We start from the raw sequence: 56,728 nt of genomic DNA on the forward strand, positions 1-56,728 counted from the left end.
CCAGAGCAGCCGCACTGCCCAGGACCGGAAGAGCCAAACTACCGAACGGAAGCGCAAGGCTACCCAGCGCCAACTCACCGAGACTGCCCAGATCCAGATCGGCACCGCTACCGGAATCAGCGCTACCAGAATCGGCACTACCGGCTCCGAGGTCGGCCAAGCTGCCGAGATTCAGGTCAGCGCTGCCACTGTCCGCGCTGCCACTGTCGCTGCCCGAACCGAGACTGCCGAGCGCAAGCTCGGCGAGACTACCCAGATCGAGATCACCACTGCCCGAGCTACCGGCAGCACTACCCGAATCGGCACTGCCCAAATCAGACCCGGTATCGGCGCTACCCGAATCGCTGCCCGCGTCGAGATCGGCCAAGCTACCCAGATCAAGTCCCGCGCCACCCTCGCTGCCCGAGGCCAGGCTCCCCAGCGGGGCCGCCAGGCTGCCGAGTGGGAGAGCCAGGCTACCGAGCGCCAACTCACCAAGGCTGCCCAGATCCAGGTCCGCACCGCTGCCGGAATCAGCACTTCCGAAATCGGTGCTGCCGGCGCCCAGGCCGGCCAGGCTGCCGGGCGTCAACTCACCCAGGCTGCCGAGGTCGGGACCGGAAGCACTTCCGGACTCTGCACTACCGGTGTCGATTCCTCCCGTGCTGCCGGCGTCGCCGGTGCTCCCCAGAGCCGCGGCACTGCCCATGGCCGGAAGAGCCAGACTGCCGAGCGGGAGAGCCAGGCTACCCAGCGCCAACTCACCCAGGCTGCCCAGATCGACATCGCCGGCACTACCCGAATCCGCAGATCCCGCAACCAGGTCGGTCAGACTACCGAGATTCAGGTCGGCGCTACCGCTGCCCTCGCTACCCGAACCGAGACTCCCGAGAGCAAGCTCGGCGAGGCTTCCCAGATCCACCTCGCCACTACCCGAACTTCCTGAATCAACGCTTCCCGCGTCGGACCCGGAATCCAGGCTGCCGAAATCGCTGCCCGTACCGAGGTCCGCCAGGCTGCCCAGGTCCAGCCCGGCGCCACCCTCACTGCCCGACGCCAAGCTTCCGAACGGAAGCGCCAGGCTACCGAGCGCCAGCTCACCCAAGCTGCCCACATCCAGACCGCCACCGGCGTCACTGCCCGCCCCGAGGCTGCCCAGCAGGAGCTCCGCCAGACTGCCGAGATCCACATCGCCACTGCCCGCGCTACCAGCTTCGGCGCTGCCCGCATCGGAACCCGAAGCGCTACCGGTCCCGAGATCCGCCAGGCTGCCCAGGTCCAGCCCCGCGCCACCCTCACTGCCCGACGGGAGCTCGAGGCTGCCGAGTGCCTGCTCACTCAGGCTGCCCAGATCGAGGCCTGCACCGCTACCGGCGCCGAGATCGGCCAAGCTACCCAGGTTCAAGTCCGTGCTACCACTGTCCGCGCTGCCTGCACCCAGGTCGGCCGAGCTGCCCGGATTCAGTTCCGCACTGCCGGTGTCGCCCGCGCTGCCGGCGCCTACGTTGCCGAGGCTGCCCGCCGCGAGTCCGGCCACGAGCTGCACAGCTTCTTCGAGGCTGCCGACACCCAGGTCACCGCCCGCGGCGCTGCCGGCGCCGACGTTGCCGAGGCTCCCCAGCACCAGCTGGGTGAGGCCGTTGAGATCGAGATTGCCCGCACTGCCGGCATTCACCCCGCCGTTCGCACCACCCGGCCCCGCGTTGCTCCCGAGGCCGGCCTCGCCGTTTCCGCCGGCACTGCTGCCGAGGCCGGCCAGTCCTCCGTTCGCGCCACCGTTGGCACTGCTTCCGATGCCGTTGCCGGGCGCCGGCTCTGCATGACCGACGGCGGGTGTGGCGATCGTCAGGGCACCGACCGCCGTTGCGGCGACCATGATGCGGCTCTTCATTTTCAGCGTGCGGATGTTCCGGCCCCTGTGGGTAGACATCGTTTTACGACCTCCTGATCGGCATGCACAGCAATGCAAAGACAGTCAGCCCAACCGCATGACGACAGAAATGACGAACGACGCCCCCCAAGAATCCGTCAATCCCCCGATTGAACGGATAGCAACTTTCCCCCGGCCACATGCATATAGGCACAACGACGATAACATCTCGAACAGGTATCGATTACGAAATCTGCACCGCACCTTGTCATTCGTCCAGTTGCAGCGACGCCCGACGCGGCGCAATCCACCCACCGATCTGGCATTTTCGCTCCGGAGACCGGGGTGTGCGGGGTGGTGAATTCACCCCGCAACTCACCTTCGGAACGAGAGTGTCACCTCACCGCAGCGGCAAAGTTGCTGTGCCACGGAATCGCTCAGATCCTGTGATCGGGTTCCGCGGCATCGGCGTACGCCTTCGCCCACCGATAGTCGGGTTTTCCACTCGGTGTGCGCTCGACTCGGTCGGCGACCCAGATCGAGCGCGGAATCTTGTAGCCGGCCAGCCGGTCGCGCGTGTGCCGTTCCACGTCACCGAAATCGATGTTCCCACCGTCCCGGGCCTGCACCACCGCGGCCACCCGGTGGCCCCACCGTTCGTCGGGCACCCCGATCACGATCGCGTCGTAGACGTCGGGATGGGCCTTGACGACGCTCTCGACCTCCTCCGCGAAGACCTTCTCGCCGCCGGTGTTGATGACCATGTTCCCCCTGCCCAGCAGGGTTATCGACCCGTCGACCTCGACCCTGGCGCGATCATCTGTAACGACCACTCGCTCGCCGTCGATGACACGGAAGATCTCGGCGCTCTTCTCCGGGTCCTTGTAGTAGCCGACAGGTACATGGCCGCCCTTGGCCAGCCACCCGTGGGCCGCGGACCCGGGTGCGACGCGGTCACCGTTGTCGTCGACCACGAAGGAGGCCCGACCAGGCTGCACCCGAGGACCACCGCTGTCGGGACCGTCCTTCGACGCGAATCCGATACCGCCGAAACCTGTTTCGGATGATCCGACGGAGTCGGATACCAAGAGGTTGGGGAAAGTGTCGAGGAATGCCGCCTTGATGGTCGGCGAGAAGAGTGCGGCGCCCGACGCCATCACCGCGAGGCTGGAGACGTCGGCCGTCGATTCGGCGAACGCCTCGATCAGCGGACGCCCCATGGCGTCTCCGGTGATGATGAGAACCTGAACGTTCCTCTGTTCCACGATCTTCCACGTCCGGTGGGCGTCGAACTTGGGATCGAGGACCACCGTGTTGCCGGTGAACATCGCAGTGAACGTGGGCATCATCGCAGCGGCGTGGATCAACGGTGGCAGCGCGAACCAGCGCATCGGCTCGCCGGCCGTTCCGATCCGGGACTGCTGGTGTTCGTCGGCGACCGGTTCGCCGCTGTAGAAGTCGATGCCGCCACCGAGCACCCGCCAGATGTCCTGCTGGTGCCACACGACGCCCTTCGGACGACCTGTGGTGCCGCCGGTGTACATCAGGAACAGGTCGTCGCTGCGCCGCTCGTCGAAGTCGCGGACCGAGGAGCGTCCGTCGAGCGCACGCTCGTACTGCACACCGCGACAGGGCAACCCGAGACCACCCTGATCGTCCTCGACGACGATGGTGTGTCGAATCCCCGGCAGCGCCGGCAGAACCTCCTCGATCCGTGGCCCGTACACGCGGTGGTGGATCACCGCCTCCAGATCGGCGTTGTCGTACACGTACGCCAGCTCGTCCCGGGTGTACCGGTAGTTGATGTTCACCGGCACGGCGCGAATCTTGAACACCGCGATCAGCGACTCCATCGTCTCCAACGAGTTGTGGAGGTGGATGCCGATGTGGGAGCCGGCGCCGAACCCCTCGGCCAGCAGATGATGCGCCAGCCGGTTGGCCCGTTCGTCCAGTTCGCGGTAGGTGAGCTCACGATCGCCGCTGATGAGGGCAGTCCGGTTCGGCATCGCATCGACGGCGTGCTCGAACAGGTCGGCAAGGTTGAGGGCCATGCGTGACGTCCTTCCGATGGAGTCCGCTCACACGACGGTGAGCGGCAGTGGGATACCTCGGTCCGCGAACGCGAAGTTCGCTCCGGTGCTGAAACGGGTGATGGCTACCTCGTCGCATTCCTTCGCCGGGACATCCTCGGTACGGACGTCGACGACCAGCGCATCGACGTCCTCTGACACGACGTGCACGGTGAAGCGCGCGTTGACGCCTCGGACCAGGGCCTGCAGCGGCTCGAGGTGGTCGCCGTCGATCAGCGTCGGCCAGGCCCGGTCGGCATCGGCACGGCCACGCCGTCCGAGCGTGATGCGCAGGTGTCCGCCGTCGAACGCGATCCGGCCGTCGACGTACTGTTTCGGCGCGAACAGCGGGTGCACCGACAGCACCGCGGCGAGCCCCTCCAGGTCGTCGGGCAGTCCCAGCGCATCCCGGATTCGTTCGGCTGCCAGACCGGCGATGCCGGTGAGCTGTTTGCGAGTGATGATTCGCGCGGCCTCCTCGTCGGTGCGCTTGCGAACCCCGAGGAGGAAGCCGAGCGCCAGCAGGTGGTGCTGCAGGGACACCTCCTCGGCGATCCGCACCAGCGCCGACCGGGAGAAGTCGGCGAACCGCACGTCCGACAGCAGCGGGCCCGCGTAGTCGGCCCGGCCGTCGTCGCCCGGGTCGATGGGCGTCAGCTCCGTCGCGACGGCTGCCGTCCGTCCGATGGCCTCGGTGTGCGGCTGCACGACCGGCGGCACGTGCGACGGGTCGATCGTGACGGTCCACGCGCAGTGCGGATGCCGGTCGGCGGGCACGCGCGGCGGACGGTGGATGGGCCGGACCTGTGCGTGGGCGTTCGTCGCGAGGGCGGTCGCGTCGAACGTCGGGTCCTCGATGTCGTGACACATCGAGGTGACGAACGCGTCACCCATCGGTTCGACGTCCATGAGCGCGCCGCAGTGGTCGAGCCAGAACTCGCCGTGATCGTGGTCGTCGACGCGGAATCGGAAGTCCATGAACTGCGGCGGCGCCCCGATGTCGAGCTGCAGTCCCTTGAAGATGGTCTCGACGCTGTCGCCCTCGTAGTTCAGGGCCCGCTGCATGCGCTGCGTGTACCAGGGGCTCGACGCCTGCCACTCCTCGATGGCGACCTCGGTCATCCCCTCCCGCCCGAACGCGACGATCAGATGGGCCATCCCGGAGCGGTCGATCAACTGCCCGCACAGCAGCAGCTCCGGGACGAGCACCGCGAGGTCCGCGCGGGACAGCGCCTCGAACGACGATCGCGCGCGGCTCTCGGTCACCACAGTTCCACCGGGGACTTGCCGGCCGGGAACCAGCCGGGCAGCCTCTCCCCCGAGACCGACCGCTGGATGCGCGCGGACATGCCGTCGGACAGCGCGTTGTTCGTGATCATCTCGACGAACAGCGCCGACACGTTGCCGAAGTCGAAGAAGTCGCGCTGCCACTCCCACTGGAAGTTGCCGCCGTAGCGGAACCAGCTGCCGCCGATGCCGTGGACCTGGTAGTGGCTGCCGTCGTCACGCGTGCGGTCGGCGACCTGCTTCCACAGTCCGATGACGTCACCGGTGCGGTCGTCGATCACGAACTGCTGGTACGGGTACTGCCAGCCCTCGAGACCGAGCATCTCCTGTCCCAGCGCCAGGTCGCGGATCTCGTCGCGGCCGACGGCCATGAAGTCCTGCTGCGGGCCGTAGTTCCAGCCGTAGGTGGCGTCCTCGGTGTACATCTGCGCCAACGGTTTCCAGTCACCGTTGGCCTCGCAGCGCTTGTTCTCCTCGATCCATCGCTGGACCATCTCGTCGAGTTCGGCGCGATCGAACTGGGTCATCTCTCAATCACCTTCCGTGGTGTGGGCACTGGGTTCGTTCACGAGCCGGAGCGCGGCAGTCGGGCAGTACTGCACTGCCCGTTCGACGTCCGCGCGCATGCCGTCGGGGATCTCGCCGACGGCGATCTCGACCTGGCCGCGCTTGGGCACGCTGAAGATGTCGGGGGCCTCGAGCTCGCACATCGCATGCCCCTGGCACAGGTCCAGGTCCACTTCGACCCTCATCACCCCTCGCTTCCCCGCGTCCGCCTGCGATAGCGCACACGGCACGGCTGCTCGAGCTGGACGACCATCTTGCTGTGGTCGTTGCGGTAGCTGTCGGCCGGTTGAGCCATCTCGAACTCGAAGTCCTGCAACAGGATCGAGAAGATCGCCTTCAGCTGCATCAGCGCGAAGGCGGCGCCGACGCAGCGATGGCGGCCGGCCCCGAACGGGATCCAGGTCCACCGATTGACGATGTCCTCCTGGTTGGGGTCGATGTAGCGTCCGGGATCGAAGGTGTCGGGGTTCGGGAAGTCCTCCGGGATCCTGTTCGAGATCGCCGGCGTCGCCGCGACCAGATCGCCCTCGGCGATGCGGTGCCCCGCCACCTCGAAGTCGCCGCGTGCCACCCGCAGCAGCAGGATCAGCGGCGGATGAAGCCGCAGGGTCTCCTTGAGTACCGATTCGAGGATCGGGATCTGCCGCAGCCCGGCGAACGTGATGTCGGAGCCGTCGCCGTACAGGCCGTCCAGCTCGGCCGTGACCTTCTGCATGAAGTCCGGATGGCGGAGCAGTTCGATCAGCGTCCACGCCGCAGTCCCGGACGTCGTGTGATGGCCGGCGAACATCATCGAGATGAAGATGCCGGTGATCTCGTCGGCGCCGAAGCGCTCCTTGCCGTTCTCGTCCTTGATCGAGACGAGCACGTCGAGCATGTCCCGATCCTCCTTGCCGCGTGGAGGATTCGCGATCCGGTCCGCCATGATCTCCTGCACGAGCGCCACCAGGGCGAGCCGCGCCTCGTCGCGTCGACGGAAGCTGTCGATGGGCGCGTACGGATCGACGAACGCGATCGCATCGGTGCCCTGCTCGAGCTCGTGGTAGAGCTGCGCGAACCGTTCGTCGAGCTGGTCGCGGAACTTCTTGCCGATCAGGCACGCCGAGGACGTGTAGATGGTCAGCTCCGCGAAGAACTCGAGCAGGTCGATCTCGCCCTCGTCGTCCCATGCTTCGACCATCCGCGCGACCTCGTGCGAGATCGTCGCGGCGTGCCCCTTCATCTGCTCGCCGCGCAGCGCCGAATTGTGCAGCATCTCCTTCCGCCGCTCGGGGCTGGCGTCGAACACCACACCCTCACCGAAGATCGGCTTCATGAACGGGTACGCGGCCTGCTGGTCCAGTTCCTCGTCCGAGGAGCGGAAGAAGAACTCGTTGGCCTCCGCGCCCGACAGCAGCACGACGTTGCGGTCGGCGAGACGGAACGACCCGACGTCCCCGCATTCCTCGCGTACCCGCCGCATCAGCGCGATCGGGTCGGTGCGCAGTTCCTCGAGGTGGCCGTGTTCGTGTTCGCCCCCGGACACGCGCCGGGGTTCGACGATGGTGGTCATTCGTCGTCCTTCCGCAGGGGTGCCTCGGGCTGGACCTCGACGAGCACCATGTGGGCGCCACGCGGGGTCGACACGACCGCGACGACGGCCGCCGCGATGTCGGAGGCCCGCAGGAAGTAGGGATGCCGGGCGAAGCCCCAGGCGGACCAGGCCTCGAGCATCGGACCGACGACCTCGGGCGTGGAGTCCATCCCCATCCCGGTCAGTGTCGGGCCGGGGCGCACGATCGACGCGCGAACCCCGGTGCCCTCGAGCTCCATTCGCATCTGTCGCCCCATCGCCTCGAGGCCCGTCTTGGCGGCGTTGTAGGCGCCCATCCACGGCCGCGGCATGTCGGCGCAGTCGGAGCCGATCAGGACGAAGTCGCCGCGACGACGCGCGATCATCCCGGGTAGCACCCGGTTCACCAGCCGCTGGGCACCGACGAGGTGGACGTTCACCTGCGCGAGAAAGCTGTCCGGGTCCATCTCGTGGGCCTCCGAGAACACCAGATCGCCGGCGCCGGACAGCACGATCTCGGCGGGTCCCAGTCGCTCCTCTGCGCCGGTGACGAATCGGTCCACCGACGCGGTGTCGGTGACGTCGAGATGCAGCGCGACGGCCTCCCCGCCGTTGCTGCGGATCTTGTCGGCGATCTCCTCGCACTGTTCGGTGCGGCGAGCACCGAGCGCCACCGGATGGCCGAGTTCGGCGAGGGCGTAGGCGGTTGCGGTCCCGATGCCCGACGACGCGCCCGCGATGAGCGCCGGCCGCCGGTCCGGATGGGGTTCGAATCTAGGCACTGCGCACCTTCACTTTCATGGGAAGAGAAGCGAAACCTCGAACGTTGGTGGAATGAACTCGGACCGAGCGGGACTCGTCGACCTCGAACTCCTCGACGCGGTCGGCGAACTCGGCCAGCGCGATGTTGGCCTCGAGCCGCGCAAGATGCGCACCCAGGCAGAAATGGGTGCCGCTGCCGAAGCTGGCGAGCTTGTTGCTGCTGTCCCGGGAGATGCGGAACTCGTCGGCGTCCTCGAATGCCCGGGAATCCCGGTTGGCGGATCCGACGAGCAGCAGGACGCGGTCACCCGCCGGGATGGTCTGCCCGTGGTATTCGAGGTCGACGGCCGCGGTGCGGGCGAGGATCTGACTGGAGGTGTCGTAGCGCAGCGTCTCCTCGACCCACTGCGGGGCGAGGGTCCGATCGCGTAACACCGCCCCCGCCTGGTCCGCGTGACGCGCCCCCCAGTACAGCGCGTTGCCGAGGAGCTTGGTAGTGGTCTCGTTGCCGGCGACCACCATCAGGAACATGAACCCGATGATCTCCTCGTCGGTGAGCTTGTCGCCGTCGATCTCCGCGTCGATGAGCGCCGACGTGAGGTCCTCGGTCCGGTTCCGGCGCCGCTGCGCGAGCATCTCGACGTAGTAGGTGATCAGTGTGATCGACGACTCGATGGCGGCGGGCGGAATGTCGAGGACACCGTCCTCACGATGGACCACCAGGTCGGCGAGCCGTCGTAGTTCGGCGCGGTCCGCGTCCGGCACGCCCATCAGCTCCGAGATCACGTCCATCGGCAGCTTGCCGGCGAACTCGGAGATCCAGTCGAACTCGCCGGCGTCGAGCGCGGGCTCGAGGTACTGCCGCGTGAGTTCTGTTATCCGGCCCTCGAGTTCGGCAACGCGCCGCGGCGTGAACCCCCGCGAGACGAGCTGCCGCATCCGCATGTGCCGCGGATCGTCCATGGCGAGGAACGACATCGTCCGGTGCGCGTGCGGGCCGTATGCGGCCGGATCCAGCGAGACACCGTTCGCGCTCGAAAGACGTTTGCTGTCACGGAAACCAGCCATCACATCGGCGTGTCGCGACAGCGCCCAGAAGGACATGTCGGCGTTGCGGTACAGCGGGTGCTCGTCCCGCAGTCGGGTGTAGACCGGATACGGGTCGTCGTGGAAGTCGTAGTCGTACGGGTTGAACGTCACCGGGTCGAGCGACGTTCCGGACGGGGGCGCTGAGGTCATCGGGTCACTCCAGAATCAGCTTGACGGAAGTTTCGAGTCGATCGGCAAGTCGTTGGTAGGAGCCGTATCCCATGCCGGCGTGCACGAGTGCGCCGGAGTAGAGCATTTCGAGCGTCTCCACCACATTCGGATCGGAGTCCGGTCCCAGCGCCCCTGCGAGACGCCGCCTGATCTCGACGCCGATCCGGGTCCGCAGGTGCTCGACGTCGGGGTCGCGCCCGAGCAGCGCACTGGTGACGGCGCCGGCGAGCGCGGGTTCGTCGACCATGAGCAGCGCGATGTCGCGCAACACGGCGGCCACCCGGTCGGCGCGGCCGCCCACCACCGGATCCGGCTCGGGGGCTGCCGCCAGCCGTCGCCAGAACACCTCCGCCACAAGGTGTTCCTTCGACGAGAAGTAGGTGTAGGCCGTGGCCGGTGCCACCCCTGCCTTCGACGCCACCGCGCGGACGGTCAGCCCCGCGAATCCCTCGTCGTGCAGCACCGCGACCGCCGATGTGGTGAGGCGGTCGACAGTATCGGCCTGCCGTTCGCTGAGGCGACGGCGTGTCGATTCGAAGTGCACTTCACTGGACACGTGTCTGGACATTACTACGCTTGCGGACTACGGTCCAGACACATGTCCAGTCGGATTCCGAACAGACTTGGAGAGGCCACGAGATGACGCTTCGCCCGACCGACAGTTCAGCTCTTCTGATCGACGGCAAACTCGTCCCCGGCTCGGGCGGCGTGTTCGAGGTGATCGATCCCGCGACCGAAGAGGTCGTGGGACACGCAGCCGAGGGCACCGCCGCCGACATGGACGCGGCCGTCGCCGCGGCACGACGCGCGTTCGACGACACCACGTGGTCCCGGGACCACGCCTTCCGCGCCCGCTGCCTGCGGCAGCTGCGCGACGCCCTGCAGTCGCACATCGAGGAACTGCGCGAGATCACGATCGCCGAGGTCGGCGCGCCCGCGATGCTCACCACCGGACCGCAGCTCGAGGGCCCGATCGCCGACCTGGAGTACTTCGCCGACCTGGCCGAGTCGTATGCGTGGGAGACCGATCTCGGCGTGGCGTCCCCCATGGGCATCCGCACCCACCGCCGCGTCCTCAGGGAGGCGGTCGGCGTCGTCGGCGCGATCACTCCGTGGAACTTCCCGCACCAGATCAACTTCGCGAAGATCGGTCCGGCGCTGGCCGCGGGCAACACCGTGGTTCTCAAGCCCGCGCCCGACACCCCGTGGTGTGCGGCGTTGATCGGCAAGGTCATCGCAGAGGAGACCGACATCCCCGCGGGCGTGGTCAACGTCGTCACGTCCACCGACCACCAGCTCGGCGCCCAGCTCTCCCGCGACCCACGCGTCGACCTGATCTCGTTCACCGGATCCACGGCCACCGGCAAGGCGGTCATGGCCGCGGCGTCGGAGACCCTCAAGAAGGTGTTCCTCGAACTGGGCGGCAAGTCGGCGTTCATCGTCCTCGACGACGCCGACCTCGCCACCGCCTGTGCGATCGCCGCGTTCACCGTCTGCACCCACGCGGGACAGGGCTGTGCGATCACCACGCGCCTGCTGGTGCCGCGGGAGAGCTACGACGACGCCGTCGCCGCCACCGCCCGCACCATGTCGGGGATCCGTCCCGGCGACCCGAACGAGCGCGGAACCGTCTGCGGACCACTGATCTCCGCGCGCCAGCGCGCCCGTGTGGAGAGCTACCTGAAGCTCGCCGTCGAGGAGGGCGGGACGATCGTCGTCGGCGGCGGCCGGCCCACCGAGCACGAGCGCGGATTCTTCGTCGAGCCCACCCTGATCTCCGGTCTGGACAACAGTTCCCGGGTGGCGCAGGAGGAGATCTTCGGGCCGGTCCTGGTGATCCTCCCCCACGACGGCGACGACGACGCGATCCGCATCGCGAACGATTCCCCGTACGGGCTGTCCGGGTCCGTATGGGGCAGCGACCCGGACCGCGTCCGCCACGTGGTCGCGGGCGTGCGGACCGGCACCCTCGCCGTCAACGGCGGCGTCTGGTACGCGGCCGACGCTCCGTTCGGCGGCTACAAGCAGTCCGGCATCGGACGCGAGATGGGCGTCGCCGGGTTCGAGGAGTACCTCGAGACCAAGCTCGTCGCGGAACCCGCCACCACCTAGCCGAATTCGACGACAGGAGACAAGCACATGGGACGCTTCGACGGACGCACCGTCATCGTCACCGGCGCCGCGCAGGGCATCGGCGAGAGCTACGCCCGCGCGCTCGCAGCCGAGGGCGCCGACGTGGTCGTCGCCGACCTCAACCTCGAGCTCGGCGAGACCGTCGCCAAACAGATCACCTCGGACGGCGGATCGGCCGTCTTCAAGGAAGTCGATGTGGCCGAGCCGGATTCGGCTCTCGAGCTGGCGTCGTTCACGATCGGGAAGTTCGGCCGGATCGACCACCTGGTCAACAACGCCGCGATCTACGGCGGCATGAAGCTCGACTCGCTGCTGACGGTGCCGTGGGACTACTACAAGAAGTTCATGAGCGTGAACATGGACGGCGCACTCAACGTGTGCCGCGCGGTGGTACCGCACATGCGGGCGAGCGGCGGCTCCATCGTCAACCAGTCGTCCACCGCCGCCTGGGTGTACTCCAACTTCTACGGGCTGGCGAAGGTCGGCATCAACGGTCTCACGCAGCAGTTGGCATTCGAGGTGGGCTGGTCGAACATCCGGATCAACGCGATCGCGCCGGGGCCGATCGACACCGAGGCCACCCGCACCGTGACCCCCGGCAACATCGTCGCGGACATGGTCAAGCGGATTCCGCTGCAGCGCATGGGCACCCCCGACGACCTCGTCGGCATGTGCCTGTTCCTGCTCTCCGACGAGGCGGGATGGATCACCGGCCAGATCTTCAACGTGGACGGCGGGCAGGTGATCCGGTCGTGAGCGAACCAATCCGCGCGGTCGGCTACATCGGTCTGGGGAACATGGGCGCCCCGATGGCCACCAGGCTGCTCGAGCGGCCGGGCACGCTGGTCGTGTGCGACGCGCGTCCCGAGGCCGTCGAGCCGTTCACGAAGGCGGGGGCGACGTCGGTGTCGACACCGGCCGAGGTCGCGGACCGCACGTCGGTGATCTCGGTGACCGTGCTCGACGACGCCCAGGTCCGCGACGTCGTGGCCGGGTCGGACGGCATCCTGTCCACGGCGCGGCCCGGCACGGTGATCGCGGTGCACTCGACGATCAGCGACGCGACGGCGACCGAGCTGGCCGCGACCTGCCGGGCCAAGGGGGTCGACCTGATCGACGCGCCCGTCAGCGGCGGGGCGCCCGGCGCGCAGCAGGGGCGGCTGGCCGTGATGGTCGGTGGCAGCGACGAGGCCTTCGAGGCCGTGCGAGAGCCGTTCGGGTACTTCGCCGAGCTGGTGATCCACGCGGGGCCGGTCGGTGCGGGAACCCGGATGAAGCTGGCGCGCAATCTGCTTCACTTCGTCTCGTTCACCGCGGCCTGCGAGGCCCAGCGGCTCGCCGAGGCCGCCGGCATCGACATCCGCAAACTGGGCAAGGTCGTCCGGCACACCGACGCGATCACCGGCGGTGCGGGGGCGATCATGCTGCGCGATACGACCGCGTCGGTCGCGGACGACGATCCGTGGTTCTCGATCCTGTCCCACGTCCGCAATCTCGGGGAGAAGGACCTCGCGCTGGCCCTCGATCTTGGCGACCGGTTCGACGTCGATCTCCCCCTCGCCACCCGGGCCCTCACCGAGCTCGGCACCGGGCTGGGCGTCGGTACCGGACCCGTCGCCGATCAGTCGGCCCACCGGAAGGAAAACGTATGACACACGAGAACGGCGATGCCGCCACGTCCGAACGACGGGCGCGTGGCGTCGCGATGATGAACCAGGTGTACGGGTGGGAGATGCCCGCGGACGTGCCCGGCGACTTCTTCGCCGTCACCGCGGACCACCTGTTCGCCGACATCTGGACCCGCCCCGGGCTGAGCGTGCGCGACCGGCGCCTGCTGCTGCTCGGTGCGATCGCTGCGCAGGGCCAGACCGATGTCGCGAAGATCCAGATCAACGCCGCGCTGGGCAACGAGGAGCTGACCGAGCACCAGGTCGAGGAGGCCGCGATCTTCCTCTGCCACTACGTGGGCTGGCCCCTCGGCACCGGGCTGAACAACGCGTTGATCTCGGTCAAGGCCGATCGGAGGAAGGCAGCGGGCGCGGCGGAGAAGCAGCGGGACGGATAGTCCGGCGATTCGGGCACGTCGACCGTCCGAGGCGCGGATACTGATTTATAGAACACGTTCTACCCCGTTGCGCGTCGAAAGGATCTACCCCAATGTCCGAGGCAACCCCCGTTCGTCCCCTGTCCGCCGAAAGCATCGAGACCTGGGACTACGAGGCCGACGTCGTGATCGCCGGTTACGGCATCGCGGGCGTCAGCGCCGCCGTCGAAGCCGCCCGTGCCGGTGCGGATGTCCTGGTCCTGGAACGGGCCGGCGGCTGGGGCGGCGCGGCGTCCCTGGCGGGCGGATTCATCTACATGGGTGGCGGCACCCCGCTGCAGAAGGCACTCGGATTCGACGACACCCCCCAGAACATGAAGACCTTCATGATGGCCGCGCTCGGGCCCGGTGCCGACGAAGCGAAGATCACCGAGTACTGCGAGGGCAGCGTCGACCACTACAACTGGCTGGTCGAGTGCGGCGTGCCGTTCAAGGAGAGCTTCTACGGCCAGCCCGGCTGGGAAACCCCCTTCGACGACGGCCTCATGTACTCCGGCGGCGAGAACGCGGCGCCGTTCAACGCGATCGCCACCCCGGCCCCGCGCGGCCACATCCCGCAGATGGCCGACAAGAAGGTCGGCGAGAAGGGCGGGGGCTACATGCTGATGAAGCCGCTCGTGGACACAGCAACGGCGCTCGGCGTCCAGGCCCAGTACGACATGCGGGTACAGACGCTGATCACCGATGCCACCGGCCGGGTCGTCGGCGTCCAGGCCAAGCAGTACGGCAAGGACGTCGTCGTCCACGCGCGCAAGGGCGTCGTCCTCGCGACCGGCAGCTTCGCCTACAACAAGGACATGGTCGAGGCGTTCGCACCGCGGCTGATCGGACGTCCGGGTGCCGCGATCGAGGAGCACGACGGCCGGTCGATCCGGATGGCGCAGGCCCTCGGCGCCGATCTCGCCCACATGGACGCCACCGAGGTCGCGTTCTTCGGCGATCCGCAGATGATGGTCCGCGGCATCCTCGTCAACGGGCGCGGTCAGCGCTACGTCAACGAGGACACCTATCCGGGCCGGATCGGTCAGCTCACGTTGCTGCAGAACGACAATCAGGCGTACCTGATCATCGACGAGGACGCATACGAGGAGGCGAAGACGACGCCGAGTTCGACGCCGTTCTTCCGGTTCCAGCCCAAGTGGGTCGCCGAGACGGTCGAGGAACTCGAGTCCGAGATGGGCCTGCCGGAGGGAACCCTGCAGTCGACGGTCGAGGTCTACAACAAGCACGCCGCGAACGGCCAGGACCCGGTCCTCGGGAAGAAGCCCGAGTGGGTCAAGCCGATCGGTTCGCCGATCGCGGCCCTTGATCTGCGCAACTACACGGCGGGCTTCACGCTCGGTGGGCTGCGCACCAATACGGCCTCGGAGGTGCTGCACGTCTCGGGCGATCCGATTCCCGGGCTGTTCGCCGCCGGCCGCTGCACCGCGGGTGTCTGCGCGTGGGGCTACGCGTCCGGCACGTCACTCGGCGACGGCAGCTTCTTCGGTCGTCGTGCCGGGATCAGCGCAGCGAGGGGCTGACCGCGAGCTGACACTGCGGACATGCCGGATCAATCGGTCCGGCATGTCCGCACCTGCTGACCTCGGCCGCTCGAAGGTGGATACTCGGAGGAGACCGTCGCCCCGCACGGGGCGGAGTCCAGCCGTCCGGGGATGCGCACATGACCGACGTCGAGACTGCCGACGGGAACGATCTCGTCGTCGACGCGCTCGAAATCAACGGGGTCACAACGATCTACGGAGTCGTCGGCATCCCGGTCACCGATCTCGCCCGGACCGCGCAGGCCCGCGGCATCCGCTACCTCGGCTTCCGCAACGAGCAGGCCGCCGGGCACGCCGCCGCGGCCGCGGGCTTCCTCACCAGCCGACCCGGTGTCTGTCTCACGGTGTCGGCGCCGGGCTTCCTCAACGGACTGGTGGCGCTCGCGAACGCCACCACCGACTGCTTCCCGATGATCCAGATCAGCGGGTCCAGCGACCGATCGATCGTCGACCTCCAGCGGGGCGACTACGAGGAACTCGACCAGCTCGCGGCCGCCCGCCCGTTCGCGAAGGCCGCCTACCGGATCGACTCCCCTACCCTGATCGGCCTCGGCGTCGGACGCGCCGTCCGGGCAGCCGTCTCGGGCCGCCCCGGCGGCGTGTACCTGGACCTGCCGGCGAACGTCCTGGCCGCTTCCGCCCCGCGCACGCCGTGCCCGCCGATCGTCGACCCGGCACCGCGCCAGCTTCCCGCACCCGACGCCGTCGAACGGGCCGCCGCCCTGCTCGAACGGGCGCAGCGCCCGCTGATCATCCTGGGCAAGGGCGCGGCGTACGCCCGCGCCGACACCGACATCCGCGCTTTCGTCGAGGCCACCGGTGCGCCCTTCCTGCCGATGTCGATGGCGAAGGGACTGCTCCCCGACGACCACCCCCAGTCCGCGGCGGCGGCCCGTTCGCTGGTGCTCGGCAGCGCCGACGTGGTCGTCCTCGTCGGGGCGCGGCTCAACTGGCTGCTCGAGCACGGCGACCCGCCCACGTGGTCCCCCGATACCCGGTTCGTGCAGCTCGACATCTGCCCGACCGAGTTCGACAGCAACCGCCCGGTCACGGCACCGGTCGCAGGAGACATCGCGTCGTCGACGGCGGCACTGCTGGCAGCGATACGGCCCGGCGTGATCGCACCGGCAGCCGAATGGCTGCAGGAGATCGAGGCGAAGAAGCGGTCGAACGCCACGAAGATGGAAGCACGGCTGCGCGCCGACGTGCATCCGATGAACTTCGCGGTCGCGCTCGGTGCCGTGCGGGACGTCCTCACCGCGCATCCCGGCGTGATCGTCGTCAGCGAGGGCGCGAACACCCTCGACAACGCGCGCAACATCATTCCGATTCACCGGCCACGGCACCGGCTCGACACCGGAACGTGGGGCGTGATGGGTGTCGGACTCGGCTACGCGATCGCGGCGGCCGTCGAGACCGGATCTCCGGTGGTCGCGATCGAGGGTGACAGCGCATTCGGGTTCAGTGGCATGGAGGTCGAGACGATCTGCCGGTACCGATTGCCGGTCGCCGTAATGGTCTTCAACAACGGCGGCGTCTACCGCGGCGACGAGGTCGACTCGCAGTCGGCTGATCCGGCTCCGACGGTGCTGCTGCACTCGAGTCGGTACGACACCGTCATCGAGGCATTCGGTGGCGTCGGCTATCACGCGGAGACGCCCGGCGAGGTGGCCGCGGCCCTGCGGTCGGCCCTGGCATCGGGTGAGCCCGCGCTGATCGACTGCGTCATCGATCCCGCGGTGGGAACCGAGAGTGGGCACCTGCAGAAGCTCAACCGTCCGGTGCACGAGGAGGAGACATGACCGAGCACGATCCCGGCGGGCACCTCGACCCCACCAAACCGCAAGCCCTCGAGGGCATCACGGTGGTCGACTTCACGCACGTGCTGGCCGGACCCACGTGCACGCGGATGCTCGCCGACGCCGGCGCGCGGGTGATCAAGATCGAGCGTCCCGGCATCGGTGACGACACCCGGCAGATGGGCCCGTTCGCCGATGACGGCAGTTCCGAGTACTACCGCCTCGCGAACGTCGGGAAGGAGAGCATCGCGCTGAACCTGAAGGAGCCCGACGACATGGCGCTGGTGCGGAGGATGATCGCGCACGCCGATGTGGTGGTCGAGAACTTCCGACCTGGCGTGATGGCGGGTCTCGGTCTGGCCCCCGACGATCTCGTCGCAGAGCATCCACGGCTGGTCGTCTGTTCGGTGTCCGGGTTCGGCCAGTACGGACCGATGCATCAGGAGTCGGCCTACGACACCGTGATCCAGGCGCTGTCGGGGATCATGGACGCCACCGGCTGGCCCGACGGTCCGGCGACCCGAGTGGGCACGTCGATCTCCGACATCACCGCCGGCATCATGGGGTACTGCGGCATCGTCACGGCCCTCGTCGCCCGCGAGCGGACCGGTCGGGGCACCACCGTCGACATCGCGATGCTCGACAGCACGTTCGCGTTGATGGAACACGGACTGATGGACGCCCTCGGTCCGCGGGTGCGACCGACCAGACTCGGCAACCGGCACCCGTTCATGTACCCGTTCGACACCTTCGGGTGCCGCGACCGCCCCATCGCGATCGCCGTCGGCAACGACCACCTTTTCGAACTCATGTGCGGTGCAATGGGGCTCACCGACCTTCCGACGGACCGGCGGTTCGCGACCAACGTCGACCGCTGCGCCAACCACGTCGAACTCAAGACCGCGATGGAGGACGTGCTGCGCACCGACACCGGCGAGGCATGGCGCGGCCGCCTGATCGAGGCCGGTGTACCGGTCGGCATCGTCCTCAACGTCGACGACACCCGCAAGCTCGATCAGATCGCGGTGCGCGGGATGATCAAGAACGTCGGCGGCTTCGACGTCCCGGGCACACCACTGAAATTCGGGACGTGGGATTCGCTCGGTGCGACGATCCCCTCCCCCGAACTCGACGACTGCGGCGACATGCTCCGCCGGGAGTTCGCACCGCGCCCCGACGCGTGACGGTCAGCCGCGCGGCGTGAGGGTGACGGTCACCTCCTGCCGGGTGTCCGGCGCGCGCAGCGTCAGGATGCGGGTGTCGGGGTTCCAGTCCGCCACGCGCCCGCCCTGCACATCCGCACCGTTCGGGAAGGTCCGGGCGGGAACATAGATCTCGGTAGGCGCGGTGATCGACAGGTTCGGCACGTAGGAGAATTCGAGTCGGTCCGCGGCTGCGCTCCACCCGGTGGGCTGTCCGGCGATCGCGCGCGGGTACGGCTTGTCGAGCGTCGCGACGAGGTTCCGTTCGGCTCCGTCCTCGGCGTACGGTCCCCACGGTCCGGGGTCGCGCGACCAGTAGGAGACGCCGGCGCCCATCTCGCGTGCCGTGTCGTAGATCCGGTCCACGTAGTCCAGCGCGCCGGGCAGCGTCGTGTCGAGTCCGAACTCCCCCAGGATGATCGGCACGTTCCCGAGGTCCGCGGCGGTGCGCAGGACGTTGCCCCGCCACGTGTCGATCGTTGCGTCCACCTGCGTGCGCGAACCGCCGGTGTACCCGCCGCCGAGATCCATCGGCAGCGGGTAGATGTGCGGGCAGTAGGCGATCCGCTGCTCGCCGTCGCGGGCGTCGTCGATCGGCCGCAGCCCACTCGGGGTCCCCCAGTTGGTGCCCATCGCCTGCGGTGCGACGCACACCCACGTGTCCTGGTCGACGGTACGGATCGCGTCGGACGTCTTCTGGTACAGCGCCGTCAGCGGTCCGGCCTCGAACGCCGGGCCCTGCAGGGTGCCGCCGTACGGCTCGTTCATCAGGTCGTACGCGATCACGGCGGGATCGTCGGCGAACCGTTCGGCCACCGCGCGCCACGCATTCGCGTAGTGGTCGGTGAGTTCGGGATGCTCGCCCGTGGTGTTCCAGAAGTTGTCGAACGCCCGCATCACGCCCGGCTCGAGATAGTACATCTCCCACATGTCGTTGTCGCCGACCGGCAGTCCGTCCAGGTAGGTTGCCCAACCCGGCGCACCGTTGCCGTTCATGCCACTCGGCGTGATGGCGCTCGAGTACAGGTCCTGGTGCATGTCGAGCATGACGCTGTAGCCGCGCCGGGAGTACCAGCCGACCCGCTCGGCGACCCGATCCAGATACTCCTGACTGTAGACGCCGGGTTCGGGCTCCACCGACCGCCACGAGATGAGGAACCGGACGAAGTTGGTTCCCATGTCGGCGTGCTCGCGATCGAGGTCGGCCTCGGTGAACTGCGGCATCCCGTCCGGTGTGCTCTTGGCGCTCGACGCGGTGTTGAATCCGTTGAGGACCAGCGCGCGCCCGACGTCGTCGGTGATGTACGCCGTCGACGGCGCCGGATCGGCCCGCAGCACCGCACCGATCCCACCCACCAGCACGAGCGCCCCGACCGCCGCCAAGGACAGCAACTTCACACGCCCCACCGCTCCACCACTCACTTTCGCACGCAAAACCTGGACGATCGTCCTACTTCCTGGGCTAATGTTGCGCCATGTCTGTCCAGAACGGGGCGTTTTCGGCAAGGCCACTGCTCCAGCGCATCGCCGCGAGCCCCTGGCCGGCGACCACGACTCTCGTGCTCGTCTCGATCCTGTTCGGCACATGGACGATCACCGGCCGGGTGCTCACGTTCAACCCGGAACTGTTGATTCCCAGCGCGATCGGGCTTCCGTTCGGCGTTCCGCCGCTGCGCCTGGTCCCGCTCGGAGACACCACGTGGACGTTCTGGCTGGTCGACACGCTCGCCGCGCTGACGATGATCGTAGTGGTGTGGGCTCGGCTGCACCGGGAGGTCCGCCGCCCGTTCCTATCGGGCCTGCTCGCCACCGTCCTCGGTGTCGCCGCAGGAAATCTGGTGCGGATCGTGTTCCTCAGCTTCGAGACCCACCAAGGCATCGGCACCTACGCCATCGCGCTGCTGCTCGGCCTGGTGATCGCGGCGCTCTGGGGCGCCGCCGTGGGCCTGTTCGTCGGGTTGGCGCACCAGCTCGAACACCGACTCCGCCGAACCTCCGAACCGGCGCCGCAGGCCAATCCCACCCGACGTCCCGCGAAGGTCGGATCGCGCTGACTCGGAGTGCCGTCCCCGCACGGTCGGTCCGGGTGTGAGAGCGTCGCTGTATGGGGAGAACCAACAGCTGGCCGATGCTCGATCGCGGGACGCGACTGTGGTGGCGGGCAATCGGCCGACTGATCGATGTCGAGGGCGATCACGCATGGTTGGCCGCACCTGTCTCCGGGCGCGGCGCCATCGCCGACCGTTGGCTTTCCACCGAAGCGGAACGCATCGGCGGCAGGCTCGTTCGCGACGGAGGGGCCACGAACGGGCTGTTGCCGAGTATGGACGCCCTGGCCGGCCCCGGCTTCGATCCAGCGGCGGTACATCCGGCAATCCGAAGCTTCTATGAACGCACTTCGCTATGGCGTATGGACGCGTGGACGAAGTGGTCCCGCGGATTCGCAGGTCCGGGCGCAGTGGTCGAGTCGCTGTACGGCAAACGGCTGCAACAGCTTGCGCTGCCCGTCGATTCACTGGCGGTCGCGCACGGGGTGGACAGCGAGATCGTGACGATCGTCGGCCCGGACGGCGCCCATGCCGGGTCCGCCTGGCTCCGAACCCTCCGGCGGACGGGCGATTACATGTTCAGCGGCTACTACCGCATCGGCGGGCTACCAGGTCACGATCAGCCGAGTGTCCATGTCAGTTTCCCACTCGAACAGGGCAACGTTCAGGTGTATCTCCGCCCGTCCAACGGTCCCGACGGTTCGATGACGCTGTCGTCACCGCCCGGGGGCTTCGGCGACAACGGCGCGTATGTCACGGTGATCGACGGCGGGCGCACGTACGCCGCCCGCGTGCCGGTCCACGAGGAGTTCCATCTGTACGTCGACGACGAAGAAGTCGCGCGGACCGACCATGTCCTGAAGATGTGGGGTGCGACGGCCGTTCGCCTGCACTACCGACTGGTTCCCGTCATCACAGGAATCCGCACTGCTGAGGTGCGGTGACGAGGTCCACCGACCGTCAATGACCTCGAGCAGCGCGCGGAGCACCTCCGCCTCCTCGCGTAGCTTGCGGGCGCCGAGGTCGGTGATCCGGATACACGAGCGGGTCCGTCGACCGTTGTACTCGCGATGCACGTCGATACATCCCGCGCCGAGCAGGATGTCGAGGTGCCGACCGAGGTTTCCGTCGGTGCGGCCCAGTTCGTTGCGCAGGAACACGAAACTGACCCCGTCCGATTCGCCGAGCATCGCCAGGATCGCGAGTCTGGTCGTCTGATGGACGACCTCGTCGAGTCCCAGGATCCGACGCTGGGCGCTAACCAATCTCCGCCAACTCGTCCGACTCGGCTATGAAGCCGAGGACTCCGAGCGCAATCACGATGACCCACGGGATCGCCACGATCGACACAACGGCCACGGGGATGTACCCGACCTGCCGTCCCCTGATGCCGATCCGATTGCTGCGCCGGGTCATCACGGCCGCCAGCACGGCGAAGAACGCCGGAATCAGCAGCCCGGTGAGGCCGAAGGTCGAGTCCGATGAGCGGAGCATCCAGCTCAACCCGATCAGCACGGCGGCACAACCGAAGAACAGCAGATTGGTCGATGACCCGTGCGGAGCGCCGCCGCTCCACGTCGAACTTGATCAGAGCTGCCAGTCGACCGACTGATTCATCTGCTCAGGGTATCGCTTGTTCCAGAAGTTCACGGCATCGACGAGGTGAGCGCGGCTCGCCATCTCAGCCCGTTCAGGATCCCGCGCCCGCAAGGCGTCGAGGATCTCACGATGAGCCTTGGCCACCGCCACGCTGTTGCGCTCGGAGTACTGGATGCCAGCACGCCCGCCGTCCGCAATCGCAGTCAGACTTGCCGCGAAAACGTCCAGGACCACACTGTGCGCCGCCTCCGCGATGACCGTGTGAAATCTCCGGTTCTGCTCGATGAGAAGTGCCTGATCGTCCGGGTTTTGCTTGATCAGCTCTATCGTTTCTTCGAGCACGTCCAACTGATCGTCATCTGCCCGCTCCGCGGCGCGCCGAGCCAGCATGGGCTCGAGGGAGCATCGAGCATCTGCAACGTCACCGAATGACGCGCGTTCGTACTGCAGCACCAAGGTGAGGGCCTCACTCAGGCTCTCTTTCCGGGGCCGCATCACGATCGGCCCACCGGCCGGCCCGGTCTTGAGCTTGATCAGGCCGCGGGCTTCCAGAAGTCGCAATGCTTCACGAACGGTCGTGCGCCCAGCACCGTAGCGGTCCATCATTTCGACCTCGCGCGGGAGGCGATCACCTTCCTGGAGTGCACCAGTAAGGATCGGCTGAGCCAGCCGGTGCGCCAACAGCTGAGATGACTTCGGCGCCCGCCAGGACTGCCCCGGATCCGTCACTATCCCCTCCTTATGGAACTTCTTCTCTGTGCCAAAGTAGCCCCTTGTATTTATGTACATAAACTGTATCGTCTGCGTAGTGATCAAGGCAACACTGACGGACGTCAGCCTCCTGCGCATCGGGACGCCCCCATCTGATCGTGGCCAGAGCGCGCTCACAGAGGGCGGCGAGGTGGCCGGTGCAGCGTTGGATTCGATGAGCCTCCGGGCCGACATCACCATGCGTGACGCGCACGATCATCGGGAGACACAATCACCCACCCACGCCGCCTTCAAACTCGGTCGGCAAACCCGAACCTGGAAAGAAGCAGAACAACGAGTCCGCACACCGGCGAATGCGCTGACGACGTCGGGAGCGACTCGAGGAAGCCGTGTCGGGCCCCTGAGCGCGAACGACCGGACCTGCGTCGAGGTCGTGTCGGCCGCAGCCCGCGTCGGTGACACGCTCACGCCACTCGACCTGCGGCGATCGATCGACGAAATCTCCACCATTGCAAATGGTTCCATGGTCCCCGCACGCCCGCGCAGTGCCGCCGACAGAACCATCGAACGCGAACTGCGCCTGCACTACCGCTGACAACATGGCCACAATCCGCACCCACGACACGCACCCCACCGCCTACGTTCCGCAGTAGCGGGCAGGCCGATCGCTACCGATCCGCCAGGTCGCTCGTTCGGACCGGAACTTCGCAGCGAAAGCTGATCTGACAACGCCCGCGCATTCCCATGCATACAGGCGCAGCTTTCGCGTACCCCGTACCGCCCGCTGCCGACGCACAGAACGAGTCGACGCCGCCGGCGGAGCTATGCCGATGCAGTCACACCCCGGCTGCACAAAGGCCAATGGGATGCACTCCGTCCTTCTCCCCACACCACCCCACCCCGAACTCTCTCCAGAATCGAGCTGAACATGACACATGCTGCGTCATCCCCATCCCCTCGCTCTCAGATGCCCCGCAAACTCATGGCTGCCGGGCTGGTCAGCAGCGCGCTCGAGTGGTACGACTTCTTCATCTACGGCACGGCCGCAGCACTCGTATTCGGACCACTCTTCTTCCCCAACGCCTCGGAAACCACCGGAATCCTGCTCTCGTTCGCAACCTTCTGGGCCGGTTTCATCGCACGACCTCTCGGCGGTCTGATTCTCGGATCGCTCGGCGACCGAATCGGCCGCAAGCCCATCCTGCTAGTCAGCCTCACCTTGATGGCCGTCGGCACAGTTCTCATCGGGCTGCTACCCACGAGCGCGACTATCGGTGTCGCAGCGCCGATTCTGCTGGTGGCGCTACGTTTCGTCCAAGGATTCGCGGTCGGAGGGCAATGGGGCGGCGTGGTCCTGCTCCTGACCGAGAGTTCCGGTCCGCGCCACAAGGGCCGCGCTGGGACCTTCGGACAAATGGGAGCGCCGCTCGGCTTCATCCTCGGGAGCATTGTCTTCATCGCAGCCACAACCCTGACGACATCCGAGCAGTTCATGTCGTGGGGTTGGCGAGTGCCGTTCCTCGCAAGCCTTCTCCTCGTCCCCATCGTCCTGTTCATCCATATGAAAGTGGAGGACAGTCCCGAATTCCGTCAACTGAAGGCCCGTAGTGAAACGAAGCAGTCCACCGTCGAACCGGCCCCCGTCCGCGAAGCGTTGCGAACCCACGGGCGCCTGATTCTGATCGGCGGCGGACTGATGTCTGCCAGCAACGCGATCTCCTACCTGATCATGACCGGCGTACTTTCGTACGGCACAAAGACATTGGGACTCTCGCGGAATGCTCTTCTGACGACGTCCCTCATCGCCGGCGTCGGAATGGTCGTGTCCGTCTATGTCAGCGGGTCCATCTCGGACCGCGTGGGTCGACGACCCATGATCATCGCTGGCGCGGCCGTACTCGTGGCTTGGGCCTTCCCGTACTTCTGGCTGGTCGACAGTGCATCGATCGTCCTCATCGGCATCGCATCCTTCGTCGGATTCGTCGCCGCTGGAATGACTTTCGGTCCGATCGCCATCTATCTCGCAGAACTGTTCCCGCCACGCGTGCGCTACTCGGGGGCGACCATGTCCTACCAAATGTCTGCCATACTTGTCAGCGGACCGACCCCATTCATCATGACCGCACTGCTCAGTTCCACTGGAACCAGCGCATCAGTCTCGGTCTTCGTCATGGTCATGGCACTGGTCACCCTGGCGTCGGTCCTTCTGCTGCCCGAGACCTACAAGCCCGGTGCGACGGACGACAGCGATCGCTCGAACGACGAACCCGCGGTCGATCAAGCGTCGGTGTGAGCATCAACGGATGGGACCACCGTCCGCTGAGTACTCGAACCCGAACCCGAGTCTCCGCCGGCCACTGATCTGAACAGTCGTTCGGACCTCCAGCCCGTGGTTTCCGTCTTCCGCCTCGTCGCGGCAGACGGAAACCACGGGCTTTCCGCGGTTCACATCGCGAGCAGTTCCATCCGCGCCGTCGGCACACGGGTTCTCGCCCTACCTACTCTCAGGCCGCATCACAAGCACTCGGGAGGACGACGGACGCGGCATCGACCGACGACGTCCGACGGAAGCGCACCGAGGCAGGCGCCCGTCGGCAGTCGGCGACGGATCGAGAAAAGCCCCGGGGTGGAATGCATGTCGGTGCATTCCACCCCGGGGCCGCTGTGAACTCACGCTGAGTCTGTTCTCTGCCAGGAGATCCGCTGACTACCGCAGCGATGTCGTTCGCGGTACCAGTTCGCTAGTAGGCGGCATTGTTCGAGATTCCTGCGAAACTGGATCGCACCTTGATTCCCCAGCGCCCGTCCACCTTGTTGAACACATAGAACGATCGAAGGGTTGCGATCGGCTTCTCGTCTCCGTCGTACCTCGTGAACTGCACGGCCCAGTGCATGGCGGAGTCATCGAACTGAATCAGCTGACTCTTGTCGATCTTGGTCGACATCCAGCCCGGGTAGTCGGCAGCCTGGGGTATCTTGGCGAGGACCTCGGCCGAGTTGTCGCGAAGATAGTCGTCCCGAGTCTCCCAGACCTTCATGACGGGTCCTGTAACCCGCACGTGGGGATAGTTGTTGACGTCTGCGTAGCCTTCGGCATCCTTGGCATTGAAGGCGACGATCCAATCGTCGAGGATCTTGCAGCCCTGTTCGAGCTCCGGTGTCGTGCGCTGGGCGCAGTCGTCCTGGACCGGCAGCTGCGCGTCGCCCGACACAGTCGTCGCTATGGCCGTGCTCTCCGCCGACTGGGCCGACGGGTCGGTGGACTCCGATTCAGAGCATCCGACGAGAACCAGTGTCGCAACCAATGCGCTGCCTACGCTTGCCACACGTTGTACAACTTCCTTCACAGAAGTGTTCCTTCCAAATAAGTTGCTCAACCGCCCCCGATTCGGGAGCGTCGCTGTTTGTAGTGAACGAACAGGTCGACCGGAGAGCGGTAGCCACTGATACTCTCGGCCGTCAATCGGAATCCGAGCGAACCCAGGAGATCGAGTTCGGGAATACATGAATCCGGCGCAGGCCGCCCCGGCTAGTACGCGGCGTTGTTGGAAACGCCGGCGAAGCTGGACCGAATTTGAAGTCCCCAGTGCCCGTCCGCGTTGGTGAGAACGTAGAACGTTCGTATCGTTGCGATCGGCTCGCCGCTCTCGTCGAGCCTGGAGAACTGCACAGCCCAGTGCATGGCGGACTCGTCGGACTGGATGAGCTGTCTCTCCTCCCACCGGCTCGTCTTCCAGTTCGGGTAGTTGGCCGCTTCCGCCTTCTTGGCGAGAACCTCGGTCGAGTTGTCTCGGAGATAGTCTTCACGCGTTTGCCAGACTTTGACGGCCGGCCCCGTAGCGCGGACATGCGGGTAGTTGTTGCTGTCCGCGTACGCCTCGGCATCGTTGTCGTTGAAGGCAGCGAGCCAATCGTCGAGCACCTCGCAGCCCTGCACCAGCTGCGGCGTCCCGGGTTGCGCACAATCGTCCCGGACCGGCAGCTGCTCCTCGGTCGCCGACGCCGGCACCACCGCCGCGGAGATCTCGGTGTCCGACTGCCGACCGGTCTCAGAGGCAGGCTCCTGCGAGGAGCACCCAGTGAGAACAAGGGCGCCGGCAAGCGCTCCGCTGACTACTGCAGAACGTCGCATGACGGACTTCATGGTCGTGTTCCTTTCCGATCGATCCCGATCTCGACGTTCTGTTTACTGGAGAGTTCCGATGAATACTGCAGCCGGAGTTCGCGTTTGAGTACCTTCCCCGCCGCGTTGCGCAGTAGTTCCGTTACCACCGCAACAGACTTCGGGCACTTGTAGGCCGCCAACTGCTCCCGGCAGAAGGCAAGCAGGTCCTGAGGGTCGACGGTCCGTCCCGGCGCCGGGACGACGATCGCCTTGGCGACCTCGCCCCACCTGGGGTCGGGAACACCGATCACTGCCACCTCCGCGACGCTGGGATGTTCGACCAGTACGCGCTCGACCTCGGCCGGGTAGACATTCTCGCCTCCGCTGATCACGACGTCCTTGAGGCGATCGACTACGTACAGGTAGCCCATCTCATCCAGCCGACCGATATCGCCCGTGCAGAGCCATCCGTCTTCCGTGATCGTCTCCGCAGTAGCCTCGGCCCTACGCCAGTAGCCGGTCATGTTGTGGGAACTACGCACCCGGATCTCACCGGACGTCCCAGTCGGCACCTCGCGGCCCGTCGCGGGATCCGCGATCATGTACTCGACACCGGGCAGGGCGGCCCCCGCGGAGGCGAAATGTTCTGCGCACCTTGGGTTCCGATGGTCTTCGGCCCGCAGAGCGCCGACGACGCCCGTCGTCTCTGTCATCCCGTACAGCTGATAGAAGTCGGCATCGAACGCCTCGAGACAGCGACGCAACAGCGGGAGCGGCATCGGACCGGCACCGTAGGCGAGGGAGCGCAACGAACTCAGGTCGACGTCGTCGTGATCGAGACCGGCGAGCATCTCCGAGAGAACCGCCGCCACGAGGAAGGTGTGCGTGACCCCGTGCACGTCGATAGCTTCGAGTATCTGGGTGGCACTCGCGTCCCGTGCCACAACCATGGTGGCGCCGTGGTAGACGGAGAGCATCAGGAACACGAACCCGCCGACATGGAACATCGGCATGGCGACGAGATTGACGCTGGTTCGGTCGAAGCCGATCACCTCGGACAGCGCATGGCTGTGCGAGACAAGGTTTCGATGCGTGAGCATCGCGCCCTTGGGCCTGCCGGTGGTCCCCGATGTGTACAGCTGGAGGCACACCGTTTCGGAACTGAACTGCGGCACATCCACGAGCGGGTTTGCAGTCGCAATCCACGCCTCGTAGTCGGCGCCGAAAGTGATGAGGTGCTCGACGCCGCTCAACCGGTCCCGGATCCCGTCGATCGCCGGGCCGAACTCGGCCCCGATCACGAAGACGGCGGCCTCGGTGTCGTTCACAATGTAAGCGACTTCTTCCGGAGCCAGGCGCACGTTGATCGCTGCGAGAGCAGCCCCGATACAGGCTGCTCCGAGAGCGATCTCGAGGAACGCTGGATTGTTCTTGTCCAGAATCGCAACGCGGTCACCCTCTTCGACACCCAGTGCGCGCAGTGCACTCGCTACGCGGCGTACGCGGTCGGCTGTCTCACCCCACGTGCGGGACCTGCCGTCGAAGATGAACGCGGTCCCGCCTGCATTCTCCGACTCCAAACGCCACAGGGCATCGCAGATGTCGTACCGGAGGGAGGTACTCATATGGTCCTCTCAGGATCTTGGTGGATGTTTCGGGTTCAGTACTGCAGCGACTGGAGCTCACAGAACTCCTCGAGTCCGTGGACGCCGAACTCCCTCCCGTACCCGGACTGGCCACGCCCCCCGAAAGGCGCTGCGGGGTTGAACCCTCCCCCGTTGACATCGACCTGCCCGGAACGCATTCGACGCGCAAATGCCGTGGCGTGCTCCTCGCTGTCGGCCCACACCGAGCCCGCAAGTCCGTACTTGGTTCCGTTCGCGATCTCGAGAGCCTGCGCCTCGTCCTCGTAGGACAAGACGGACAGGACGGGCCCGAAGACCTCTTCCTGAGCGATTTCCTGATCCGGGCGTACATCGGCCATCACGGTCGGCCGGACGAACCAGCCGCGGTCGAGCCCCTCGGGCGCGGCGCTCCCGCCGGCGGCCACACGGGCACCGTCCGCAACGGCACGATCGATGAATCCCCTCACCCGATCACGATGTGCGGCGGTCACCATCGGCCCCTGACGCGTGGCGGGGTCGCGGGGATCACCCGGGGCGAACCGCTCCACGATGGCGGTCGCCATGTCCACGGCCTCCGCGTAGTCGTCGCGATGGACGACCAGACGGGTAGTGGCAAGGCACGTCTGGCCGGAGTTGAGCAGGCAACTGTTGACGGTCGCCTTCACCGCCTTGGCGAGATCGGCACCCGGGAGCACCACGGCGGCCGACTTGCCGCCGAGTTCGAGCGCGACACGCGTGATGTTCTCGGCGGCCGCCCGTGCCACCGACTTTCCGGCGGCAGTGGACCCGGTGAACGACACGAAGTCGACGCCGGGATGTCCGGCCAGATACTGGCCGACCTCGCGCCCCTCACCGCTGACGAGGTTGAAGGTTCCGGCAGGAAAGCCCACTGCGTCTACCAACTCGGCCAGCAGGAACGAAGTCAGGGGCGCGACCTCGCTCGGCTTGAGCACGACGGGGCAGCCGGCCAACAACGCGGGTACGACCTTGGCCACGACCTGGAACAGCGGATAGTTCCATGGAGTGATCGCGGCGACGACTCCCACCGGTGCTCGGTGGACGCGGGAGTTCCCGATCAGCTCGGGACCGTCTGCGCGAGCGGCGGCGTCCAGGAAATGGCCCATGGACGCCGCCGGAAGGCCCACCTGCAGCTTTCGTGCCATTGCCACGGGGGTGCCGACTTCCGACATGATGCTCTCGGCGAACCGGTCGGCAGAGGCGACCATGCGTTCGCGCAGTGCCGCAACCAATTCGACGCGGTGGTCGAGCGGTGTCTGCGCCCACGACTCGCGGGCTTCGAGTGCGCCGGCGACAGCCGCGTCGACATCGGCGCGATCACCCGCTGGCACATGGGCGATCACCTCCTCCGTGGTCGGGTCGATCACTGGCAGCGATCCCGACGAGGCGGATGCCCGCCAGCGCCCCCCCACATAGATCTTGTCCCTCATCTCACCTGTCCTCATGAATGTTGGCCGAGTCACATTGAGGATGATACAGTTTATGTGCATAAATGCAATGAGGGTTCGTAGCCAGGAAATGGCCGGAAGTCGACGAGACGACGCGGCACCGCCGCGACTCGGAGCCCCGATCGACCTGCGCCCACGACCCGCCCCGACCCGCCAACTCCGTGGAGAGACCCATGTACGAAGGACGCATTGCACGTTTCGACGGCCCGAATCAGCCGCTGACGATCGACGAGGTCTCACTCGACGGCCGGGGCGTGCTCCCCGGCGAGATCCTGATCCGCGTCACGCGGGCGAACATCTGCGGCAGCGACCTGCACGCCTTGCACGGAAACTTCAACACCCGTGGCCTCGGCGGAAGCCTGCCGACCGTCCTCGGTCACGAAATGGTCGGCGCCGTTGCCGCCCTCGGCGAGGGCGTCACGCACGATTCGAACGGCGCACCGCTGGCTGAGGGAACGCGGGTCGTCTTCCCCTACTTCCATCCCTGCCACCGCTGCCGCTACTGCTCCACCGGGCGCGCAGCATCCTGCATCAACATGACAATGACCATGCTGGGCAACGCTACCGAGCCGCCGCACTACTTCGGCGCGTTCGCCGACTACTACATGATTCCTGCCGGCGGTCTTCTCTACACAGTTCCGGACAATCTGTCCGACGAACTCGTCGCAGGAGCCAACTGCGCTCTCTCCCAAGTGATGTACGGCTACGACCGGGCTGATCTGCAGTACGGCGAGACCGTTCTCATCCAGGGCGCCGGTGGCCTCGGCCAGTACGCGACCGCGCTGGCGAAGGCCCGCGGCGCCCAGACAGTCATCGTCGTCGACGGTGTGGCCGACAGGTTGGCAGTCGCGGACCAGATGGGCGCCGACCTCACCATCGACATCTCCGAGGTCACCGAGGAGAAGGCACGGTTGAAGCTCGTCCAGGAGGCCACCGACGGTCGGGGTGTCGACGTCGTCATGGAACTCGTCGGCCGTCCCGAGGTCGTCCCGGAGGGCCTCAAGATGCTCGACCGGTACGGCCGTTACGTCAGCATCGGCAACATCAGCTACGGCCACACCTACAATGCCGACCCATCACGCCTGACAATGGCCAACAAGTCGATCATCGGCGTCTCGCTCTACGCACCCGCCACGCTGTCGAAGAGCCTGCAGTTCCTGAGTGCGGTGAAGGACGAGCTTCCCGAATCATTCACCGCGACAACCACCTATGCACTCGAGGACATCAACGAAGCGATGCGCGCAGCGGACTCCCGCGAAGTCCTGCGCCCGAGCATCGTCCCGTGACCCTCGACCGTCCCAGTACCTGCCCAGACAAGGAACCTCATGGCTGAGCTCGATTACGTGGTCCGAGACCACGTAGCCACGATCACCCTCAATCGCCCACATCGAAAGAACGCGTTCACCCTGGACATGCTGGACGCGTGGGCCGCGGCGCTCCACAGCGCCGAGAACGACCGCGACGTACGTGTCGTCGTCCTCCGGGGAGCGGGCGGCGCGTTCTGCGCCGGAGCCGACTTCGATGTCCTCGACGGGCGCGAGCGCACACCGCTGGCAGAGAAGGAGCTGCTCACCCGCCGCGTCCACAAGGTCGCCTTCGCCGCCGAAGCGCTGAACAAGCCGTACATCGCGGCCGTTGACGGACCCGCGGTCGGAGCCGGCATGGACATGGCACTCATGTGCGACATCCGGTTCGCGAGTGAATCGGCCCGCTTCTCGCAGGGCTACATCCGCGTGGGTCTCGTCCCTGGGGACGGTGGCTGCTACTTCCTGCCGCGGATCATCGGCAAGGCACAGGCACTGCGGATGATGTGGACCGGCGAGTTCGTCGATGCGGCGGATTCGCTGCGGATCGGCCTCGTATCCGAAGTACATCCCGTGGATGGACTGGATGCAGCGGTTACGGAGTTCGCGCGGCTTGTCGCCGGACAGCCTCCGGTCGCGGTCCAGCTGATCAAGCGCGCGACGAGTCAGAGCGAGAACCACAGTCTGCGAACGGCTCTCGACCTGATCTCGTCTCATCAGGCTGTCGCTACGTCCACTCTCGACTCACAGGAGGCGCGGCTCGCCTTCCATGAGCGCCGGGCCGGCTCCTACCAGGGGCGATAACATGACGTACGCACAGACTCTGCGGGACGATCCACGAATCCTCCGCAACCTGGTTCGTGAGCTGGTCACCGAGTGGCTGGCCGCGGGCCGTTTCACGCCTCGGAGTGACAGCTGGCTGCGTGGGTTCGATCCGGCCTTCAGCCGCGAACTCGCGAACCGACATCTGATCGGTCTCACGTGGCCGACCGAGTTCGGCGGCGGCGGCCTCGGGAACGTCGCCCGGTTCGTCGTCACCGAAGAGCTGCTGCGCGCCGGCGCGCCGGTTGCAGCGCACTGGATCGGCGATCGGCAGATCGGCCCGTCGATTCTCCGGCACGGGTCCGACCAGCTGCGGCGAGACTTCCTCCCCGGGATCATTCGGGGTGACTTCACCTTCTGTCTCGGTATGAGTGAGCCCGAGGCCGGCTCCGATCTCGCCTCGGTGCGAACGACCGCGACGGCGGTGCCCGGCGGGTGGCAGATCGACGGTCGAAAGATCTGGACGAGCGGGGCGCACCGTACGACACACATGTACCTGCTCGCGCGGACAGCCAAGGGCGAGCGCAAACATGACGGCCTGACCGAGTTCATCGTCGACCTCGACTCTCCAGGAATCGAAGTCACTCCGATCGTTGATCTCGCCGGCGAACACCATTTCAACGAGGTCCTCTTCGAGAACGTCTTCGTCCCCGCCGATCGGGTTCTCGGCGAGATCGGACACGGCTGGAGCCAGGTTGTCGAACAACTCTCGTTCGAACGGGGCGGACCCGAGCGACTACTGTCCACCTATCCCCTGCTCCGAGAGCTTCTAGCGATGGAAGAGTCTTTCCCGAGCGACCATCACCCCGCACTGGGTCAGCTCCTCGCCCGGTTGGGGACCCTCCGCACGCTCGCTTACGCGGTTGCGGTTCATATGGACTCGGGTGCTGCTCCGGTCCAGGAAGCTGCAACCCTGAAGCTCCTGGGAAACTCCTTCGAACAAGACGTCACCGAACTGGCGCGACTCGTCCTCGGAGGCCGAGCGGTCAGTTCGAGCGGCGTCTATGGACAGGCGCTTCTGGCGTCACCCGGGTTCAGCATCCGAGGTGGATCGGCAGACGTTCTCCTCTCCCTCATCGCTCGACAGGAGCGTGCTAGCAAGAAGGTCCACACATGAGTGACGACATCACCATCGAGCTGCGCGAACTGGTCAGCTCCATCGCGCAGAGCCACGCAGCACCACGGCCTGGTGAGCTCCCGGAGAGCTGGCCGATCATGGTCGAACTCGACCTGCCACTCATCGACGTCGCCGAGGATCGTGGCGGCGCGGGCGGCACCCTCGACCAGCTCGCGGTCGTGACTCGCGAGCTCGGCCGGCACGGAATCAGCTCGCCACTCGTGGACAGCTCCGTCGCGAACTGGATCGCCGGACCGGATCTCAACTTCCGCAGCGGTATTCGGACCGTGTTCGCAAACGCGGATGTCATCGTCAACGACGACAGCACGTTGACCGGGACGCTGACGTCCGGGGCCTGGGGCGCACACGCGGACAGCTGGATCGTCTACGTCGACGGCGATGCGTACACCGTCGACCCGGCGGCCGAGGGGATCACGATTCGACGAGGCAGCGATCTCACCGGCGCAGAGTTCGTAGACGCGACGCTCGACCGTGCACCTGCAACGCGCATCCATACCGATTGCACGGCATCGCACGTGCAGACACGGTTGGGTCTGCTCTGGGCAGCCGCCCTGACCGGAGCCGCCGAGGCCGCCTACGAGCTGACTCGCGAGTACGTCAGTACCCGTGAACAGTTCGGCAAACCCTTGCTGTCCGTCCCGTCCGTGGCAACGTCACTTGCAACGATCAAGACATCGACCCTGCAGTCCGCGACGGCGCTCACGCACGCACTCGCGGCGCAACTCGACCCCGACGCCGGCGACGACCGCCGACGTGCAGTCACCGCAACGGCACGTGTCACGAGCGGACAGGCCGCGACGCTGGTGGCGCGGACCAGCCATCAGCTCCACGGAGCAATGGGAGTAACCGAGGAGTACCCGCTCCACAGACTGACCAAGAGCCTGTGGTCCTGGCGCGACGCCGAGACCACAGAGCAACAGTGGGCCGAGATCCTCGCGGAGCTCGCGCTCACGCGTGGCGAGGACGCGCTGTGGAATGAACTCACCCTGTGACACGCCCCCAGCCGACCAAAACATGAACCAGCAGAGGGCTTCCAGAGAATCCATCAATCGGCAGGATCGAGCTTGACATGACTGACTCTCCTTACCTGGGTGACTTCCTCGAGGATTCACCGACCAACTGGGGAAAATGGGGGCCCGACGATGAAGTCGGCGCCCTCAACTACTTGACTCCCGACGAGGTTCTCCGCGGCACCGCCGAAGTCTCGCGTGGCGCGGTGTTCACCCTTCAGCGACTTATCGGCGACCCGAATGGCGATCCCGTATGGCCCGGTCGGACACAGGCCGAACGCACTCAGATCCTCGACGAGAGTAGTTGGGACACAGGAGAAGCACCGGACTACCCTGGAGGCTTGCACTACGCCGACGACAAGATCGACACCTTCCTTCAGGGGTCGACCCAGTACGACGCGCTCGGGCACGTCTGGTACGACGGCAAACTCTGGAACGGCTACGACGCCCGCACCACGGTCGGTGGCCTCGAGAAGGCAAGCATCGTGCCGATCGCGAATCGCGGCGTAGTCGGCCGCGGTGTACTGCTGGACATCGCCCGCTTCCGCAACAAGGCACACCTCGACAAGGGCGAGACGATCACCCTCGATGACCTCCACGAGTGCGCCGCCGCGCAGGGCGTGACGATCCAGAAGCGAGACATCGTTCTCATCCGCACGAACTTCCTGCAGCTCGCTGCCGAGCTTGGTGCGGGCTTCTACGAGAACTTCTGTGAGGCAGGCCTGGTGTACAGCCCGGAACTCGTCACGTGGTTCCACGAAATGGAGATTCCGAACCTCGTCACCGACACGATCGGAAACGAGGTCACCTTCGATCCGAACAACGGGATCGCGATGACACTCCACTGTGCTCTGATGCGCAACCTGGGCGTCGCATTCACCGAGATCTGCAACCTCGAGGACCTCGCAGCCGACTGCGCATCGGACGGGCGGTACTCCTTCCTCTACACCGCAGCACCGCTCAAGGTGGCCAAGGCCGCCGGATCCCCCGTCAATCCGATCGCGATCAAGTAGGAGAACCGACTGGTAGTCGGGCTCGACACCGCGAGGTGACGAGCCCGACTGCGATCGACTCAAAGTGCCTGGCCAGCCAGTCGACAAGGATCTCGTTGGTGCCCCGCGGATCTTCGAGCTGAGTCCAGTGCCCGGTGCCGATCATCCGGCGCTCGAACGTCTCGAAGTACTGCAGCAGGTTGTCGGTGAGCATCGGGTGGCAGATGGGGTCACGACGCGCCGCGACCAGCAGCGCGGGCACCGCAACCTTGGGCACGACGCCGTCCGGGAACTGTTCGGTGTGCACCTCCCAGTTCCGGATGATGCTGTGGTACCAGCTCAGTCCCCCACCGAATCCGGTCCGCGCGTATGCGTCTGCGTAGTAGCGCATCTCGTTGTCGTCGAGCACGACCTCGCCGGGCCACGTCGACTCGTCGTCGGCGAGCCAGTGGATGTAGCCCATCGACTCGGGATCGTGCTTGCCTCCCACTCAGCGGGAGATCTCGACGCCACCCCTATCCGGTCGGATCGTTCCGAATACGACTGCGCTGATAGAGATTCAGCGAACAGATGGCGGAGTCTTCCGAGCCCACCGACACAGAAGCCCGCACCTCGAGCACGACTGATCGAGGTGCGGGCGACGTGGAGCCGGTCGGCCGGCGTCAGTTCGGGACCGTGAGAGCCGCCTCCAGACCGAGGTGCATGTCCTCACGCGTCCGATCGGAGACCGTGATTCCGGGAAATCCGTTGGATCCGTGGAATGTTCCCGGACGGTGATGCAGTTCCACGGGCACACCGGCGCGCATCAGTCGGAGCGCATACTCGATCGCCTCGTCACGCAGTGGATCCAGATCGTTGGCCGAGATCCACGCCGGCGGCAGTCCCGATACGTCGATCGCGCGTGCAGCGGCGGCATAGGACGGCGTTTCCTGCGACCGGTCGCCGAGATAGAAGTCCCATCCCAGGACCGCCTGCCCGTGGGTCCACAGCGGTGTGTCCGTGAACTCACGAACCGACACGGTCTCCAGCCGGTCGTCGAGCATCGGGTTGTCCAGCACCTGGTACACGAGCCGTGGACCGTTCTCGTCGCGGACCCGCAGCGCCAGTGCCGCCGCGAGCCCGGCGCCGGCACTCACACCACCGACCGCCAGCCGCGCCGGATCCACCCCGAGCTCGTCGCCGTGACCCGCGACCCAGGTGAGCGCGGCGAAGCAGTCGTCGAGCCCGGCAGGGTAGGGATGCTCGGGCGCCAGCCGGTACTCGACACTCACGACGACGCATCCCACCTCGTCCGCGATCTCGACGCACGCGCGCTCGGACGCCTCGATCTCCCCGAAGACGTAGCCGCCGCCGTGGAACCACACCAGCGCGCCCGTCCCGGCCGACGTTCCGCCCGGTGTGTAGATGCGTACCGGCACGTCCGGCGCACCGGCAGGCCCCGGGACGAGTCGGTCGACGACCGCCATGTCCTGCGGCCGCGCCACCGCCGCGGCGAGCTCGGCCGCGCGGATCCGCTGTCGCTCACGGAAGGCAGCCGGTTCGGCAATGTCCACCTTCGGGAGCGAGGGGATCAGGCTACGAAGTTCGGGGTGAATGCGATCGATCAACGCGGGCTCCTGTTGTCTCGGAACGGCATACTCAGCGATGGCGCTGCAGCTCGACACGACCCAGGGTAGGAACGGGCACCTCGGGCCAGAACCGGTGCGCCCACGGAGCGGGACGGCCCGACACAGGAAGGGACGCGGCAGACCTCAGCGCAGCATGCGCTCGGCGCCGCCGACGACGAACGCCACGAGATCCTCGTAGAACTCGACCAGTTCGTCGCGGCTCTGACGGGTTACGCCGACCGTCCAGTCGTCGACCCTGCTGAGGGACTGCAGGAAGCTCATACCGCGATGGGCCACCGATGGTCGATCCGCTCGGAAGGAGTGCCGGGCAGTGCCCGGCGGACCCGGTCCCCAGTCGGAACGACAATTCGTCCTGACCCGTCGCGGTGACGGCCGGCCGCGCCTCGCGCGACACCTGCACGACGATTTTGATCCAGCGAACGCCCCGAACCCGTTGATTCAGAAGCAGTTCCAGATACGGATCCGTGAGCGCCCGGACTACGTCCTCGAGCTCGGGACGCGACTCGGACGCCGCCAGTTCCTCGACGCGCGCAGAGATCTCGTGCGAGACCCGGGCGCCGACGTCCAGCAGCACCGCGGACAGGAGGTCTTCCTTGGAGCCGAAGTGATAGTGGACGGCGGCCGGGCCCTGGCCCGCCGCGGCGGTGATTGCACGCACGGACACCGCGTCGACTCCCTGCGCGGCAAAGAGCTTTTCGGCTGTCTTGATCAGGCGTATCCGGGTGGCGTCACCCTGGCGATTCGGCATCGTGCGGGCCATGTGACGAGCGTAGCCGACCGCCGCGGATCCCCTTCCCCACGGGGAACCGCCTGGCATGGGGCGGGCTATCGAAGAATGAAGTGCTCCTCGATCGGCGCGCGGTGCTGCTGCCAGACGTCCACCAGCCGCCACGGGCTGGCGACGATCACGCGGCCGCTGTCGTTGCGGTAGTACGTGTGGGCACCCGGTGTGTGCCGCCACACCGTGTTCTCCATCGCCCGGTCGATCTCGTCGACGTATGCCTCGTATGCCTCCCTCGTAGGTTCGAGAGACCGGGCGCCGCGCTCGGCCAGCAGGTGCAGGCATTCGACGATGTAGTGGACGGCCACCTCGATGCCGAAGTTGTTGCCGGCGCCGTGGCTCGGGTTGGTGTTGGGCGCCGACGTGATGAACAGGTTGGGGAACCCGGGGACTGTACCGCCGCGGTACGCACGCGGGTTGCCGGACCACTCGTCGACCAGCGCACGCCCGTCTCGACCGCGAATGTCCATGGTGGACAGGAAGTCCAGGTGAAAGCCGGTGGCGTACACGATGACGTCCACCTCCACGAGATCGCCGTCCGGGGTAACGATGCCCTCCGGCACGATCCGGGCGGGTTCGGAGACGAGGACGTCGACGTGGTCGCGGGTGAGCGCCGGGTAGTAGTCGCCGGGATCGCGGATGATGCGCTTGCCGAACGGTGCGAAGTCGGGCGTCACCTTCGCGGACAGTTCCGACCCGGCACCGAACGTGCGGTCGATGTATGCGAGGCAGTCCTGCAGCAGCATGTCGTTGGCCCGCGAGATCGACAGGTGCGTCGACGCCCATTCCGGGTCGACGATCACCACCGGGTAGGCACTGTCGGCCGACCCCCAGAAGGCTTTGAGCCGCAGCCAGTTCGCGTAGAACGGGACGTGCCGCGACAGCCACCGGTGATGCTCGGGGACGTCGTCGCTGTCCCGCTTGCGCGGGGCCACCCAGTGCGGTTGACGCTGGAACACCGTCAGGTGCGCGACGTCGTCGACGATGGAGTCGACGATCTGCGCGGCGGTACACCCGGCCCCGATCACCGCGACCCGCTTCCCGGCGAGGTCGAGCGAGGGATCCCACTCCCCCGAGTGGACGCTGATGCCGGCGAAGGAGTCTCGACCCTCGACCCGCGGGAACTGGGGGCGGTTGAGGTAGCCGAGCGCGGTGATCACCGCCGCGGCGTGCGTCACCGAACGGGTGCCGTCCGTCGAGCGCACGTGGACGTCCCATCGGTGTTCCGCGTCGTCCCAGACGAGCGACTCGACCTCGATCCCTAAGCGGGTGTGTCTGCGTATCCCGTGCTTGTCGGCGACGGCCTGCAGGTAGTCCTGGTATTCGCCGCCCTTGGGGTAGTAGCTGGTCCAGTCGGGATTCAGTTCGGAGGACAGTGAGTAGTACGACGAGGGGGTGTCGACACCGACACCGGGGTAGTTCTGGACGAGCCAGGTGCCGCCGAGCCCGTCGTTTCGCTCGAGGACCTCGTACGCGATGCCCTCGCGCGCGGCGGCGATCGCGGCCGCGATGCCCGCCAGTCCCCCACCGACGATCACCAGGTCCAGGGTGCGAGGCAACGGTGCAGTGCGCGGCAACACGGGCTGCGCAGTGTGGAATCCCCCCTGCTCGAGCAGCATCGGCAGAAACTCGTCGCCTGGCGTCACCCCGAGTGCCAGTGGAACCAGTCGGGCGAACAGATCCGGGTCGTCCGGCGCGAGGCCGGGCGCTCGGCGATCGGCGGCCAGCGCCGCGCTCAGTTCCGAGACGATCGCGGCGACCGTGTCGGGATCGGCGACGCCGGCCATCTCGGGCGCGTCGGGCACGTGCGAGATGGCGCCGGCATGGCGGTCGAGGACGACAACGTCCCCGGTGACCTGAGCCAGTACCGCCAGTAGGACGGCCGGGTCGGCTTGCCGCAGACGATCCGTCAACGCCTCCGCGGCCGCATCGTCGTCCGAGAGAAGCGGTGCAGCGGTACCGGAGGTCATGGAAATCTCCTTGCAGGCCAGGCGATCCGGGGCGGGAGTCGCGGGACGGGAAGGGCACGCAACACACCCGTGCACGTCATGTAGTTCGGGACAGTAGGCCACCCGACGGAGCCTGTCCATACCTACATCCCATTTACCAGACTCGTAGTCTGGTTTTTTGCTCGAATGTCTACCATCGACGGTTTCCGTGCGCTACGGTCCGATCCATCCCCGCTGCCCAGACGAAAGGCGTTGCCGGCCATGAATCCACTACGTTTCGACGGACAGGTCGCCCTCATCACCGGAGTGTCCACCTTCGGACTGGGCCTCGCATACGCCCGCCTGCTGGCCGCCCGCGGATGCTCGGTGGTCGTCAACGACCTCGGGCGCGATTGGACGGGCGGGGCTGACACCCCGGGTACCGACGAGGCCGTCCGCCTGGTCGAGTCCGACGGCGGCACCGCCGTCGGGGTCACGGGCGACGTCGTGACCGAGGCGGACCGCATCGCGCAGGCCGCGATCGACGCCTTCGGCCGCCTGGACATCGTGGTGAACAACGCCGGTGCGGGCGGGAGCTTCGACGCACTGGTGGACGTACATCTGCGCGGCGCGCACCGTATCACCGAGGCCGCCTGGCCACACCTGTCCGCGACCGGCCACGGGCGGATCCTCAACATCTCGTCGAACGGAAGCTACGGTGCTCCCGCGATGCCCGGGTACGCCGCGGCCAAGGGCGCGATCCTCTCCCTCACCCGGACGCAGGCGATCCTCGGCAAGCGAATCGGTGTGCGCTCCAACGCGATCCTCCCTGCTGCCTGGACCCGGTCCACCGCCGGAATCGAGCAACCGGGGTTCGGAGAGTTCATGCAGACTCATTTCCCGCCCGATGCGGTCGCGGCGTTCGCCACCTATCTCCTGCATGCCGACACCACCCTCAGCGGCGAGGTGTTCGCGGTGGGTGGCGGACTGGTCTCCCGCGTCGTGCAGGCCGAGACACCGGGCGCACTGACCGACGACCACACTCCGGAGGCCTGGTCGTCGCTGATCGACGAGGTGATGACACCCGGCGACATGACCGTGTCGAAATCGCTGTGGTCCCAGCTCGATTCGTTCGTCTCCCGGATGAGCCCGCAGACCCGCGCGGACTGGGTCGCGATCCGGGTCGCGCCCGACGTCGACGGCAAGGTCAAGGCCTGATTCCGGGCCCGACTCCCGAAAGGACACCGAACATGCTCGAACTCGATCCCGATGTCGCCGCCTACCTCGGCACCCGTGCCGACTGGGTGCCGATGCACGTGGCGGGAGTCCACGCCGCCCGCACCGCCTTCGAATCGTTGCCGCAGCGGCCCGGCCCCGACATGCACCGCGTCGGGGACCGCGTCGTCGACGGGCCGCACGGACCGCTGCGCCTGCGGATCTACCGCCCCGTCGACGCGCCGGACCTCCCGGCGATCGTGTACTTCCACGGCGGCGGCCTGGTCATCGGCAGCATCGACAGCTTCGACCGCCTCGCCCGCCTGCTGGCCGAGGCGTCGGGCGCGGTGGTGGTCAGCGTCGACTACCGACTCGCCCCCGAACATCCCTATCCGGTGGCGACCGACGAGGCGTACTTCGCAACGCAGTGGGTGGCCGGCAACGCCGCGGACCTCGGCCTCGACCGGGATCGGATCGCCGTCGCCGGGGACAGCGCCGGCGCGACCCTCGCGGCGGGGGTGACGCTGCAGACCCGCGAAGAGGGCGGAGTGCCACTGGTGTTCCAGTTGCACATCTACGCGGGCATCGACCGTGACGACACCAAGCCGTCGGTACTCGAGTTCGCAGACGGCCCGATCATCACGGCCGGCGACTTCGCATGGACGAAGAACCTGTATCTCGGCGACGATCCCAGCCGGGACCATCCGTACGGGGTGCCCAGCCTGGCGGAGGACCTGTCGGGCCTGCCGTCGGCGATCGTGGTCACGGCGTCGCACGATCCCAGTCGCGACGGCGCCGAGGAGTACGCCCATCGCCTGCGCGACACGGGAGTCCAGACGGCGGTGCTGCGCTATCCCGGTGTGGCACACGGATTCCTCATGCATGCCGATCTCCATGTCCGGGCACGGCTGGCGCTCGCCGAGATCGGCGGAATCGTGCGGGCCAAGTTCGCCCTGGGGTGAGCGCTACCCCGACCGCAGGGCGGCACACCAGAGGTCGGTGATCGTGTCGATCGCGCCCTCGCGATCGACACGCCACCCGCGGACCATCCAGGTGTTGAGGAACAACTCGAGCCCGCTGATCAGCAGCAGTGCGCGACGCTCGATGTCGGCGTCGTCGAAGCGCCCCCACAACTCGGCGTTCGTGGTGAGCGCCACGACGAAACGGCGGTGGTAGTCGAGGTAGAAGTCGTCGAACCGAACCACGCCGGCGGACTGGACGCGGAGCCTGTCGCCACTCGCCTCCCAGGCGTCGACGACGCGACCCACCCAGCCGCGAATCGTCGGTCGCGACCAGTCCTCGAGACCGCCGAAGTCCCGGTACAGCGCCTCGGCGCGGTCCCACACCTCGACGACGATCTCGCGGACGATCGCGTCCTTGCCAGGAAAGTACGAGTACAGCGTGGCGCGGCTCGCGCCGGCGGCCTTGGCGATGTCGTCGATGGTCGTCTCGCGGAACCCGCGTTCCCCGATCAGCCGCGCCGCGGTGTCCAGTAGGTGCGCCCGGCTCCTCTGCTTCTGCAACGCGCGCAGCGACAACTTCTCGCCGGGTTCGGTTTCCATACTCGCAGTCTAGTGTCCGCGAACGATTGTCTGTGACCGCCCTTACACTCGGGCCATGACCGTGGAAGTGACCCGCGCGCAGGTGCTCTCGTACCGCTGGCATGTCCAGCAACTCGATCGCGGCCCCGGGATCGCCACCGGCCCCACCGACTGCGACATCCTCGATCTCGGGATCCAGAACACCGGACCCGACGGTGCCGCGTGGGCGCTGCACGTGCGCGGAACACCGGCCGGCTCCTCCGCCGACCTAGCGCTGGCCTGGACGCTGCGCGGCGCGCCGCACTGCTACCGCCGCGCGGATCTGCCGAAGGTGGCCGTCGCCACCGCGCCCCTGTCGGATGCCGACGCCGCCAAACGGATCTACGACGCGAACCGCCCGCTGAAGGCGGCCGGGATCGGTACGCTCGACGCGCTGCGTGAGGTAGCCGACGAGATGCGCGACATCGTCCGTGCGCCCACCGTCAAGGGCGAGATGTCGTCGGCGCTGACCGCGCGGATGAGCGAGCCGTATCTGCGGTTCTGCCGGCCGTGCAACGCCACGCACATGTACGAGATGCCCTTCCGCCTCGCGGCGCTGCAGGCCGGTCTGGAACTCCGGCCGGACACGTCGCCGCCTGTCCTCGAGCACATCCCCGGGTGGCGCTCGAAGCCGTACACCCGCACCGGCGCGGACGCCGATCCACGGTTGGACGTGGTCCGCGGCTACCTGCACTTCTTCGGCCCGAGCGAACCGAAGGCGGTTGCCGCCTACCTCGACGCGCCTGTCAAGGACGTCAAGGGCCACTGGCCCGGCGACATCACCGAAGTGGCCGTCGACGGCGCGGTGCGGTCGATCCCGACCACCGATCTCGATCTGTTGCTCGATCCGCCGTCCGACACCTCGGTACGACTGCTCGGCCCGTTCGACCCCTATCTGCAGTCGAAGGATCGCGACCTGCTCGTGGCCGACGAGTCGCACCGCAAGGCGCTGTGGCCCACGCTCGGGCGTCCCGGCGCGATCGCGATCGGCGGCGAGATCGCCGGTCTGTGGCGGCCGCGGACGTCGGGGAGGAAACTCTCGCTCGAGATCACGCCGTGGGGAACGCTGTCGAAATCCGATCGCGGGTCGCTGAACGAGCAGGCGTCGTCGCTCGCGGAGTTCCGGGGCGTGCCGCTCGCGGGTGTCACGGAACGGGACTAGCCCAGGGAGGCGTGCCAGACGAGGGCCGCGGCGAGGGCACCGATGCCGTTGAGCGACCAGTGCAACGCGATCGGGGCCAACAGGCTCCCGCTACGGCGGCGCAGCCACGTGAAGACGAAACCGGCGACGGCGGTCGCCGCAACCGCACCCGCGATGCCCAGTATCTGGCCGACCAACCCGCCGCCGAGGACACCGGTGAGGCCGCGATTGTTGGTGGTCAGACCCAGCGACGACGCGATGTGCCACAGCCCGAACATGAGCGAACCGGCCGCGAAGACGCCGCGAACGCCGGAGACCCGAGACAGTGTGCCCTGGAGCACGCCACGGAACGCGAGTTCCTCCGGGATCACCGTCTGCAGCGGGATCACGATCATCGACGCGATGAGGGCACCGGAAATGGTGGCGTACCGGTCGGCCATGAAGAACTGTCGCGTGAAGGGCAGCGCGATTCCGATACCGACGACCGCGAGCACCAACCCGACGGACGCGAGTGCATACAGCGATCCCTTGCGCCAGTGCCGGGGTGAGAGCCCGAGCTCGGCCCAGCCCAATCCGCGCCGGCGAGTCAGCGCAACCAGGATCACCGCGGAGATCGGGACGGTCGCGAAACTCGCCCACGGGGTGGTGAAGTGCGCGATGAGATTGGTCGAGACGAGCACCGCGACGACGACGGCCACATCGAGCCACGCGTGTGCCGCTCGGATCCGATGCAGTCCGGACGCGTGGCCGAGGCCGGGTGTCACCGAGTGGCCCACGCCCACAGTTTCGACAGTCATGTGCGGTGCTGCCCCCAACCCCTGCGGCTCGCCGCGAGACGACACACCGCAGATCGTTATCTGGTTGTTACGTATCCGAGCCTACGGAAATCCGTGGGTCCGCCGCGGTGACCTCGAACACACAACATTCGGCACACCTCGATGATATGCCCGCACCGGCCGCCCCGATTCGGGCCGTCCACGCCGCGCGGTTAGCCTGAACGTCGAACTTCGCACCCCCGTGTTCAGGAGAGATGATGGCCGAATTCCTCTACGAGGACCTGCTGCCGATCGGTGAAGACCCCACCGAGTACCGGCTGCTCACCACCGAGGGGGTGTCCACCGTCGAAGGACCGGACGGCCGCACCTTCCTGAAGGTCGAGCCCGAGGCCATGCGGCTCCTCACCGAGACGGCACTGCACGACATCTCGCACTACCTCCGCACCGATCACCTGAAGCAGGTCGCGAGCATCCTCGACGATCCCGAGGCGTCGAACAACGACAAGTTCGTGGCGCTCGACCTGCTGAAGAACGCCAACATCTCCGCCGCCGGCGTGCTGCCGATGTGTCAGGACACCGGCACCGCGATCGTCATGGGCAAGCGCGGCCAGCACGTGCTCACCCCGGGCGACGACGAGGAGTCGATCGCGCGCGGCGTCTACGACGCGTACACCCGCCTGAACCTGCGCTACTCGCAGAACGCCCCCATCACGATGTGGGACGAGAAGAACACGGGCAACAACCTGCCCGCGCAGATCGAGCTGTACGCGGACACCGCGAAGGGCCACGAGAACTCCTACAAGTTCCTCTTCATGGCCAAGGGCGGCGGCTCGGCCAACAAGTCGTACCTGTACCAGGAGACCAAGGCGATCCTGAACCCGGACTCGATGATGCAGTTCCTCGAGGCCAAGATCCGCTCGCTCGGCACCGCGGCGTGCCCGCCTTACCACCTGGCGATCGTCGTCGGCGGCACGTCCGCCGAGTTCGCGCTCAAGACGGCCAAGTACGCGTCGGCGCACTACCTCGACGAGCTGCCCACCGAGGGTGCGATCACCGGTCGCGGCTTCCGTGACCACGAGCTCGAGAAGCAGGTCTTCGAGCTCACCCAGAAGATCGGCATCGGCGCACAGTTCGGTGGCAAGTACTTCTGCCACGACGTTCGCGTCATCCGTCTGCCCCGCCACGGCGCGTCGCTGCCCGTCGCGATCGCTGTCTCGTGCTCGGCCGACCGCCAGGCCAAGGCGAAGATCACCCCCGAGGGCGTCTTCCTCGAGCAGCTCGAGTTCAACCCCGGCCGGTTCCTGCCCGAGGTCACCGACACCCAGCTCGACGCCGAGACCGACGGCATCTCGGGCACCGGCAAGGGTGCCGCGGTCAAGATCGACCTCACCCGGCCGATGCCGGAGATCCTGGCCGAGCTGTCCAAGCACCCGGTCAAGACCCGCCTGTCGCTGACCGGCCCGCTGGTCGTCGCGCGCGACATCGCGCACGCGAAGATCAAGGAGCGCCTGGACGCCGGCGAGGAGATGCCGCAGTACCTCAAGGACCACCCGGTGTACTACGCCGGGCCGGCCAAGACCCCCGAGGGCATGGCGTCGGGCTCATTCGGCCCCACCACCGCCGGCCGCATGGACTCGTACGTCGAGCAGTTCCAGGCAGCGGGCGGATCGATGATCATGCTGGCCAAGGGAAATCGTTCCAAGCAGGTCACCGACGCGTGCAACACGCACGGCGGCTTCTATCTCGGCTCCATCGGCGGCCCGGCCGCGCGTCTGGCACTGGACTGCATCAAGAACGTCGAGATCGTCGAGTACGAAGAGCTCGGTATGGAGGCGGTCTGGAAGATCGACGTCGAGGACTTCCCGGCGTTCATCGTCGTCGACGACAAGGGCAACGACTTCTTCGCCCACACCGGCGAGGTCACCCTCACGATCGGCAAGCGACCCGGCATCTGATCCGCGTATCGAACTCCGAAGGCCCGGTGGAGCATCCGCTCCGCCGGGCCTTCGCGGCGTCCAGGCCCTCGATGCGATAGTCTCGTTCACGTGCCGCACGGGTAGCGGCGAAACCATCACCCATTCCGCGGTGTACGCCGCAGACACGGAGTTTCGTCATGCCCGAGATTCGTTCGTTCCGCCGAGGCGATCGTCAACAGTTCACCGATCTGGTCAATGTCCACCTCGGGGCCATCGCGCCCGGCTGGGCGATCTCGAGTGCCACGCTGCTGGCAAGCCTCGAATCCAACCCGACGCAGTACGTCACAGATCCGTGGGTCAGGTCTCGCTGGACACTGGTCTCGGTGGTGGACGACCGCATCGTCGCCGCGATCCACCTGCGCCGCTACGGAAGTGAGGGAAGCGTCTCGAACGACTATCGCGGAGCCGGGGAGATCGCCTGGTTCGTCCACCTGCCGGATCGGGCTGACGCCGCCGCTGCGCTGCTCGACGCCGGCCTGGCAGTCCTGACCCGGGACGGCGCAACCGCGGTTTTCGCCGACGGCGATCTGCCGACGCCGGTCACATACGGGATACCCGACTGCTGGCCGCACGTCGCGGCCACGCTCCGGTCGGTGGGGCTGTCCCCCGACCCGGCGAGCACCGAGATCGTCCTCAGCACCGATCTCGACTTACCCACGCCACACGATGTGTCGGCGCCGACGGACACAGTCGTGCGGACGGTCGGCGACCACGGCACCCGTTTCACACTGAAGGACGCTGGCGGCTACGTCGAGGTAGTCGAGAATCTGACCCGCGGAGGCACCCTGATGCCGCTCGACGGCTGGTCCGAGCTCGCGGAACTCGTCATGGCGGACGACGCCGACCGCAGGGCCGACGACCTGATCGCGCATGCCTGTGCGTGGTTGCGGCGGGCCGGCTCCCGGCACCTGCTCACCTCGGTCGGTGCGGCCGACATCGCCGACCGCGCGTACTTCACGCGACTCGGCTGGCAGCCGCTCGTCACGATCGAACGCGGCTGGAAGCTCTAGAGCACGTACGGAATCAGCCGCTTGGTTCGGCGCATGTACTGCCGGTACGGCTCGCCCAGCCCGTCGACGAGCACCCGCTCCTCGTGCGGGATCCGCACCACGTACGCGGCCGCCAGCGCGAGCACCGTCAGCGGCGCGAGCCAGTTCGTATACGCGACAGTGAATCCCAACGCGCACACCAACGCACCGGTGTACGACGGATGCCGGATCCGCCGGTAGAGACCGGTGTCGATCACCGATTGCCCCGGCGCGGTCTGTACCTGGAAGGTGAACGACGCCCCGAGCTCGTGGACGGCCCGCAGCCGCAGGCCCTGCCCGGCCCCGGCCACCAGCAGGCCGATCCAGAAGCACCACCAGGCACCCGTCGTGATCACCGTCGTCGACACCAGCACGCTCAACACGGCCCCGCCGACGTACGCGACCATCAGCCCGAGCCCGACGGCGGGACCGGTCCACCCGTCACGGTGCGAGGCACCGCCGGGATGTGTGCGCCCGATCCGGTACTCGGAGAACAGCAACGCGGCGAAGGCGAGCGTCAGGATCACCGCCGCGGCCGACTCGGTGGCGAAGAGCGGCAGTGGCGAGTCGGCGCCGGTCACGGGCGCGGCGCCTCCCCGACGCCGATCGCGATCAAGGGATGCTGTGCGGGGTCTAGTCGGCCGAGGATCGACACCAGCGACTCCCGGTCGACGGCAACGCAACCGGCCGTCGGAGCGCCGTCCGCGACGTGCAGGAAGATCGCCGACCCCGCGCCGGGTGTGCGCGCGGAGTTGTATCCGATCACCGCGGCGTAGTCGTACACCGCACCGGCGCCGTACAGGTTCTCGCTGGCGGCGCCGGGGCTGACCGGCTGCCGCACGTGCGTGTTGTATCCGGGTGAGGCGGGGTTCGAGTCCCACCAGTCCTGCACATCGGTGCGAAAGTACGGCATCGCGGTGCCCGGATCGGGAAGCCGGCCGAAGGCGCCGGTCAGCGGGAACACGCCGGCCGGCGTGCGGGCCGCGAATTCACTCGCGGACCCGATCCCGTCCGCCCCGACGTGCGCGACGACCGGCCCGGCCACCTCGCGCCAGACGCCGTCGGCGCCCCGCGCCCACGCCGTCAGTTCCGCCACGGTCGACTCCGGTGTCGGCGCGAATACCGTGATGACCTGGTTCGAGGTTCCACCGAAGATGACGGAATCGACCACCGCACCCGCCCGCGGTGCTCCCACCAGCCCGAACGCCAGCGCGATCAACACCATCAAGCCGTTGGTCCACAGCCGATGCCACCGCCCGCGCCGGATCTCCGCCATCCTCCGAGTGTGCCTCGACGGCCCCCTCGCTGTGTTCCGATTCGCGAGGACGATACGTTCCGACGGTCTTCGGTCAGCTCAACGCGAGTCGGAACACGCCGTTCGACGCGATGTCGGTGAAGTACGGCGACCGCCCGTCCGGGGCGACCACGAGGCCGGCCAGCCCGGTCTTGCGACATACGAGTACTCCGACAGCATTTCCATCGGCCGGATCCGTGCCATTCTCAGGTGTTGCGACAGTACCGTCCTACACAAGAATTCTCCTTCAGCGCAAGGAGTTCGGAGCCGTCCACCGAGAAGGTCAGACCCTCGAATGCCAGGTTGTTCCCGATATCGATTCCGGGTCGAGACCCTTTTCCGGGTAGGGCCGGCCGCCTGCGTCGGTCAGCAGAGTGATCCCGGTGAACTTCGGGGCCGGCGCCGTGAACCTACCGCTCCCGTCGAGGCCCAGGTCGAGGGTGTACGCGCGGGCCGGGCCGTTCTGCGCACGATCGTCGCTCACGACGAGATAGCGGTCGGTGGCGGAGTCGTAGTCGATGCCGGACAGACCGCCCAGAGGCGTATCGAACGGATCGAGACAGTCAGGAACCTGCATGGTGGACAACTGCGTGACGAACAGGCCCTTGGAGATCGTGGGCGGCAACGGTGAACCGATCACCGTGTTCTGGTGACCGCCAAGGAACGTTCCAGTAGCTAATCCGTGCCGGGAGTTCCGGCGGCGTCGACCACCCCCGCCTCCACGGCGGCGGCGCGGTACGCGTGCGCGAGGGAGTCGACGGTGTCGTGGGCGTTGAGCCCGCTCGGGTTCGGCACCACCCACAACTCCGCACCCTCGAAACCGTCGGGCTGTCGACCCTTCTGCGCCGCTCGCACTCCGAACGCGGCCCGATAGGCGGTGATCCCGGCGATCGCGACCACCCGCGGGCGCGCCGCCGCCACCACCTCGCGCAGCCGCCGGCCGCCCACTCGCAGTTCCTCGGCGGTGAGCTCGTCCGCTCGGGCCGTCGCGCGCGCAACGAGATTCGTGATGCCCACGCCACGCCCGACGAGCAGATCGCGGTCGGCATCGGACATGCCGGCGGTGGGATCGATCGGCCGGTCGACGATCCCGGCCCGCAGCAGCGCCGGATAGAAGCGGTTGCCCGGACGCGCGAAGTGCGCTCCGGTGGCGGCCGTCCACAGCCCCGGATTGATACCCACGAACAGCAGTCGACATCCCGGACCGATCAGGTCCGGGACCTCCTTGTCGCGGAACGATTCGAGTTCGGCGCGGCTGAATCCCATGAGGACAGCGAACCGCACCGATCAGGTGTCGGCCAAACCGTCAGGAGCCCTCGTAGGCCGCGCGGATGACACCGATGTCGAGCTTGCGCATCCCGAGCATCGCCTGCGTGGCCCGCTGCGCACCCGCGGGGTCCGGGCCGCCGATGTACGAGCCCAGGGCGGCGGGAACGATCTGCCACGACACCCCGAACCGGTCCTTGAGCCACCCGCACTGGCTCTCCTGCCCACCGTCGGCGGTGAGCTGGGACCAGTAGTCGTCGACCTCGGACTGATCGGCGCAGCTCACCTGGAACGAGATCGCCTCGTCGAACGTGAACTCGGGCCCACCGTTGAGGATCGTGAACGCCTGCCCGTCCAGTTCGAACTCGACGGTGAGCGCCAGGCCCTCCGGTCGGTGCATGCCGGGGCCGTACCGGGAAATGTTCGAGATCTTCGAATTCTTGAACACCGAGACGTAGAACTGCGCGGCCTCCTCCCCGTCGGTGTCGAACCACAGGCACGGAGTGATCTTCTGCATGACATGGTCCCTTTCGACAGCCTGACGAATACGGGCCACCCAATACTCATCTATTCGGACGGCTTGTGCAGGGCAAACTCATCGGAGGGCCGTCATCACTGCGGTGACCAGGACGAGGAGCCCGATGTATCCGACCGCGTGGACCCGGTCCGGAATCCGCCCGATCGACCGTCGGACGATTGCGATCACCGGTAGGGAACCTGCCAACAGCGCCCCTGCTGCGGCCACGTCCACGAGCCCCGCTCGCAGCCCCGTCGACGACGCGACGGCCGTGGGGCCGGTGGTCGCGTAGACCACGGACGCCGCCAGGGCGACCGGCAGCGTCAGCAGGTTGGCCAGGCCTGTCGCGTCGATCATCGACATCCCTCGCCGCCGCAGAATCGGCACCGTCATCACGCTGCCACCGACTCCCAGAAAGCTCGCGACCGACCCGACCGCGACACCGCCGACCGTAGTCGCGGTGCCGCCCGGCGACCGCCGGTATGTCGCCTGCGCGACGAGGAAGCCGCGCCTGACAGACACGTCGACGATGGTGGCGACGAGGTAGACCACGAACAGCGCGTGAACGACCGCCCCGTCGACGCGTGTCGCCAGAAGCGCCCCGAGCAGTCCCCCGATTGCCAGGGCGGGTAGCAGCGTCGCCGCTCCCACCAGTCCACGTCCGCCGTTCCGGCGATACGTGGAGGTCGCGATCGTCGCATTGACCACCATCACTGCCGCGGAGGTCGCAACGGCTACGTGCATCGCCGTGTCCGCGGGAACCGTAGCCGACCGCCCGACATACCAGTACACGACCGGAACCGTGACGAATCCGCCCCCGAAACCGAAGGCGACGGTGGTGATCCCGGTGATGCACCCGAAGAAGAGAAGAACCGCAATACTCACGGATCCGACGCTACGAAGACCGCCTGGTGGCGCACAATCGATGATTTGCCACCCTCTATCGCAAATCCGCCAAAGTCCGGCGTACGGTTTCTTCGTGCGCAATGTTCCGGTCGACGATCTCGACACCACCGATCGCGCCGTTCTCGCCATCGGCACCGACTACCCGCCACGCCACCTACTGGATTGGCACAGGCACCGCCGCGCCCAGTTCCTCTTCGGCGCGTCGGGCGTCATGAAGGTCGAAACCGATTGCGGCACATGGACCGTACCGTCGGACCGAGCGGTGTTGATTCCGCCCCGCACCCGGCACCGCGTCAGGATGCTCGATGTCAGTACGCGCAGCCTCTACATCGAGCCCGGTGCGGCGCCCTGGTTTCCCCGGGCGTGCCGTGTCGTCGACGTACGTCCGCTCCTGCGGGAACTACTGCTCGCCGCGGTCGACGTCCCCCTCCGGTACGACCACTTCGGCCGTGACGGCGCATTGATGACCTTGCTCTTGCACGAGATCGCCGATACCGCCCCGCTGCCGTTGGAACTACCGTTACCCGGACACCCCGAACTTCGCGCACTGTGCCAGGCGTTCCTCGATGCCCCGGACATCCACGACCGGAACCACGCGTGGGCCCGCACATTGCACGTCAGTACCCGAACCCTCGATCGGATGTTCTCCTCGGAGACCGGGATGAGTTCGGCGAGTTGGCGTCGACGCGCCTGTGTCCTCGCCGCACTCCCCGAACTGGGAACGGGCCGCCCTGTCGCGGCTGTCGCGACCCGCCTCGGTTATGCCAGCCCGGCGTCGTTCACGGCAATGTTCACCAAGCTGCTCGGCACACCACCGAGCAGCTTCTCCCCCAGGTGACACGCTCGCTGATCGGCAGCACACGCCGGTAGATTGGACCGCGAACGTCACCCGCGAATCATCGATCGCCAGGGAGTTCACATGTACCACGTTCCCGACATGCAGGACCGGTACGTCGTCGTCACGGGCGCGAACAGCGGCACCGGCAAGGAGGCCACCCGTCGGCTGGCCGCCGCCGGCGCGCACGTCGTGATGGCCTGCCGCACTTCGGGCAAGGGCGAGGCCGCGTGCGCGGAGATCATGCACGACATTCCGCACGCGCAACTCGAGATCCGCCGGATCGATCTGGCCGATCTCGGCTCGGTCCGCGAGTTCGCGGCCGGATTCCTCGACGACGGACGCCCTCTCGACCTCCTGATCAACAACGCCGGAGTCATGTCGCCACCCGAGCGGTTCGAGACCGTCGACGGATTCGAGCTGCAATTCGGCACCAATTTCCTGGGCCCGTTCGCGCTGACCAATCTCCTGCTGCCGTTGCTGCTCGACGCTCCGGCTCCCCGGGTGTCCACGATGACCAGCGGCACCGCCCACTACGGGCGCATCAACTTCCGGGACCTGCACTCCACCCACCGGTACAGCCCGGCGATGAGCTATGCGCAGTCCAAGCTCGCCGACATGCTGATGGCGCAGCACCTCGCGAACGTCGCGGTCGAACGCGGTTGGAACCTGCTCAGCACCTACGCGCATCCCGGCTACACCCGCACAAACCTGCAGACCGCGGGCGCGAGCCTGGGCCGGGACCGGCCGCGGCACGGGATGTTCTCGGGCAGCGACCGCACGATACTGCCGTCCCAGGACGTCCAGCAGGGCACCGAACCCCTACTGTTCGCCGCGACAAGTCCCGACGCCGCGCAGGGCGGGTACTACGGGCCGGGCGGACGAATGGGACTGATCGGGCCGACCCGCAGGCTCGACCAGCCCCGCAGTTCCCGCGGCGTCGACCTCGCGCCGTCGCTGTGGGCGGTGGCCGAGAAGCTCACCGACACAACTCTTCTGTACTAGGACAGGAGCTCGGTCCGCCTAGACGTTGACAGCGTCACCGAACCGCGCAACACTGAACTAGATGGTTCAGCATTTGGATCTCGACGCCACGTTCGCGGCACTGTCGGACGGCACCCGTCGCGGAATTCTCGAACGCCTCACACAGGGGCCCGCCACGGTCAGCGAACTGGCCCAGAGCTTCGAGATGACCCTGACCGGGATCAAGAAGCATCTGGCACTGCTCGAGGCCGCCGACATGGTGGTGACCGAGAAGCGCGGCCGGGTCCGGCACTGCCGATTGGGCACCAACCCCCTTCGGCAGGAACTCGATTGGATGCTCGGATATCGCCGCGAGGTCGAGGCGCGGCTGGACCGTCTCGCGGCCTTCCTGGAGAACGACGACCCCAACCGAACGGAGAAGGATCGATGACCAGCCAGACATCCGCCACGACCGTCACCACCCCGGGCGAGCGTGGAATGCACATCGAACGCATCGTGAATGCGCCCCGCGACCGCGTGTGGGCCGCGTACACCGAACCCGAGCAACTCGCGCAGTGGTGGGGTCGCGGCCACCGACTCGACATCGAGAAGTGGGAGCTCGAGCGGGGCGGGCACTGGCGCTTCGTCGAGCACCACGAGGGCGAGAGCGCCGGCTTCGAGGGACGATTCGCCGAGGTCACCCCGAAGGACCGCATCGTGTGGTCGTTCGAATGGGACGGCATGCCGACCCACGTGTCCGTCGAGACCATCGACTTCGTCGATCTCGGCGACAGCCGCACCAAGCTGGTGTTGGACTCGATCTTCATGACGGCGGAGGACCGGGACGGAATGATCGAGTCCGGCATGGAGCAGGGCCTCAACGAGAGCTTCGCGGCCCTCGACGCGCTGCTCGCACGCTCCGCGTGACAAGACCCAGCAATCTTGGACGATCGTCCAGATAATTTTCGGCAAAACGCCGTATTCGACGAGCGGGTGACCTATATTTCGCTTCGATCACAATTGCTCGACGAAACCTTGGTCAGGGGAGAGTCCGCCATGAACCTCAATCTCATCTCGCTGTTCCCGTCACTGATCGGAACGATCGGGAACCTGGTGAACTTCGGCAGCACCTTCGAGTTCAGCTGACCCGACACTCGACGAACACCCCGGGATACTTCCCGGGGTGTTCGTCTGTCCGGAGTGCTTCTTCGACTACGTGCCCTTCACGTTGAGGATCTGCCGCAACTCGTGGCGGATCTCGACGAGGTCGCGGGCGTCGTCCATGACGATGTCGATGTCCTTGTAGGCGTCCGGGATCTCGTCGATCCACTCGGCGCCGTGCCGGTACTCGATCCCCTGCATGCGCTCGGCCAGGTCCGCGACGGTGAACCGCTTCCGGGCCTGTGTGCGGGAGAACCGGCGGCCGGCGCCGTGCGGGGCGGAGCACAGCCCACGCGCGTCGCCCTTGCCCCGGACCACGTAGGAGCGGGTGCCCATCGAACCCGGAATGACGGCGTCCACACCCTCGTGGGCGTCGACCGCGCCCTTGCGGGTGAGCCACACCTTCTCGCCGTAGTGCTCCTCCTGTTCGGTGTAGTTGTGATGGCAGTTGATCCGCTCGGCCTCCACCACCGACTGCCCGATCCACTCCCCCAGCACCGCACTGAAGCGGTCCATCATCTCGGCCCGGTTCAACAGCGCGAACCGCTGCGCCCACCGCAACTCCCGGATGTACCCCCAGAACTCGGGGGCACCCTCCGCGAGATAGGCGAGATCGCGGTTCGGTAGGTCGATATGCCATGTCCGGCACAACTTCTGGGCGATCGCGATGTGCTTCTGGGCAATCTTGTTGCCTACACCTCGGCTCCCGGAGTGCAGGAACATCCACACCCGATCCTGTTCGTCGAGGCACAACTCGATGAAGTGGTTGCCGCCACCCAGGGAGCCGAGCTGCTCGCGCCACTTCGGGGAGTGGGACAGCTCCACGCCGTCCTCGGCGGCCCGTTCCTCGAGCTCCGCGATCTTCGGTTTCGCGAAGAACTCCCCGAGGGATGCCGTGAGGTTGTAGTTGCCCGGGGACAGCGGGATCGCGTCCTCGATCCGCAGCCGCAATGCGTGCAGTGTCCGGCCGTCCGCGCCGGCCCGTTCGATGTCGGCCGACGTGAACTGGGTTCGGGCAGCGATCATTCCGCATCCGATGTCGACGCCGACGGCCGCCGGGATGACCGCGCCACGAGTGGGGATCACCGTGCCGACCGCCGACCCCTTGCCGCTGTGCGCGTCCGGCATCAGTGCCACGTGCGGGTACACGAACGGCATGGACGCGGTCTCTCGCGCCTGTGCGAGCGTGCTCTCCTCGACGTGACTGGCAAAGTTCAACAGGTTGCGGCCGTGCTCGGTGGGGGTCACTGTCTTCTCCGGTCGTGAACGATCGCGCGGGGATCGCCCGCGACATCGTCCGAATGATTGGTAGTCCCACCGTAGAGCGATTTCGGGACCGGGCAAGCGAATTACCGTCCGACGGCGTTCAATGGACCGGGACCGACGAGCGAATCCCGAGGACGGTGGCAGGCATGGCACGACACGACGACTGGTCACGCGACAGCGGAGCCGCGGCACTACGACGCCACGCCCCCGAGGTGGCGTCCGCAGTGGACCGTCTGGTCGCCCTCGTCCCGCCCATCGGCGACGGTTCCCTCGTCCCGCGGGCTCGCGCGCTGTGCGGACGGATGCTGTCGCTCGCACCACTACCGGCGCCCACCATGTCCCCCGGTCCGACGGACGCCGACGAGGCCGCGCGAGTCGCGCTCGAGTTCGCCGAACAGTTCGGCGTCGACGTGTCGATGATCGACGACACCATGCGCGGCGCGCTCGCGTCGGCGCTCGGCGACCGGACCGGCACCTTCGTCCAGTCGCTCTATGTCGCCGACTGGGTGCCGCGACTGCGCGCCGGGCTCGACGCGCTGTTCGAGAACGGCGCCCCGGACTGGGGCATGCCCACCGAATGGACCACCGAGGGCGAACCGTGGTCGCTGATCCAACGCACGCTGGTCGACGTCGCCCGGCTCCGCGAACTCGACCCGGTCACCACCGAGGTCGTGCGGCTGTATCAGGCCCGCCAGCACAACTGCCGGCTGTGCAAGTCCCTGCGTAACCGCACCGCGCTGCAGTCGGGCGGCGACGAAGCCGTCTACGCCGAGATCGACGACTACCGCGCCGGCGGGCTGTCCCTGCGCCACCAGGCGGCACTGGGCCTTGCCGAGGGACTGACGTGGCAGCCCGGCCGTCTCGATCCGCAGACGATCAATGCTGTGCGCGAGCACTTCTCGCCGGCCGAGTCGGTGGAGTTGGTGCTCGACATGATGCGCAACTCGTGCAACAAGATCGCGGTGGCGACCGGAACCGATCGCCCCAACGTCACCGACGGCGTCGAGATCTACGACGTCAACGCCGACGGCTCCGTGGACTTCGGCCTCACGCTGCCCTGCTGAGCGACCGGTGGACGCACGGCGCCGGCCGGCCATTGCCATGCCCCGCGTGCGGGAGGAAGGTGGGGTAAGGAATGGGGCCGGTGGCGCCCCCTGGCGCCACCTCGAGCAGAAAGAGGTGGATCGTGTACGCACGTTCTACAACTATCCAGGCACATCCCTCGTTCATCGACGCCGGCATCAAGCACGTCCGCGACACCGTGATGCCGGAACTCGCCGACATCGAAGGCTGCGCCGGACTGTCGCTGCTGGTCGACCGGGAATCCGGGCGCTGCATCGCCACCAGTTCGTGGATGGACGAAGATGCTCTCCGCCGGAGCGAGGGACCAGTCATGCAGCTTCGCGATCGGGCCGCCGAGGTCTTCCACGGCACCTGGCAAGTCGAGCGGTGGGACATCGAGGTCCTGCACCGCGATCATCCGTCCCACCACGGCGCGTGCGTCCGCGCTGCCTGGTTC

55 protein-coding genes and 3 pseudogenes (1 of these 58 cut by a window edge) are annotated in these 56,728 nt (G+C 67.0%); 27 read left to right on the forward strand and 31 right to left on the reverse strand.

Features of this window, described 5'->3' with window-relative positions:
- From AC1RIF_RS00600 to AC1RIF_RS00640, 9 genes and pseudogenes are all read right to left on the reverse strand, one after another.
- A pseudogene (locus AC1RIF_RS00600) lies at positions 1-1,909 on the reverse strand (hypothetical protein); the annotation flags it as partial.
- Positions 1,910-2,286: 377 nt separating this feature from the next.
- A complete protein-coding gene (locus tag AC1RIF_RS00605; protein WP_492599440.1) occupies positions 2,287-3,900 on the reverse strand; it encodes an acyl-CoA synthetase in 1,614 nt (537 codons plus the stop codon).
- 27 nt (positions 3,901-3,927) lie between these two features.
- A complete protein-coding gene (locus AC1RIF_RS00610) occupies positions 3,928-5,187 on the reverse strand; it encodes a hypothetical protein (RefSeq protein ID WP_492599441.1) in 1,260 nt (419 codons plus the stop codon).
- On the reverse strand, positions 5,181-5,732 hold the full coding sequence (locus tag AC1RIF_RS00615) for a nuclear transport factor 2 family protein (protein ID WP_492599442.1): 552 nt from the start codon (positions 5,730-5,732) through the stop codon (positions 5,181-5,183). Before AC1RIF_RS00615 ends, AC1RIF_RS00610 begins: the two co-directional genes overlap by 7 nt.
- Positions 5,733-5,735: 3 nt before the next feature.
- Positions 5,736-5,957 carry a ferredoxin gene (locus AC1RIF_RS00620; RefSeq protein WP_492599443.1) on the reverse strand — a complete coding sequence of 74 codons (222 nt, stop codon included), beginning with the start codon at positions 5,955-5,957 and terminating at the stop codon, positions 5,736-5,738.
- Positions 5,957-7,324: a lanosterol 14-alpha demethylase gene (gene cyp51, locus AC1RIF_RS00625; protein WP_492599444.1), complete on the reverse strand. Its 1,368-nt coding sequence runs from the start codon at positions 7,322-7,324 to the stop codon at positions 5,957-5,959. Before cyp51 ends, AC1RIF_RS00620 begins: the two co-directional genes overlap by 1 nt.
- Entirely contained in the window at positions 7,321-8,106 is a 786-nt protein-coding gene (locus tag AC1RIF_RS00630) for an SDR family oxidoreductase (protein ID WP_492599445.1), read from the reverse strand. Before AC1RIF_RS00630 ends, cyp51 begins: the two co-directional genes overlap by 4 nt.
- Positions 8,099-9,325: a cytochrome P450 gene (locus AC1RIF_RS00635; RefSeq protein ID WP_492599446.1), complete on the reverse strand. Its 1,227-nt coding sequence runs from the start codon at positions 9,323-9,325 to the stop codon at positions 8,099-8,101. The genes AC1RIF_RS00630 and AC1RIF_RS00635 overlap by 8 nt, the downstream gene beginning before the upstream one ends.
- 4 nt (positions 9,326-9,329) lie before the next feature.
- A complete protein-coding gene (locus AC1RIF_RS00640) occupies positions 9,330-9,890 on the reverse strand; it encodes a TetR/AcrR family transcriptional regulator (RefSeq protein ID WP_492600103.1) in 561 nt (186 codons plus the stop codon).
- A gap of 95 nt (positions 9,891-9,985) precedes the next feature.
- Here AC1RIF_RS00640 and AC1RIF_RS00645 point away from each other — a divergent pair, with 95 nt between their 5' ends.
- From AC1RIF_RS00645 to AC1RIF_RS00675, 7 genes are all read left to right on the forward strand, one after another.
- Positions 9,986-11,458 carry an aldehyde dehydrogenase gene (locus AC1RIF_RS00645; protein ID WP_492599447.1) on the forward strand — a complete coding sequence of 491 codons (1,473 nt, stop codon included), beginning with the start codon at positions 9,986-9,988 and terminating at the stop codon, positions 11,456-11,458.
- A 27-nt stretch (positions 11,459-11,485) separates the two neighbouring features.
- Entirely contained in the window at positions 11,486-12,235 is a 750-nt protein-coding gene (locus AC1RIF_RS00650; protein WP_492599448.1) for an SDR family oxidoreductase, read from the forward strand.
- Positions 12,232-13,131: an NAD(P)-dependent oxidoreductase gene (locus AC1RIF_RS00655; RefSeq protein WP_492599449.1), complete on the forward strand. Its 900-nt coding sequence runs from the start codon at positions 12,232-12,234 to the stop codon at positions 13,129-13,131. Before AC1RIF_RS00650 ends, AC1RIF_RS00655 begins: the two co-directional genes overlap by 4 nt.
- Complete coding sequence (locus AC1RIF_RS00660) at positions 13,128-13,544, forward strand: carboxymuconolactone decarboxylase family protein (protein WP_492599450.1); 417 nt, start codon at positions 13,128-13,130, stop codon at positions 13,542-13,544. Before AC1RIF_RS00655 ends, AC1RIF_RS00660 begins: the two co-directional genes overlap by 4 nt.
- Before the next feature lie 92 nt (positions 13,545-13,636).
- Entirely contained in the window at positions 13,637-15,106 is a 1,470-nt protein-coding gene (locus AC1RIF_RS00665) for an FAD-dependent oxidoreductase (RefSeq protein ID WP_492599451.1), read from the forward strand.
- Between the two features lie 140 nt (positions 15,107-15,246).
- The gene (oxc, locus tag AC1RIF_RS00670) at positions 15,247-16,929 is read left to right on the forward strand and encodes an oxalyl-CoA decarboxylase (RefSeq protein ID WP_492599452.1); all 1,683 of its coding nucleotides are present in this window, start codon (positions 15,247-15,249) and stop codon (positions 16,927-16,929) included.
- A complete protein-coding gene (locus AC1RIF_RS00675) occupies positions 16,926-18,110 on the forward strand; it encodes a CaiB/BaiF CoA transferase family protein (RefSeq protein ID WP_492599453.1) in 1,185 nt (394 codons plus the stop codon). The genes oxc and AC1RIF_RS00675 overlap by 4 nt, the downstream gene beginning before the upstream one ends.
- A gap of 3 nt (positions 18,111-18,113) precedes the next feature.
- On the opposite strand, the gene AC1RIF_RS00680 is transcribed toward AC1RIF_RS00675, so the two are convergent.
- A complete protein-coding gene (locus AC1RIF_RS00680; protein ID WP_492599454.1) occupies positions 18,114-19,526 on the reverse strand; it encodes a cellulase family glycosylhydrolase in 1,413 nt (470 codons plus the stop codon).
- Between the two features lie 77 nt (positions 19,527-19,603).
- On the opposite strand from AC1RIF_RS00680, the gene AC1RIF_RS00685 reads away from it, so the two are divergent.
- Together AC1RIF_RS00685 and AC1RIF_RS00690 are read left to right on the forward strand one after the other, a co-directional pair.
- A complete protein-coding gene (locus AC1RIF_RS00685; protein ID WP_492599455.1) occupies positions 19,604-20,182 on the forward strand; it encodes a hypothetical protein in 579 nt (192 codons plus the stop codon).
- Between the two features lie 50 nt (positions 20,183-20,232).
- On the forward strand, positions 20,233-21,120 hold the full coding sequence (locus tag AC1RIF_RS00690; RefSeq protein ID WP_492599456.1) for a hypothetical protein: 888 nt from the start codon (positions 20,233-20,235) through the stop codon (positions 21,118-21,120).
- A gap of 42 nt (positions 21,121-21,162) precedes the next feature.
- Here AC1RIF_RS00690 and AC1RIF_RS00695 read toward each other — a convergent pair.
- From AC1RIF_RS00695 to AC1RIF_RS00705, 3 genes and pseudogenes are all read right to left on the reverse strand, one after another.
- A pseudogene (locus tag AC1RIF_RS00695) lies at positions 21,163-21,441 on the reverse strand (transcriptional regulator); the annotation flags it as partial.
- Complete coding sequence (locus AC1RIF_RS00700; protein ID WP_492599457.1) at positions 21,434-21,670, reverse strand: hypothetical protein; 237 nt, start codon at positions 21,668-21,670, stop codon at positions 21,434-21,436. The pseudogene AC1RIF_RS00695 and the gene AC1RIF_RS00700, both read right to left, overlap by 8 nt.
- Positions 21,671-21,763: 93 nt before the next feature.
- The gene (locus tag AC1RIF_RS00705) at positions 21,764-22,504 is read right to left on the reverse strand and encodes a FadR/GntR family transcriptional regulator (protein WP_492599458.1); all 741 of its coding nucleotides are present in this window, start codon (positions 22,502-22,504) and stop codon (positions 21,764-21,766) included.
- A 172-nt stretch (positions 22,505-22,676) separates the two neighbouring features.
- Here AC1RIF_RS00705 and AC1RIF_RS00710 point away from each other — a divergent pair, with 172 nt between their 5' ends.
- Both AC1RIF_RS00710 and AC1RIF_RS00715 read left to right on the forward strand, forming a co-directional pair.
- Complete coding sequence (locus AC1RIF_RS00710) at positions 22,677-23,081, forward strand: AMP-binding protein (protein WP_492599459.1); 405 nt, start codon at positions 22,677-22,679, stop codon at positions 23,079-23,081.
- Between the two features lie 333 nt (positions 23,082-23,414).
- On the forward strand, positions 23,415-24,779 hold the full coding sequence (locus AC1RIF_RS00715) for an MFS transporter (RefSeq protein WP_492599460.1): 1,365 nt from the start codon (positions 23,415-23,417) through the stop codon (positions 24,777-24,779).
- 448 nt (positions 24,780-25,227) lie between these two features.
- On the opposite strand, the gene AC1RIF_RS00720 is transcribed toward AC1RIF_RS00715, so the two are convergent.
- From AC1RIF_RS00720 to AC1RIF_RS00735, 4 genes are all read right to left on the reverse strand, one after another.
- The gene (locus AC1RIF_RS00720) at positions 25,228-25,833 is read right to left on the reverse strand and encodes a Cif family virulence factor (RefSeq protein WP_492599461.1); all 606 of its coding nucleotides are present in this window, start codon (positions 25,831-25,833) and stop codon (positions 25,228-25,230) included.
- A gap of 182 nt (positions 25,834-26,015) precedes the next feature.
- Positions 26,016-26,630: a hypothetical protein gene (locus AC1RIF_RS00725; RefSeq protein WP_492599462.1), complete on the reverse strand. Its 615-nt coding sequence runs from the start codon at positions 26,628-26,630 to the stop codon at positions 26,016-26,018.
- Entirely contained in the window at positions 26,627-28,216 is a 1,590-nt protein-coding gene (locus tag AC1RIF_RS00730) for a long-chain-fatty-acid--CoA ligase (protein ID WP_492599463.1), read from the reverse strand. Before AC1RIF_RS00730 ends, AC1RIF_RS00725 begins: the two co-directional genes overlap by 4 nt.
- Before the next feature lie 35 nt (positions 28,217-28,251).
- Positions 28,252-29,664 carry an aldehyde dehydrogenase family protein gene (locus tag AC1RIF_RS00735; protein WP_492599464.1) on the reverse strand — a complete coding sequence of 471 codons (1,413 nt, stop codon included), beginning with the start codon at positions 29,662-29,664 and terminating at the stop codon, positions 28,252-28,254.
- Between the two features lie 191 nt (positions 29,665-29,855).
- Here AC1RIF_RS00735 and AC1RIF_RS00740 point away from each other — a divergent pair, with 191 nt between their 5' ends.
- From AC1RIF_RS00740 to AC1RIF_RS00760, 5 genes are all read left to right on the forward strand, one after another.
- Positions 29,856-30,968, forward strand: coding sequence for a zinc-binding dehydrogenase (locus tag AC1RIF_RS00740; RefSeq protein ID WP_492599465.1), 1,113 nt, complete (start codon positions 29,856-29,858; stop codon positions 30,966-30,968).
- Between the two features lie 39 nt (positions 30,969-31,007).
- A complete protein-coding gene (locus AC1RIF_RS00745; protein WP_492599466.1) occupies positions 31,008-31,790 on the forward strand; it encodes an enoyl-CoA hydratase/isomerase family protein in 783 nt (260 codons plus the stop codon).
- Between the two features lies 1 nt (position 31,791).
- On the forward strand, positions 31,792-32,925 hold the full coding sequence (locus AC1RIF_RS00750) for an acyl-CoA dehydrogenase family protein (RefSeq protein ID WP_492599467.1): 1,134 nt from the start codon (positions 31,792-31,794) through the stop codon (positions 32,923-32,925).
- On the forward strand, positions 32,922-33,938 hold the full coding sequence (locus AC1RIF_RS00755; RefSeq protein ID WP_492599468.1) for an acyl-CoA dehydrogenase family protein: 1,017 nt from the start codon (positions 32,922-32,924) through the stop codon (positions 33,936-33,938). Before AC1RIF_RS00750 ends, AC1RIF_RS00755 begins: the two co-directional genes overlap by 4 nt.
- A gap of 77 nt (positions 33,939-34,015) precedes the next feature.
- On the forward strand, positions 34,016-34,969 hold the full coding sequence (locus AC1RIF_RS00760) for a cyclase family protein (RefSeq protein ID WP_492599469.1): 954 nt from the start codon (positions 34,016-34,018) through the stop codon (positions 34,967-34,969).
- On the opposite strand, the gene AC1RIF_RS00765 is transcribed toward AC1RIF_RS00760, so the two are convergent.
- The 5 genes and pseudogenes from AC1RIF_RS00765 to AC1RIF_RS00785 all read right to left on the reverse strand — a co-directional run bounded on the left by AC1RIF_RS00765 (position 34,962) and on the right by AC1RIF_RS00785 (position 39,327).
- Positions 34,962-35,438 (reverse strand): alpha/beta fold hydrolase, encoded by a 477-nt coding sequence (locus AC1RIF_RS00765; RefSeq protein ID WP_492599470.1) that lies wholly within the window; start codon positions 35,436-35,438, stop codon positions 34,962-34,964. The genes AC1RIF_RS00760 and AC1RIF_RS00765 overlap by 8 nt on opposite strands.
- A gap of 172 nt (positions 35,439-35,610) precedes the next feature.
- Entirely contained in the window at positions 35,611-36,555 is a 945-nt protein-coding gene (locus AC1RIF_RS00770; RefSeq protein ID WP_492599471.1) for an alpha/beta hydrolase, read from the reverse strand.
- A 144-nt stretch (positions 36,556-36,699) separates the two neighbouring features.
- Positions 36,700-36,837: a hypothetical protein gene (locus AC1RIF_RS00775; protein WP_492600140.1), complete on the reverse strand. Its 138-nt coding sequence runs from the start codon at positions 36,835-36,837 to the stop codon at positions 36,700-36,702.
- Positions 36,838-37,207: 370 nt separating this feature from the next.
- Positions 37,208-37,393, reverse strand: a pseudogene (locus AC1RIF_RS00780) (TetR family transcriptional regulator); the annotation flags it as partial.
- An 8-nt stretch (positions 37,394-37,401) separates the two neighbouring features.
- Positions 37,402-39,327, reverse strand: coding sequence for a flavin-containing monooxygenase (locus tag AC1RIF_RS00785; protein WP_492599472.1), 1,926 nt, complete (start codon positions 39,325-39,327; stop codon positions 37,402-37,404).
- Positions 39,328-39,567: 240 nt separating this feature from the next.
- Here AC1RIF_RS00785 and AC1RIF_RS00790 point away from each other — a divergent pair, with 240 nt between their 5' ends.
- Both AC1RIF_RS00790 and AC1RIF_RS00795 read left to right on the forward strand, forming a co-directional pair.
- The gene (locus tag AC1RIF_RS00790; protein WP_492599473.1) at positions 39,568-40,503 is read left to right on the forward strand and encodes an SDR family NAD(P)-dependent oxidoreductase; all 936 of its coding nucleotides are present in this window, start codon (positions 39,568-39,570) and stop codon (positions 40,501-40,503) included.
- Positions 40,504-40,535: 32 nt separating this feature from the next.
- Complete coding sequence (locus AC1RIF_RS00795; RefSeq protein ID WP_492599474.1) at positions 40,536-41,462, forward strand: alpha/beta hydrolase; 927 nt, start codon at positions 40,536-40,538, stop codon at positions 41,460-41,462.
- 3 nt (positions 41,463-41,465) lie between these two features.
- On the opposite strand, the gene AC1RIF_RS00800 is transcribed toward AC1RIF_RS00795, so the two are convergent.
- Positions 41,466-42,062, reverse strand: coding sequence for a TetR/AcrR family transcriptional regulator (locus AC1RIF_RS00800; protein WP_492599475.1), 597 nt, complete (start codon positions 42,060-42,062; stop codon positions 41,466-41,468).
- 55 nt (positions 42,063-42,117) lie between these two features.
- Here AC1RIF_RS00800 and AC1RIF_RS00805 point away from each other — a divergent pair, with 55 nt between their 5' ends.
- On the forward strand, positions 42,118-43,242 hold the full coding sequence (locus AC1RIF_RS00805) for a winged helix DNA-binding domain-containing protein (RefSeq protein WP_492599476.1): 1,125 nt from the start codon (positions 42,118-42,120) through the stop codon (positions 43,240-43,242).
- On the opposite strand, the gene AC1RIF_RS00810 is transcribed toward AC1RIF_RS00805, so the two are convergent.
- Positions 43,239-44,018 carry a CPBP family intramembrane glutamic endopeptidase gene (locus tag AC1RIF_RS00810; RefSeq protein ID WP_492599477.1) on the reverse strand — a complete coding sequence of 260 codons (780 nt, stop codon included), beginning with the start codon at positions 44,016-44,018 and terminating at the stop codon, positions 43,239-43,241. The two genes, AC1RIF_RS00805 and AC1RIF_RS00810, sit on opposite strands and share 4 nt — an antisense overlap.
- 236 nt (positions 44,019-44,254) lie before the next feature.
- Here AC1RIF_RS00810 and AC1RIF_RS00815 point away from each other — a divergent pair, with 236 nt between their 5' ends.
- Positions 44,255-45,952 (forward strand): fumarate hydratase, encoded by a 1,698-nt coding sequence (locus AC1RIF_RS00815; protein WP_492599478.1) that lies wholly within the window; start codon positions 44,255-44,257, stop codon positions 45,950-45,952.
- Between the two features lie 158 nt (positions 45,953-46,110).
- The gene (locus AC1RIF_RS00820) at positions 46,111-46,983 is read left to right on the forward strand and encodes a hypothetical protein (protein ID WP_492599479.1); all 873 of its coding nucleotides are present in this window, start codon (positions 46,111-46,113) and stop codon (positions 46,981-46,983) included.
- On the opposite strand, the gene AC1RIF_RS00825 is transcribed toward AC1RIF_RS00820, so the two are convergent.
- The 6 genes from AC1RIF_RS00825 to AC1RIF_RS00850 all read right to left on the reverse strand — a co-directional run bounded on the left by AC1RIF_RS00825 (position 46,980) and on the right by AC1RIF_RS00850 (position 50,957).
- On the reverse strand, positions 46,980-47,582 hold the full coding sequence (locus AC1RIF_RS00825) for a methyltransferase family protein (RefSeq protein WP_492599480.1): 603 nt from the start codon (positions 47,580-47,582) through the stop codon (positions 46,980-46,982). The genes AC1RIF_RS00820 and AC1RIF_RS00825 overlap by 4 nt on opposite strands.
- The gene (locus tag AC1RIF_RS00830) at positions 47,579-48,277 is read right to left on the reverse strand and encodes a L,D-transpeptidase family protein (protein ID WP_492599481.1); all 699 of its coding nucleotides are present in this window, start codon (positions 48,275-48,277) and stop codon (positions 47,579-47,581) included. Before AC1RIF_RS00830 ends, AC1RIF_RS00825 begins: the two co-directional genes overlap by 4 nt.
- Before the next feature lie 301 nt (positions 48,278-48,578).
- Complete coding sequence (locus AC1RIF_RS00835; protein WP_492599482.1) at positions 48,579-48,935, reverse strand: esterase-like activity of phytase family protein; 357 nt, start codon at positions 48,933-48,935, stop codon at positions 48,579-48,581.
- 35 nt (positions 48,936-48,970) lie between these two features.
- Complete coding sequence (locus AC1RIF_RS00840) at positions 48,971-49,561, reverse strand: mismatch-specific DNA-glycosylase (protein ID WP_492599483.1); 591 nt, start codon at positions 49,559-49,561, stop codon at positions 48,971-48,973.
- Positions 49,562-49,601: 40 nt separating this feature from the next.
- Entirely contained in the window at positions 49,602-50,078 is a 477-nt protein-coding gene (locus tag AC1RIF_RS00845; RefSeq protein WP_492599484.1) for a VOC family protein, read from the reverse strand.
- A gap of 78 nt (positions 50,079-50,156) precedes the next feature.
- A complete protein-coding gene (locus AC1RIF_RS00850; RefSeq protein ID WP_492600104.1) occupies positions 50,157-50,957 on the reverse strand; it encodes a sulfite exporter TauE/SafE family protein in 801 nt (266 codons plus the stop codon).
- A 100-nt stretch (positions 50,958-51,057) separates the two neighbouring features.
- Here AC1RIF_RS00850 and AC1RIF_RS00855 point away from each other — a divergent pair, with 100 nt between their 5' ends.
- From AC1RIF_RS00855 to AC1RIF_RS00870, 4 genes are all read left to right on the forward strand, one after another.
- Complete coding sequence (locus AC1RIF_RS00855; protein WP_492599485.1) at positions 51,058-51,822, forward strand: AraC family transcriptional regulator; 765 nt, start codon at positions 51,058-51,060, stop codon at positions 51,820-51,822.
- An 81-nt stretch (positions 51,823-51,903) separates the two neighbouring features.
- Entirely contained in the window at positions 51,904-52,824 is a 921-nt protein-coding gene (locus AC1RIF_RS00860; protein ID WP_492599486.1) for an SDR family oxidoreductase, read from the forward strand.
- Positions 52,825-52,885: 61 nt separating this feature from the next.
- Positions 52,886-53,233, forward strand: coding sequence for an ArsR/SmtB family transcription factor (locus tag AC1RIF_RS00865; protein ID WP_492599487.1), 348 nt, complete (start codon positions 52,886-52,888; stop codon positions 53,231-53,233).
- Positions 53,230-53,709 (forward strand): SRPBCC family protein, encoded by a 480-nt coding sequence (locus AC1RIF_RS00870; RefSeq protein WP_492599488.1) that lies wholly within the window; start codon positions 53,230-53,232, stop codon positions 53,707-53,709. Before AC1RIF_RS00865 ends, AC1RIF_RS00870 begins: the two co-directional genes overlap by 4 nt.
- Before the next feature lie 285 nt (positions 53,710-53,994).
- Here the strand turns inward: AC1RIF_RS00870 and AC1RIF_RS00875 are convergent, their stop codons facing one another.
- Positions 53,995-55,191 (reverse strand): RtcB family protein, encoded by a 1,197-nt coding sequence (locus tag AC1RIF_RS00875; protein ID WP_492599489.1) that lies wholly within the window; start codon positions 55,189-55,191, stop codon positions 53,995-53,997.
- 164 nt (positions 55,192-55,355) lie between these two features.
- On the opposite strand from AC1RIF_RS00875, the gene AC1RIF_RS00880 reads away from it, so the two are divergent.
- Both AC1RIF_RS00880 and AC1RIF_RS00885 read left to right on the forward strand, forming a co-directional pair.
- Complete coding sequence (locus AC1RIF_RS00880) at positions 55,356-56,273, forward strand: carboxymuconolactone decarboxylase family protein (protein ID WP_492599490.1); 918 nt, start codon at positions 55,356-55,358, stop codon at positions 56,271-56,273.
- A gap of 71 nt (positions 56,274-56,344) precedes the next feature.
- Positions 56,345-56,728, forward strand: partial view of a hypothetical protein gene (locus AC1RIF_RS00885; RefSeq protein WP_492599491.1) — the 5' portion only. It continues 288 nt past the right edge of the window; only the first 384 of its 672 coding nucleotides appear in the window; the start codon lies at positions 56,345-56,347; its stop codon lies off the right edge, out of view.

Source organism: Prescottella sp. GW823-FHT02E09 (genome assembly GCF_058797375.1).

Coding starts and splice junctions, on each gene's coding strand:
- AC1RIF_RS00805 (WP_492599476.1), top strand. CDS start 42,118: ATGACCGTGGAAGTGACCCGCGCGCAGGTGCTCTCGTACCGCTGGCAT.
- AC1RIF_RS00605 (WP_492599440.1), bottom strand. CDS start 3,900: ATGGCCCTCAACCTTGCCGACCTGTTCGAGCACGCCGTCGATGCGATG.
- AC1RIF_RS00870 (WP_492599488.1), top strand. CDS start 53,230: ATGACCAGCCAGACATCCGCCACGACCGTCACCACCCCGGGCGAGCGT.
- AC1RIF_RS00860 (WP_492599486.1), top strand. CDS start 51,904: ATGTACCACGTTCCCGACATGCAGGACCGGTACGTCGTCGTCACGGGC.
- AC1RIF_RS00635 (WP_492599446.1), bottom strand. CDS start 9,325: ATGACCTCAGCGCCCCCGTCCGGAACGTCGCTCGACCCGGTGACGTTC.
- AC1RIF_RS00795 (WP_492599474.1), top strand. CDS start 40,536: ATGCTCGAACTCGATCCCGATGTCGCCGCCTACCTCGGCACCCGTGCC.
- AC1RIF_RS00700 (WP_492599457.1), bottom strand. CDS start 21,670: ATGCTCCGCTCATCGGACTCGACCTTCGGCCTCACCGGGCTGCTGATT.
- oxc (WP_492599452.1), top strand. CDS start 15,247: ATGACCGACGTCGAGACTGCCGACGGGAACGATCTCGTCGTCGACGCG.
- AC1RIF_RS00865 (WP_492599487.1), top strand. CDS start 52,886: ATGGTTCAGCATTTGGATCTCGACGCCACGTTCGCGGCACTGTCGGAC.
- AC1RIF_RS00650 (WP_492599448.1), top strand. CDS start 11,486: ATGGGACGCTTCGACGGACGCACCGTCATCGTCACCGGCGCCGCGCAG.
- AC1RIF_RS00615 (WP_492599442.1), bottom strand. CDS start 5,732: ATGACCCAGTTCGATCGCGCCGAACTCGACGAGATGGTCCAGCGATGG.
- AC1RIF_RS00675 (WP_492599453.1), top strand. CDS start 16,926: ATGACCGAGCACGATCCCGGCGGGCACCTCGACCCCACCAAACCGCAA.
- AC1RIF_RS00735 (WP_492599464.1), bottom strand. CDS start 29,664: ATGAGGGACAAGATCTATGTGGGGGGGCGCTGGCGGGCATCCGCCTCG.
- cyp51 (WP_492599444.1), bottom strand. CDS start 7,324: ATGACCACCATCGTCGAACCCCGGCGCGTGTCCGGGGGCGAACACGAA.
- AC1RIF_RS00665 (WP_492599451.1), top strand. CDS start 13,637: ATGTCCGAGGCAACCCCCGTTCGTCCCCTGTCCGCCGAAAGCATCGAG.
- AC1RIF_RS00645 (WP_492599447.1), top strand. CDS start 9,986: ATGACGCTTCGCCCGACCGACAGTTCAGCTCTTCTGATCGACGGCAAA.
- AC1RIF_RS00815 (WP_492599478.1), top strand. CDS start 44,255: ATGGCCGAATTCCTCTACGAGGACCTGCTGCCGATCGGTGAAGACCCC.
- AC1RIF_RS00730 (WP_492599463.1), bottom strand. CDS start 28,216: ATGAGTACCTCCCTCCGGTACGACATCTGCGATGCCCTGTGGCGTTTG.
- AC1RIF_RS00840 (WP_492599483.1), bottom strand. CDS start 49,561: ATGGGATTCAGCCGCGCCGAACTCGAATCGTTCCGCGACAAGGAGGTC.
- AC1RIF_RS00690 (WP_492599456.1), top strand. CDS start 20,233: ATGGGGAGAACCAACAGCTGGCCGATGCTCGATCGCGGGACGCGACTG.
- AC1RIF_RS00810 (WP_492599477.1), bottom strand. CDS start 44,018: ATGACTGTCGAAACTGTGGGCGTGGGCCACTCGGTGACACCCGGCCTC.
- AC1RIF_RS00620 (WP_492599443.1), bottom strand. CDS start 5,957: ATGAGGGTCGAAGTGGACCTGGACCTGTGCCAGGGGCATGCGATGTGC.
- AC1RIF_RS00755 (WP_492599468.1), top strand. CDS start 32,922: ATGAGTGACGACATCACCATCGAGCTGCGCGAACTGGTCAGCTCCATC.
- AC1RIF_RS00740 (WP_492599465.1), top strand. CDS start 29,856: ATGTACGAAGGACGCATTGCACGTTTCGACGGCCCGAATCAGCCGCTG.
- AC1RIF_RS00830 (WP_492599481.1), bottom strand. CDS start 48,277: ATGGCGGAGATCCGGCGCGGGCGGTGGCATCGGCTGTGGACCAACGGC.
- AC1RIF_RS00880 (WP_492599490.1), top strand. CDS start 55,356: ATGGCACGACACGACGACTGGTCACGCGACAGCGGAGCCGCGGCACTA.
- AC1RIF_RS00820 (WP_492599479.1), top strand. CDS start 46,111: ATGCCCGAGATTCGTTCGTTCCGCCGAGGCGATCGTCAACAGTTCACC.
- AC1RIF_RS00800 (WP_492599475.1), bottom strand. CDS start 42,062: ATGGAAACCGAACCCGGCGAGAAGTTGTCGCTGCGCGCGTTGCAGAAG.
- AC1RIF_RS00660 (WP_492599450.1), top strand. CDS start 13,128: ATGACACACGAGAACGGCGATGCCGCCACGTCCGAACGACGGGCGCGT.
- AC1RIF_RS00760 (WP_492599469.1), top strand. CDS start 34,016: ATGACTGACTCTCCTTACCTGGGTGACTTCCTCGAGGATTCACCGACC.
- AC1RIF_RS00790 (WP_492599473.1), top strand. CDS start 39,568: ATGAATCCACTACGTTTCGACGGACAGGTCGCCCTCATCACCGGAGTG.
- AC1RIF_RS00685 (WP_492599455.1), top strand. CDS start 19,604: ATGTCTGTCCAGAACGGGGCGTTTTCGGCAAGGCCACTGCTCCAGCGC.
- AC1RIF_RS00775 (WP_492600140.1), bottom strand. CDS start 36,837: ATGAGCTTCCTGCAGTCCCTCAGCAGGGTCGACGACTGGACGGTCGGC.
- AC1RIF_RS00745 (WP_492599466.1), top strand. CDS start 31,008: ATGGCTGAGCTCGATTACGTGGTCCGAGACCACGTAGCCACGATCACC.
- AC1RIF_RS00725 (WP_492599462.1), bottom strand. CDS start 26,630: ATGAAGTCCGTCATGCGACGTTCTGCAGTAGTCAGCGGAGCGCTTGCC.
- AC1RIF_RS00845 (WP_492599484.1), bottom strand. CDS start 50,078: ATGCAGAAGATCACTCCGTGCCTGTGGTTCGACACCGACGGGGAGGAG.
- AC1RIF_RS00715 (WP_492599460.1), top strand. CDS start 23,415: ATGACACATGCTGCGTCATCCCCATCCCCTCGCTCTCAGATGCCCCGC.
- AC1RIF_RS00750 (WP_492599467.1), top strand. CDS start 31,792: ATGACGTACGCACAGACTCTGCGGGACGATCCACGAATCCTCCGCAAC.
- AC1RIF_RS00785 (WP_492599472.1), bottom strand. CDS start 39,327: ATGACCTCCGGTACCGCTGCACCGCTTCTCTCGGACGACGATGCGGCC.